This is a genomic window from Rhizobium sullae, assembly GCF_900169785.1.
Classification (GTDB): Bacteria; Pseudomonadota; Alphaproteobacteria; order Rhizobiales; family Rhizobiaceae; genus Rhizobium; species Rhizobium sullae.
This window is the reverse complement of sequence record NZ_FWER01000026.1, coordinates 1-57671: the sequence shown is the minus strand read 5'-3', so window position 1 is coordinate 57671 and position 57671 is coordinate 1. Positions and strand designations below refer to the sequence as shown.

51 protein-coding genes and 3 pseudogenes (1 of these 54 running past the window's edge) are annotated in these 57671 nt (G+C 60.6%); 15 read left to right on the top strand and 39 right to left on the bottom strand.

The annotated features are described in order from the left end of the window. The 9 genes from BN1800_RS22520 to BN1800_RS22470 form a co-directional block, all read right to left on the bottom strand. On the bottom strand, positions 1-106 hold the 5' end (the start) of the coding sequence (locus tag BN1800_RS22520) for a glycerate kinase family protein (protein WP_087001231.1). 1070 nt of this gene lie to the left of the window's left edge; 106 of the gene's 1176 nt are visible here — the first part of the coding sequence; the start codon lies at positions 104-106; its stop codon lies off the left edge, out of view. A gap of 156 nt (positions 107-262) precedes the next feature. After that, positions 263-1747: an SLC13 family permease gene (locus tag BN1800_RS22515; RefSeq protein ID WP_087001229.1), complete on the bottom strand. Its 1485-nt coding sequence runs from the start codon at positions 1745-1747 to the stop codon at positions 263-265. A gap of 1001 nt (positions 1748-2748) precedes the next feature. Next, the gene (locus BN1800_RS22500) at positions 2749-3882 is read right to left on the bottom strand and encodes a M24 family metallopeptidase (protein ID WP_087001223.1); all 1134 of its coding nucleotides are present in this window, start codon (positions 3880-3882) and stop codon (positions 2749-2751) included. A gap of 2 nt (positions 3883-3884) precedes the next feature. Beyond that, on the bottom strand, positions 3885-5105 hold the full coding sequence (locus BN1800_RS22495) for a M20 family metallopeptidase (RefSeq protein WP_087001221.1): 1221 nt from the start codon (positions 5103-5105) through the stop codon (positions 3885-3887). A 22-nt stretch (positions 5106-5127) separates the two neighbouring features. Continuing rightward, positions 5128-6759: a dipeptide ABC transporter ATP-binding protein gene (locus tag BN1800_RS22490; RefSeq protein WP_087001219.1), complete on the bottom strand. Its 1632-nt coding sequence runs from the start codon at positions 6757-6759 to the stop codon at positions 5128-5130. Positions 6760-6769: 10 nt separating this feature from the next. After that, on the bottom strand, positions 6770-7594 hold the full coding sequence (locus BN1800_RS22485) for an ABC transporter permease (protein ID WP_087001217.1): 825 nt from the start codon (positions 7592-7594) through the stop codon (positions 6770-6772). Continuing rightward, on the bottom strand, positions 7587-8534 hold the full coding sequence (locus BN1800_RS22480) for an ABC transporter permease (RefSeq protein ID WP_087001215.1): 948 nt from the start codon (positions 8532-8534) through the stop codon (positions 7587-7589). Before BN1800_RS22480 ends, BN1800_RS22485 begins: the two co-directional genes overlap by 8 nt. Before the next feature lie 57 nt (positions 8535-8591). Beyond that, positions 8592-10142 (bottom strand): ABC transporter substrate-binding protein, encoded by a 1551-nt coding sequence (locus BN1800_RS22475; protein WP_087001214.1) that lies wholly within the window; start codon positions 10140-10142, stop codon positions 8592-8594. 19 nt (positions 10143-10161) lie between these two features. Then, positions 10162-11475 (bottom strand): M20 family metallopeptidase, encoded by a 1314-nt coding sequence (locus tag BN1800_RS22470; protein WP_087001212.1) that lies wholly within the window; start codon positions 11473-11475, stop codon positions 10162-10164. Between the two features lie 115 nt (positions 11476-11590). Between BN1800_RS22470 and BN1800_RS22465 the strand changes: the two genes are divergently transcribed. Continuing rightward, a complete protein-coding gene (locus BN1800_RS22465; protein ID WP_087001210.1) occupies positions 11591-12355 on the top strand; it encodes a GntR family transcriptional regulator in 765 nt (254 codons plus the stop codon). 93 nt (positions 12356-12448) lie between these two features. Further along, positions 12449-13610, top strand: a pseudogene (locus BN1800_RS22460) (integrase core domain-containing protein). Between the two features lie 182 nt (positions 13611-13792). Here BN1800_RS22460 and BN1800_RS22455 read toward each other — a convergent pair. The 11 genes from BN1800_RS22455 to BN1800_RS22405 form a co-directional block, all read right to left on the bottom strand. Next, on the bottom strand, positions 13793-15262 hold the full coding sequence (locus BN1800_RS22455) for an NAD-dependent succinate-semialdehyde dehydrogenase (RefSeq protein ID WP_087001208.1): 1470 nt from the start codon (positions 15260-15262) through the stop codon (positions 13793-13795). Beyond that, entirely contained in the window at positions 15259-16032 is a 774-nt protein-coding gene (locus BN1800_RS22450; RefSeq protein WP_087001206.1) for a sulfite exporter TauE/SafE family protein, read from the bottom strand. Before BN1800_RS22450 ends, BN1800_RS22455 begins: the two co-directional genes overlap by 4 nt. A 2-nt stretch (positions 16033-16034) precedes the next feature. Then, positions 16035-18026, bottom strand: a complete 1992-nt coding sequence (locus tag BN1800_RS22445) for an alpha-glucosidase (RefSeq protein WP_087001204.1) — start codon at positions 18024-18026, stop codon at positions 16035-16037. 25 nt (positions 18027-18051) lie between these two features. Continuing rightward, a complete protein-coding gene (locus BN1800_RS22440; RefSeq protein WP_087001202.1) occupies positions 18052-18816 on the bottom strand; it encodes an SDR family NAD(P)-dependent oxidoreductase in 765 nt (254 codons plus the stop codon). A 3-nt stretch (positions 18817-18819) separates the two neighbouring features. After that, positions 18820-19704 (bottom strand): SMP-30/gluconolactonase/LRE family protein, encoded by an 885-nt coding sequence (locus BN1800_RS22435; RefSeq protein ID WP_087001200.1) that lies wholly within the window; start codon positions 19702-19704, stop codon positions 18820-18822. A gap of 11 nt (positions 19705-19715) precedes the next feature. Next, on the bottom strand, positions 19716-20519 hold the full coding sequence (locus tag BN1800_RS22430; RefSeq protein WP_087001198.1) for an HpcH/HpaI aldolase family protein: 804 nt from the start codon (positions 20517-20519) through the stop codon (positions 19716-19718). Positions 20520-20529: 10 nt separating this feature from the next. After that, positions 20530-22275, bottom strand: a complete 1746-nt coding sequence (gene araD / locus BN1800_RS22425) for an L-arabinonate dehydratase (protein ID WP_087001196.1) — start codon at positions 22273-22275, stop codon at positions 20530-20532. Next, positions 22272-23126, bottom strand: coding sequence for a carbohydrate ABC transporter permease (locus tag BN1800_RS22420; RefSeq protein WP_087001194.1), 855 nt, complete (start codon positions 23124-23126; stop codon positions 22272-22274). The genes araD and BN1800_RS22420 overlap by 4 nt, the downstream gene beginning before the upstream one ends. A 5-nt stretch (positions 23127-23131) precedes the next feature. Continuing rightward, positions 23132-24067 (bottom strand): carbohydrate ABC transporter permease, encoded by a 936-nt coding sequence (locus BN1800_RS22415; protein WP_087001254.1) that lies wholly within the window; start codon positions 24065-24067, stop codon positions 23132-23134. A gap of 136 nt (positions 24068-24203) precedes the next feature. Beyond that, the gene (locus BN1800_RS22410; protein WP_087001191.1) at positions 24204-25457 is read right to left on the bottom strand and encodes an ABC transporter substrate-binding protein; all 1254 of its coding nucleotides are present in this window, start codon (positions 25455-25457) and stop codon (positions 24204-24206) included. 59 nt (positions 25458-25516) lie between these two features. Then, a complete protein-coding gene (locus BN1800_RS22405; protein WP_087001190.1) occupies positions 25517-26593 on the bottom strand; it encodes an ABC transporter ATP-binding protein in 1077 nt (358 codons plus the stop codon). A gap of 263 nt (positions 26594-26856) precedes the next feature. Here BN1800_RS22405 and BN1800_RS22400 point away from each other — a divergent pair, with 263 nt between their 5' ends. Beyond that, positions 26857-27906: a LacI family DNA-binding transcriptional regulator gene (locus tag BN1800_RS22400; RefSeq protein ID WP_087001189.1), complete on the top strand. Its 1050-nt coding sequence runs from the start codon at positions 26857-26859 to the stop codon at positions 27904-27906. A 176-nt stretch (positions 27907-28082) separates the two neighbouring features. Continuing rightward, positions 28083-29141, top strand: a complete 1059-nt coding sequence (locus BN1800_RS22395) for an LLM class flavin-dependent oxidoreductase (protein ID WP_087001187.1) — start codon at positions 28083-28085, stop codon at positions 29139-29141. Between the two features lie 441 nt (positions 29142-29582). Here BN1800_RS22395 and BN1800_RS22390 read toward each other — a convergent pair whose 3' ends face one another. The 8 genes from BN1800_RS22390 to BN1800_RS22355 all read right to left on the bottom strand — a co-directional run bounded on the left by BN1800_RS22390 (position 29583) and on the right by BN1800_RS22355 (position 38385). Continuing rightward, positions 29583-29996 (bottom strand): DUF3830 family protein, encoded by a 414-nt coding sequence (locus BN1800_RS22390; protein WP_003543599.1) that lies wholly within the window; start codon positions 29994-29996, stop codon positions 29583-29585. Further along, positions 29993-31426, bottom strand: a complete 1434-nt coding sequence (gene hydA / locus BN1800_RS22385; protein ID WP_087001185.1) for a dihydropyrimidinase — start codon at positions 31424-31426, stop codon at positions 29993-29995. Before hydA ends, BN1800_RS22390 begins: the two co-directional genes overlap by 4 nt. An 11-nt stretch (positions 31427-31437) precedes the next feature. Beyond that, on the bottom strand, positions 31438-32166 hold the full coding sequence (locus BN1800_RS22380; RefSeq protein WP_027512661.1) for an amino acid ABC transporter ATP-binding protein: 729 nt from the start codon (positions 32164-32166) through the stop codon (positions 31438-31440). Beyond that, the gene (locus tag BN1800_RS22375) at positions 32163-35096 is read right to left on the bottom strand and encodes an FAD-dependent oxidoreductase (protein WP_425299055.1); all 2934 of its coding nucleotides are present in this window, start codon (positions 35094-35096) and stop codon (positions 32163-32165) included. Before BN1800_RS22375 ends, BN1800_RS22380 begins: the two co-directional genes overlap by 4 nt. 11 nt (positions 35097-35107) lie before the next feature. Next, complete coding sequence (dapA, locus tag BN1800_RS22370) at positions 35108-35998, bottom strand: 4-hydroxy-tetrahydrodipicolinate synthase (protein ID WP_087001181.1); 891 nt, start codon at positions 35996-35998, stop codon at positions 35108-35110. A 15-nt stretch (positions 35999-36013) separates the two neighbouring features. After that, entirely contained in the window at positions 36014-36706 is a 693-nt protein-coding gene (locus BN1800_RS22365; protein WP_087001252.1) for an amino acid ABC transporter permease, read from the bottom strand. 77 nt (positions 36707-36783) lie between these two features. Next, positions 36784-37620, bottom strand: coding sequence for an ABC transporter substrate-binding protein (locus BN1800_RS22360; RefSeq protein WP_087001179.1), 837 nt, complete (start codon positions 37618-37620; stop codon positions 36784-36786). 111 nt (positions 37621-37731) lie between these two features. Further along, on the bottom strand, positions 37732-38385 hold the full coding sequence (locus BN1800_RS22355; protein WP_179213860.1) for a GntR family transcriptional regulator: 654 nt from the start codon (positions 38383-38385) through the stop codon (positions 37732-37734). A 112-nt stretch (positions 38386-38497) separates the two neighbouring features. Here BN1800_RS22355 and BN1800_RS22350 point away from each other — a divergent pair, with 112 nt between their 5' ends. Next, positions 38498-39181: a GntR family transcriptional regulator gene (locus tag BN1800_RS22350; protein ID WP_027512656.1), complete on the top strand. Its 684-nt coding sequence runs from the start codon at positions 38498-38500 to the stop codon at positions 39179-39181. 302 nt (positions 39182-39483) lie between these two features. Here the strand turns inward: BN1800_RS22350 and BN1800_RS22345 are convergent, their stop codons facing one another. Next, a complete protein-coding gene (locus BN1800_RS22345; protein ID WP_244564602.1) occupies positions 39484-39996 on the bottom strand; it encodes a hypothetical protein in 513 nt (170 codons plus the stop codon). A 421-nt stretch (positions 39997-40417) separates the two neighbouring features. Further along, a pseudogene (locus tag BN1800_RS22335) lies at positions 40418-40678 on the bottom strand (IS110 family transposase); the annotation flags it as partial. 198 nt (positions 40679-40876) lie between these two features. On the opposite strand from BN1800_RS22335, the gene BN1800_RS42630 reads away from it, so the two are divergent. Further along, positions 40877-41269 (top strand): hypothetical protein, encoded by a 393-nt coding sequence (locus tag BN1800_RS42630; protein WP_244564601.1) that lies wholly within the window; start codon positions 40877-40879, stop codon positions 41267-41269. Between the two features lie 91 nt (positions 41270-41360). Here BN1800_RS42630 and BN1800_RS42625 read toward each other — a convergent pair whose 3' ends face one another. The 4 genes from BN1800_RS42625 to BN1800_RS22315 all read right to left on the bottom strand — a co-directional run bounded on the left by BN1800_RS42625 (position 41361) and on the right by BN1800_RS22315 (position 45298). Then, a complete protein-coding gene (locus BN1800_RS42625; protein WP_244564600.1) occupies positions 41361-41576 on the bottom strand; it encodes a hypothetical protein in 216 nt (71 codons plus the stop codon). A 148-nt stretch (positions 41577-41724) separates the two neighbouring features. Continuing rightward, the gene (gene groL / locus BN1800_RS22325) at positions 41725-43365 is read right to left on the bottom strand and encodes a chaperonin GroEL (protein ID WP_087001175.1); all 1641 of its coding nucleotides are present in this window, start codon (positions 43363-43365) and stop codon (positions 41725-41727) included. Positions 43366-43390: 25 nt separating this feature from the next. Further along, the gene (gene hemA, locus BN1800_RS22320; RefSeq protein WP_087001173.1) at positions 43391-44653 is read right to left on the bottom strand and encodes a 5-aminolevulinate synthase; all 1263 of its coding nucleotides are present in this window, start codon (positions 44651-44653) and stop codon (positions 43391-43393) included. Positions 44654-44677: 24 nt separating this feature from the next. Beyond that, positions 44678-45298, bottom strand: coding sequence for an SCO family protein (locus BN1800_RS22315; RefSeq protein WP_087001171.1), 621 nt, complete (start codon positions 45296-45298; stop codon positions 44678-44680). 252 nt (positions 45299-45550) lie between these two features. Between BN1800_RS22315 and BN1800_RS22310 the strand changes: the two genes are divergently transcribed. The 9 genes from BN1800_RS22310 to BN1800_RS22270 all read left to right on the top strand — a co-directional run bounded on the left by BN1800_RS22310 (position 45551) and on the right by BN1800_RS22270 (position 54925). Then, positions 45551-46270 (top strand): carboxypeptidase regulatory-like domain-containing protein, encoded by a 720-nt coding sequence (locus BN1800_RS22310; protein ID WP_087001169.1) that lies wholly within the window; start codon positions 45551-45553, stop codon positions 46268-46270. Between the two features lie 112 nt (positions 46271-46382). Then, entirely contained in the window at positions 46383-47519 is a 1137-nt protein-coding gene (locus tag BN1800_RS22305) for a metallophosphoesterase family protein (protein WP_087001167.1), read from the top strand. Positions 47520-47532: 13 nt separating this feature from the next. After that, positions 47533-48003, top strand: a complete 471-nt coding sequence (locus BN1800_RS22300) for a hypothetical protein (RefSeq protein ID WP_087001165.1) — start codon at positions 47533-47535, stop codon at positions 48001-48003. 227 nt (positions 48004-48230) lie between these two features. Continuing rightward, positions 48231-49676, top strand: coding sequence for a cbb3-type cytochrome c oxidase subunit I (locus BN1800_RS22295; RefSeq protein WP_087001163.1), 1446 nt, complete (start codon positions 48231-48233; stop codon positions 49674-49676). Further along, positions 49673-51340 (top strand): cbb3-type cytochrome c oxidase subunit II, encoded by a 1668-nt coding sequence (locus BN1800_RS22290; RefSeq protein WP_087001161.1) that lies wholly within the window; start codon positions 49673-49675, stop codon positions 51338-51340. The genes BN1800_RS22295 and BN1800_RS22290 overlap by 4 nt, the downstream gene beginning before the upstream one ends. Beyond that, entirely contained in the window at positions 51341-51553 is a 213-nt protein-coding gene (locus BN1800_RS22285; RefSeq protein WP_244564599.1) for a hypothetical protein, read from the top strand. A 297-nt stretch (positions 51554-51850) separates the two neighbouring features. Beyond that, positions 51851-51973, top strand: a complete 123-nt coding sequence (locus BN1800_RS43470; protein WP_280173968.1) for a hypothetical protein — start codon at positions 51851-51853, stop codon at positions 51971-51973. A gap of 49 nt (positions 51974-52022) precedes the next feature. Then, positions 52023-52736 (top strand): sulfite exporter TauE/SafE family protein, encoded by a 714-nt coding sequence (locus BN1800_RS22275; RefSeq protein ID WP_087001246.1) that lies wholly within the window; start codon positions 52023-52025, stop codon positions 52734-52736. Further along, positions 52733-54925: a heavy metal translocating P-type ATPase gene (locus BN1800_RS22270; RefSeq protein WP_087001157.1), complete on the top strand. Its 2193-nt coding sequence runs from the start codon at positions 52733-52735 to the stop codon at positions 54923-54925. Before BN1800_RS22275 ends, BN1800_RS22270 begins: the two co-directional genes overlap by 4 nt. Here the strand turns inward: BN1800_RS22270 and BN1800_RS22265 are convergent. The 5 genes and pseudogenes from BN1800_RS22265 to BN1800_RS42620 form a co-directional block, all read right to left on the bottom strand. Then, positions 54877-56142, bottom strand: a complete 1266-nt coding sequence (locus tag BN1800_RS22265; protein ID WP_087001155.1) for an NAD(P)/FAD-dependent oxidoreductase — start codon at positions 56140-56142, stop codon at positions 54877-54879. The two genes, BN1800_RS22270 and BN1800_RS22265, sit on opposite strands and share 49 nt — an antisense overlap. Beyond that, positions 56139-56510, bottom strand: coding sequence for a c-type cytochrome (locus BN1800_RS22260; protein ID WP_087001153.1), 372 nt, complete (start codon positions 56508-56510; stop codon positions 56139-56141). Before BN1800_RS22260 ends, BN1800_RS22265 begins: the two co-directional genes overlap by 4 nt. 1 nt (position 56511) lies before the next feature. Further along, a complete protein-coding gene (gene soxZ, locus BN1800_RS22255; RefSeq protein ID WP_087001151.1) occupies positions 56512-56814 on the bottom strand; it encodes a thiosulfate oxidation carrier complex protein SoxZ in 303 nt (100 codons plus the stop codon). 44 nt (positions 56815-56858) lie between these two features. Then, a complete protein-coding gene (locus BN1800_RS22250) occupies positions 56859-57311 on the bottom strand; it encodes a thiosulfate oxidation carrier protein SoxY (protein WP_087001149.1) in 453 nt (150 codons plus the stop codon). A gap of 254 nt (positions 57312-57565) precedes the next feature. Further along, positions 57566-57671, bottom strand: a pseudogene (locus BN1800_RS42620) (cytochrome c-type biogenesis protein CcmH); the annotation flags it as partial.

The following is a 57671-nucleotide window of genomic DNA, read 5'->3' as shown; positions in this document are numbered from 1 at the left end:
CATCGGGAAATGCGCGCAGGACGCCGCTTTCAATGCAATCGGCCGCCTGATCCGCGGTGAGGCTTTCCTTGAAACCGGAAGGTGCGACAAGAACCGTAAAAGACATGGAACCGTTTCCTTGCTGTTCGTGACAGTTGCGTGACAGGAGAGAAACGGCGGGCAAAAAGCTTTATTCCGGGATAGTGAAAACTTTGTAGCCGAATAACGAAAATGGCCGCCGGACAAGGGGCGGCCATTCGGGACGGAAGAGGAACGCAAGGTCTTACCGAAGTGAAATTCCCTGGAGTGGCCAGACGCAAGTCGAGACAAAGACCAGGAGAAGGACGAACGGCAGGATCAGCATCGAGGCCAATCGGAAGAGATCGACCTGCCCGAAAGCAGGCGGCGTCATGCTGCCGAACAGCGTGACAGGCTTTGCCGACACCATCAAAGTCTGGCAGAACCCGCTCGCAAGCGTGACGACCATGGTCAGATTTGCCGGATTGACGTCGAGTGCCGCCAGCGGAAGGGCAAGCGCTGGAATGAGAACCGTGGCCCTGGCGGTTCTGGACGTAATCACAAGATGCGAGAATGTGGCGATAAGCACGGCCGACGCGATGACCAGCATGGACCAGCCAGCCAGGCGGTTGCCGATGAGACCGACCAAGCGGTCCGCCAGCAAGGTGGCCGTTCCCGTCTCGATCAGTGCCTCACCGATGACCAATGTCCCGGCCAGAAACAACAGCAGGTTCCATTCGACAGATTTGAGTGCAGCCTTGAGCGACAGACCGGACACCTTCTCGGTCGTGATGACCAGGGCTGCAGCAATCCCGACCAGTGGCATGCCAATGCCGTGCAAGGATGTCGTCGCAAAAAGTAAAACAGTGGTCGCGACCACGGCGAGGATCGCTTTTTGCTGGATCGACAACGACGTCAGTGTTGCTGAGTTCGGCACGTCTGCCGTTGCAATTGCCATCCGACGTTCATCGCCACTGAGGAAGTAGCGCAGGATCAGCATGCAAGCGATCGAACAGGACAGTAGCGAGAAAGGGGCAGCCAGCGCGATCCAGCCCAGGAAATCCGGAGCGGTTTTGTCGGTCCGGCCGATAAAATCGACCGCGACGAGATGCGCTCCGGCCCCTGTCAGCGATGCACCTGCCGATAAGAGAATGATCGTCGGAAAAAGAAGCGCGAGCGCCTTCGTCACTGCCCGGTTGCCCACCGCTGCGGAAAGACCCAGGAAAACCGGCATGAGAATGGCGGCGCGTGCCGAGGTCGAGGGTATGACGAACGCCGTCATGAAAATGAGAAAGTTCAACGCCCAAAACAGCGCCGAGACCGATGTCAGCCGTGACAGCAGGCCGGCGATGACTTGCTCGATCACTCCGGAGCTTCTCAGCACACCCGCTATGATGAAAGCGGACAACATCAACCAGATAGTGTCGTTTCCCAGCGAGCGGTAGACGGCTTCTTCGCTGATCGCCCCGACAGCGGAAAGTGCGACGGCGCCGGTGAGCGCAACCGGTGTTTCTGGAAGATCGAGGATCGTCCAAGCGACGATGGTGGCGACGAAGACCGCAATCGTCAGCCGCATCGGCATGGTGAGACCGTCGATTGCGCCAAAGATCAGGATCGCACTGAAGGCAAGCACAAGTCCAGCCACGATGCGTTTGACCTGTTCGATTGGCAGGGTTGTTTGGACTTCATGGGCTGCATGGAAAACAGGCGGGATTGCCGTTTTATCCAGCGGGATCGGGTGGATGTTCATGTCGTCCTTCTCCATCGGCTATCTGTCAGACTTAACGGGATCACACGTTCAAAGCCCCGGCTTCGAGGTTCTCCCGATTGACGAGGAATTCGCCCGAAACGACGGGCGTTCGGAGGGAGGAACGGTTTACAGCTATGTTTATTCCCGGACTCGATTTGCCGGCGGTGGGAATATGGTTGGCGCGATCAGGGAAAGGATGGGCGCATATCGCGCTCACCGGCGACTATCTCTGGAACGAAATTGACCGACCCATCGAACGCTTCAGGCCAATTCGTGCCAACCGCTTCAATCCAAAGAACTGCCAATTCCCTTAGCGGGTATTATTGCAGAGTTGCCCACGGAGCCCCTTGAAGGCTCCCTCCGATTGCGCTTCGATGCTTCGCAAAAGAGCTGCCTGCGCGATTGTCTGGTCGAGTGCGCTCAGGCGGTCAACGCTTGGCAGATCGCCGTTGGCGTCGAGGTCCCGACCCGGCGAGGAGACGTAGACGGCGCAAAGTCCGCCGGGCCTGTCAGCAGCAAGGACGAGATAAGGAGCAAGAATATCCGGAACTCGCGCATCTTCTATCCTTTGTGGATAGGCAGCATTGAGCCGAGGCAAAAAATACCGCACACAAAATCTAGTGACCACAAGGGGTGTGAGGTAGGCCTTGCAGAGGCACTGGCAAGTGAAAGAGCTCGATCGATTGCACCCATACCAATTAGTGAGGCGTGCTTTCCACTGCGTGTTGCACGGCAGATCGAGCTTTTCGGCGGGCAGTTTGCCCACTTGCGCTGCCCGGCAAGCCCACCACGCATGCCGAACCCTCGGCCCGCACCATCGAGCAATCCGCGCACGCCCACCTGCGGCATAATCTGAAATCGCTTCGACCAGCACATGTCTGACAACATCCCGCCGTTGCACGGGCTGAAGGCGATGGGTCTTTAAGAAACGCTGAGAACTGGCGGCTCAAATGCGGCTTTTCCTAGAGCAGACGCACAGCCCGTGATCGATCCACCTCGTACTAACGGCCACCTGTGTTCGGCGCCAAAACCAGTCTTGGGCTTTTCGTGAGCCTAGCGCCTCCCTCTTTATCGACGATCACCGTTTCACTGAAGCCCAGGCCTTGAGCTGTAGCATAAAGGTGAAACACCATCCCCTCCTCCAGCGCCCAGTTGGATGTGGGCAGTAGAACCCGCGAAAAGTCGCTGGTACGTGGCGTGCGGGTATAGAGGCCGAGCATATAGGCGGTGACGTTTTCGTAAGTCGGTCGCAGGCCCGTGTCGAGGGCACCTCGGCGCATGATCGCGTCAACGTCTCGCGCTATGGCACCCGGCTTCATCGCCATAATCTGCCGATCCTGCAGCTCAACCAACTTTCCTGCCGTAGCCGTAAGTTCCGCAGAGGGAGCGCCCACGACGATTGGCCGCATCATGCGCGCACCATAGTTCCCAACGCGAGGAATGAGTTCGACATGCAGGACGTCGCCTTCCATGATCGTTTCGGTCTTGAACGCGCCGTGCAGAAACTCGTGGCTGCCGGTGGCCTTGACGACCGGACCCACTTCGCCGGTATCAGCACCTTCACTCAGAAAGACCTGCGAGGCGATTGCCGCCGCATCGCGGGTGGTCATTCCCGGACGAGCCTGCCTTGCGATCTCCAGCATCGCCTTGTCGGCGATTGCAGATGCCTGACGGAGGATGGCAATCTCCTCCTCCGATTTGACCCAGCGCAGGCTGTCGCTGAGCCCCGGCATGGGAATGAAACTCGCATCCGGTAGCAGCGCCGAAAGCCGCATGAAGGTCGCAGCACTCATGCTGTAGGAATTGGTATCGAGGCCGATGCGCGCACCGGCAAATCGGCGTTCGCGGATGCTTGCCGCGACGGCCGCTTGCGCTTCGTCGGTATCGGCGAAGCCAACCACGTCGGAAATCCAGCTCTTTTCCCGGCACGGCGCCTCGTCCAGCGCCCGCAGGGTGAACCAGGCATCGCCCTCGCGCGGCAAACAGGCGGCGCGGTACATGGTCTCGGAAACGGTGTAGCCGGTCAGCCAAGCCAGCAGCTCGCCGCTATCGACGAGTAGCAGATCGACGCCGGCGGATGCCATGGCGTCCCGGGCGCGTGCGATGCGGTTATCGAATTCCGCCCGGGAGAACATGGTCACGCAACCTCGCAGATATCGAGGATGGTCAGCATGTAGACGCGGATCATGTCGAGATAGTCGACGATGTCGACACGCTCGTCGGGCATGGTGTTGTAACGGCCGCCGGGGCCGCAGACGATACCTTCCATGCCGAGCTCCTTGTAGAGGTGGCCGGCATCGGTACCGTAGAACCGGGTCGGCGTGATCGCGCCCGTCGGCTGTTTTTCGCCGCGCACGGCTTCATAGGCCGCGTTGATGGATTTGACGATGCGTGATGTCGGCGAGACCTCGAAGGGCGGCATCAGCGGGCGACCCTCGATCAATTCCGGAACGAGCTTTGCCTTGAGGCCGGGGAAGCGGCCTTCGAGGGCCGCCAGTTCCTTTTCGAGATCGGCGAGCACGCCCTCCTGCGTCTGGCCTGGCGCATAACGGCACGACCCCTTGAGGCGGACGAAATCTGCGACCTGCGGCGGACGCCATTCTTCGAGACTGCGCCCGAGCGCACCATGGACGACGCCGACATGGCCGCGGTTGATCGACCGGTGCAGGTCGCTCCTGGCGCCGCTGAAGGTCATGGCGTTGATGCGCGGGATGATGTCGCAAGCCGCGGCGATCGCATCGACGGATTCCTCGCGCTTGGAGAGATGGCGCGTGTCGCCGGTCAGTTCGATGACATAGCTGAGGGCTGCCGCATGCATGGTGACGGCGACGAGATCGCTCGGTTCGCTGTTGATAAAATAGTCCGCCTTGACGCCGTGTCTGATCGCCGCAAGCGTGCCGACGCCGCCCTGCAGTTCGCCGACCACGAAGGTCAGGATAACGTCGCCCTTGAGCTTGACGCCGGCATCGAGCAGCGTCTTGACCGCGCAGAAATAGGCGGCATCGCCGGCCTTCATGTTAGACACGCCGATACCGTAGATGAACTTGTCATCGATGAGGCCAGCATAAGGATCGACCGTCCAGCCTTCGGTGACCGGGTTGGTGTCGAGATGGCCGTTGAACAACAGGCTCTTGCCGCCGCCGGTGCCCCTGAGGCGTCCGATCGTATTGAAGCGGCGGCCTTCGTCGAACGGTTGCAGTTCGGCTTCGACCCCGATCTTTTCCAGTTCGCCGGCCATGTAGCGCGCAAGATCACGCTCGCCATCGGTTTCCGAATGGCTCTTGTGCTGGACCATCTTCGATAGGAAATCGAGGCAGGCCTTTTCGTCGATCCGATCCACCAGGGACTTCGGGTCCATTGTCATGCTCCTTGATGCATTGTCATAAGTATTGGCCGGCCGGGCGCGGCACCGCTTCGATCAGGCGGCGGGTATATTCGGCGCGATCCTGGCTATCGATATCCGCCGCCGGCGCGATCTCGACGAGATTGCCCCGATACATCACGGCGATCCGGTGGGCGATCTGGCGGATAAGGTTGAGGTCGTGGGTAATGAACAGGTAAGCGGTGCCACTGGCCTTCTGCAGTTCCAGCAGCAGCTGAACGATAGACGCCTGCACCGATACGTCGAGTGCCGAAGTGATTTCGTCGCAGATCACCAATTTCGGTTTGGAGGCAAACGCGCGGGCGATCGCCACGCGCTGTTTCTCGCCGCCCGACAGCTCATGCGGATACCGCTGGGCATGGGTGCGCGGCAGGCGCACCTGCTCCAGCATGTCGCCGAGCTTTTGGTCGAGATAAGACGTATCCCCGAACAGCTTCAGCGGCCGCGACAGGATCTCGCTGATCTTCTGGCGGGGATTGAGCGAGGCATCGGGGTGCTGGAAGATGATCTGCACATCCTTGCGATAGGCATTGTCCATGTCACCAAGGTTCCTGATCTCGCGACCGTCGAACCAGATCTTGCCCTCGAAGCGGTTGAGGCCGGTCATCGCCTTCGCCAGGGTCGACTTGCCGGACCCGGATTCACCGACGATGCCGAGAATTTCGCCCGGATTGATGCTGAGGCTGACGGCATTGTTGCCGGCAACGCGTTCGGTGGCCCGGCCGGTCAGCGCCGCCAGAAACGGCTTGCGGCCATAATGGACGCTGACGTTTTCGACACGAACCAGCGGCTTTTCCGTTTCAACGACAATGTCGCCGACCAGCCTGCGGGCCGGATCGGGAACCGCCGCGATCAGCTCGCGGGTATAATCCTGCTGCGGATTGGCAAAGATATCGCGCACCGCGCCCTGCTCGACGATATCGCCGCGACGGATGACGGCGACGCGGCTGGCGGTGCGCGACACCAGCGCCAGATCGTGGGAAATGTAGAGCGAGGCGACACCGGTCTCGGCCTGCAGTTCCACGAACAGGTCGAGGATCTGGCATGAGGTGATGACGTCGAGCGCTGTCGTCGGTTCGTCGAAGATGATGCATTCGGGATTGCACGCAAACGCTGATGCGATGACGACGCGCTGCTTCTCGCCGCCCGACGCCTCGTGCGGCATGCGGTTCATCATCGCTGCCGGTGTCTTCAGGCCGACGCGGTCAAGCATCGCCTCACCTTCCTTCCAGGCCTGCTGCTGTGTCAGCCCGCGGTGACGGACCAGGACCTCGGCGAGCTGGGTGCCGAGCGACAGGGTCGGGTTGAGCGACGTACTCGGATCCTGGAACACCATGCTGATGCGCCGGCCGCGAAAGGCCTCGATCTGGGCATCGGTCTTTTCAAGCAGGTTCTCGCCGCTCAGCAGGATGCGGCCGCCGGGTTCGCGGGCGTTCTTGGGCAGATAGCGCATGATCGACCAGGCAAGCGAGGTTTTGCCGGAACCGGACTCGCCGACCAGGCCGAGGATTTCGCCTCGGTCGACGGAGAGGTCGATGTTCTTGAGCGCATGGAAAACGCCGGAGGCCGTGTCATAATCCAACGAGTAATTCTCGATCGCGAGAACCGGAGTTTCTGGTTTTGTCGTCATAGTCGTGGCCTCAAGTTCGCGGATTGAGGGCATCGCGAAGACCGTCGCCCAGAAGGTTGAAGCCGATGGCGACGACGGCGATCGCCACGCTCGGCCAGATCAGGATGCCGGCACTCAGGTGCATGTAGCGGCGCGCTTCCGAGACCATCAGGCCCCATTCGGCCGCCGGCGGCTGCGCACCGAGGCCGAGAAAACTGAGCGTCGCAAACAGCATGACCGCGAAGGAGATGCGGATGGTCATCTCGACAATGATCGGCGCAATGACGTTCGGCAGCATTTCCCGCAGAATGATGTAGGCTGAGCTTTCACCACGGGCGACCGCCGCATTGACGTAATCCTGCTTGCGTACCGACAACGCGACGCTGCGGGTGATGCGCGCCATGCCTGGCGCGAACGCGATGGCAACGGCGATCAGCGCGTTGACCGTGCTGGACCCCAGGAGGTTGACCACCAGAAGGGCAAACAGCAGGCTCGGGATCGACATGACGGCGTCGATGGTGCGCATGATCAATTCGTCCGCCCGGCCGCCAAGGAAGGCGGAGGTGGTGCCGACGAAGGCCCCGAGCAGTGTGCCGGCGATGGTTGCGAGCACGGCCATGACCACGGTGGCGCGGGCGCCGATCAGCAGGCGGCTGAAAATGTCGCGGCCGTATTGATCAGTTCCCAACCAATAGCCGGCGCTCGGCCCCTTGTATCGCGCGAGCGGCGCAAGAATTTCCGGGTCGTGCGGCGCGAGCATTGGTCCGAACAGCACGATCACCAGCACCAGCAGGACAAGGAACACGCCGATCGCGCCCTGCGGCGTGCGCAGGAGGCGTTTGATGAAATCAGTCATACTGGATCCTCTTGTCGAGCAAGGCATAGAGGATGTCGGCGATGAAATTGACGATCGAATAGGTAGCCGCCATGATAAGCACGCCGGCCTGGATGGCCGGCAGGTCACGCGCCTGGATCGCCACGATCAGCTGGCGGCCGATGCCGGGAATGGCAAAGATCTCTTCGACGACGATGACGCCACCGAGCAGGTAACCCACATCGAGCGCAACGATAGTGATGGTCGGCAATAGCGCATTGCGCAGCGCGTGGCGACGAAGGACTTGTCCGCGCGATATCCCCTTCAGCCGAGCGGCACGGATATAGTCGGTGTGCAGCACGTCGACGAGTTCCGAGCGCACCATCCGCGAGACATGGGCGATCAGGATCACCGAAATGACGCAGACCGGCAGGACCAGATGGGCGATGCCACTGGTAAAATTTTCGGTGAGCGGCACATATCCGGTCGGCGGCAACCATTTCATCAGGTCGGCGAAGACGAGGACGGCGACCGTCGCGGTGACGAATTCGGGTAGCGCCACGCCGGCATAGGAGATCAGGCTGACGACCATGTCGGCGATCTTGCCGCGACGGACGGCCGCGATGATGCCGAGCGGAATGGCAAGAACCAGCATCAGACCGATCGACAGGAAGGCCAAAAGCAGCGAACGGCCGAGCGCCTCGAACATGACGGGGCCGACGGGCTGGCCAGTGCGTAGCGAGGTGCCGAGATCGCCCTGCAGCACGTGGCCGAGCCACGTTGCATATTGCTGCCACACCGGGGCGTCGAGCCCCATGGTTTCACGCAGCGCAGCAAGCGCGTCTTGTGTCGCATTCTCACCCAGCATCATGACGGCGGCATCGGCCGGCAGGATCTGGGTGATGGCGAAGACGATGAGCGATACGATGAAGAGCGTATAGACGATCATCACCAGCCGCTTGGCTATATAATTCGGGGACACGTTCGTGTTCCTTGTTTCACCAGCCGGACGCTCAAAGAGCGTCCGGCATCGTTCGGGTCAGCCGCGCTTGGGCGCCTTGTCGGTCAGGGAAGCGTAATCGAGGCGGAAGACCGAGGCGCGCGGATGCGCTTCGTAACCCTTGACCCAGCTCCGCTTGGCCGACAGCACGTCGAAGAAGGACGGGATGATCGAGGGGACTTCCTCGTTCATCAGCTCCTGGGCCTTTGTGTAAAGCTCGGTGCGCTTGGCTGCGTCGATCGTGCCGCGAGCTTCGGCGACCAGGGCGTCGAAGGCCTTGTTGTTCCAGCGCGTCTCGTTCCAGGAGGCATCCGAGGTATAGAGAAGCTTGAAGATTCCGTCCGGGGTCGGCTGCATGTTGTAGAAGCCGACGTAGAAGCTGCCCTTCTTCCACACCTGCTCCAGATAGGTGGCATGCGGCATCGTCTGGACGTTGATGGTAATGCCGGCTTCCTTGGCCATTTCCTTAAGGGCGACGGCAAGTTGCGTGCGCACCGCCGGGCGGTCGGAGGCGATGAGCGTGGCTTGCAGGCCATTCGGGAAACCGGCTTCAGTGAGCAGCCTCTTGGCTTCTTCGATATTCTTCTCGCGCTGTTTGGCTGCCTTGAAAAACTGGTAGGAGGGGTTCAGCGGCGTATCGTTGCCTGGCGTGCCAAAACCTTCGGTAACGAAGTCGACCATCGCCTCGCGATCAACCGTGAGTGCGATCGCACGGCGGACGCGCGCGTCGTTGAACGGTGCGGTGTCGCAACCGAAGTTGATGTTGCAGAACTGGCCGGACGGCGTGCGTAGGACCTCGACGCCGTCATTGCCGTCAAGCCGCAGGTATTCGGTCGGCTGCAGCGTCGAGATGATGTCGACGTTGCCGGCGATTATCGCCGAGCCTTCGGCGGAGATATCCGGGAATACCTGGACCTCGATACGATCGAGATAAGGGCGCGCCGGGTCGTAATAGTTCGGGTTGCGTTCGACGACGATCAGACGGTCCGGCTCGTAGGATACCAGCTTGAACGGGCCGGTGCCCACAGGCTTGGTGGAAAGGCTCTTGAGGTCGCCAGTGGCGATCGAGGCCGGAATGATGCGAGCGTTGGTGTAGGCCATGGCGACCGGCAAGTCGGCATAGGCGCCGGAGAGCTTGAACAGCACTGTCGTATCGTCGACGGCGACGATGTCGGAGATCGGGCCGACATTGTTGCGGCCGGGCGACGCGGTTGCCGGATCGAGGATTGCCTTGAAGGTGGCGACGACGTCCTTTGCCGTGAACGGCGAGCCGTCATGGAAGGTCACGCCCTTGCGCAGCTTGAACGTCCATTCGGTCAGGCCGCCATTGGGCGTCCAGCTTTCGGCCAGATCCGGCTCGACCGACATGTCGACCGTCAGGCGCGTCAGGTTGCTATAGAGCAGCTCGGTCACCAGGTATTCCGGGTTGACCCGGGTCAAAAGCGGATGGATGACGCTTGCAGCCTGGTCGACGGAGATGCGCAGCGTGCCGCCCTTGGCCGGCTTTGCGGTCTGCGCCAGGCCAAGCGCCGGTGCAGCAAAGACGGCGGCGGTGCCCGCGAGGAAGAAGCGACGTTTCATGTCCAGCATTTTTCAGTTCCCTTATGGTTCAGGCGCGGTTTTCAGGAAGGGAGTCGGCGGCAAAGTCCGCCGCGAGATAGGCCAGTATGCTTTTCGCCAGGGCGATGATGTCCTGGCGGGTGGTATGCTCTTCAGGACTGTGGATGCAGCTTTCCGGGCGGCCGAGCCCGCCCAGCAGCACCTCCTGTGCAAAACCGGACTTCTGCACGTAGCCGAAATCGGAGCAGCTCGCGGCGCCCCATTTTTGAAAGTCTTCCGGCTTGTAGCCGAAACCCAGCGACAGCGCCTTTTGCCAGCGTGGCCAATGCGGACCTTCCGGATCGTTCGTCGGGATGAGGTGTCCGACCAGATCCATTTCGAGCCCCAGCCCTGTGCTCGCAACGCTGTCGCGGATCAGGTCTTCGATCTCGGCGCGCGCATCGTCATAGCTTTCTTCCGGAGCGTAACGCCGGCTCACGAGAATCTTGACCTCCGCCGGCACCTGTCCGCCGGCGGTTCCGCCGTTCACCGCCGAAATCGAAAGCTGCGGTCGCAGCGGACCTGACGCGTGCGGCGGCGACGCCAGCGCGGATGCCCGGCTGGCCACGTCCGGCTTCAATGCCATCAAGGCATTGAGCAAGGGCAAGGCGCCTTCGATAGCATTGATGCCGGCGCCGGTGCGATTGCCTTCGCCTGCATGAACGGCGTGCCCCCTAATCGTCACCTGCAGATGGAAGACACCGAAGCAGCCAGCCCAGATGCGCGGCGCCGCGGACCCGTTGAAATTGAGGATATGCCCTTTCAACATGCCCTGCTCCGCCAGATAGCGAATGCCGGGGTATAGGCCCCCTTCCTCATCGGTGCAGAGGAGCAGCATCGGATCGTAATGCAGAGGCACACCGCATTTTTTGGCAGCCCGCAACGCCAGCAGCGTTGCTGCGATCGTGCCCTTCATATCCGCGGCGCCGAGCCCGAACAGATCGTCACCCTCGACCGTCAGTTTCAAAGGATCGCGTGCCCAACCTGGCGCGGCCGGGACCGTGTCGACATGATAATAAAGACCGCAGACGGGCTTTCCCGTTTCGCGGGCGGCAATGAGGTTGGTCCGCTCGCCGGATGCCGGTCCACCGGCTACGTACCAAAGATCACGCGGCACGACGACCCGCTCGAACTCAAACCCCAAGGGCGAAAGGAGTTCAGCCATCAGATCGGCAAAAGCGTCATAGCCAAGACCCGGCGGGAATGAGGTGTCAACTTCGATCATCCGAGCCAGATCATCGACAGCAACCTCGACATCCAGCTCAATCGCTGCCATGGCAGGTCCGAGGATCTGTTGCGAAGAAGCTGGCGGCGGCGTGTTCATGGCAGTGTCCTCGATACCGTCGCGCCAGCCTCCCCAGCTTGCGCTTTAATATAAACTATATAGTAATACTGCGTAGATCGAGACCCTGAGTCAACTCCAAAGAAGAGGCAAATCATTGCCGGAACTGCCCAATAATTCATCAGGAGTGATCAAGCTGACGGAATTGTCGTTGCCGCTCTATGAAGTGGTCAAACGACAGATCACCGAAGCGATCATGCTCGGCAAACTCGAACCGGGTTCGGTTCTGCCGAGCGAAGTGGCGCTGTCGCAAACCTACGGTGTGGCCGTGGGCACCATCCGGCGGGCGCTGATGGATCTCACCAATGACGGCCTTCTCAGCCGCCGTCGCAAGACCGGCACAGTGGTGACCGGCCGCAAGCCGCAGCACAGCCTGCGCCTGTTTTTTCAGTATTTTCGACTGCACGGGCTGGATGGTTCGCTCAGCAAATCGGTCACGAAGGTGACTTCGCTCGACAGGAGCTTTGCGTCCGCGGCCGACGCGGGAAAACTTCAGATCGACGAAGGGTCGCCGATCGTTACCTTCCACCGGGTGCGTTACGTCGACGAGCGGCCGATCATGCACGAGACGCTGACGCTTTCCTGCGAACGGGTTCCGGACTTCCCGGAGGGGCCAGAGGAAATCCCTCAGCTCTTCTACCTGCATCTACTGGAAAATTATGGGATCCGCATCTCGGCCATACGCGAGCAGATCGGTGCCGATCTTGCGAACGATTCCGATGCCCAGTGGCTAGATCTGAGCCGGCCAGCGGCGGTCCTAACGATCGACGAAGTGGCCTATGACCAGATGGCTGTACCGGTTTTGATTTCAGCGCACCGGGCAACCACCGCCAACCACCGCTATGTCAACGAGGTGCAGTGAGGCGGTGTCTTCGCAGTGCCCGATCTGAGAGATAGGTGACGTTTTGTACCGGAGACATGGGTAACACTTTTCGCTTTTTGGCGGGAGGTGTTGATGCCGTGGAAAGAGACTTCGGTGATGGAGGAACGTCTACGTTTTGTCGCCCGGCTGCTGGAGGGCGAAGGCATGAGCGATGTGTGCCGGGAATTCGGCATCTCTCGCAAGACCGGCTACAAGATCTTCAATCGCTATAAGGATGACGGCCTGGAGGCGCTGACGGACCGGTCTCGACGGCCGGTGCGTTATGCAAACCAGTTGCCTGAGCCGGTCGAGGCGATGATCGTCTCGTGCAAGAAGAGCAAGCCGCATTGGGGTGCCAGGAAGATCAGAGAGCTTTTGGTGAAGCGCCTGGCCGGCGATGTGCGCGTCCCCGCCAAAAGCACGGTGCATGCCATTCTCGATCGGCACGGGCTGGTCGCCCATGCGCGCAAACGACAACGACATCGAGCCGAAGGGACAGCCTTGTCACAGGCATTACTGCCGAACGATCTGTGGTGTGCCGACTTCAAGGGCGAGTTCAAGCTCGGAGATGGCCGATACTGTTACCCATTGACGGTCACCGACCAGGCGTCACGTTATCTTCTCGCCTGCGAAGCCTTTCGACGCGTTCCGGCGGCTGTTTGCCGAATGTGGTCTGCCGACGGCGATCCGCAGCGACAACGGCTTGCCGTTCGCCAGCCCCAACGGGCTCTACAATCTGTCAAAGCTGTCGGTGTGGTGGCTGAGGCTCGGGATCACGCTGGAGCGCATCAGGCCGGGCCGTCCCCAACAAAACGGCCGGCATGAGCGCATGCACTTGACGCTGAAGAACGAGGCCACCCGTCCACCTGGCAAAAACATCCTCCAGCAGCAGGCCCGCTTCGACGCTTTCGTCAGCGAATTCAATCAAGAGCGGCCGCACGAGGCGCTCAACATGAAGGTGCCGGCCGATCTCTACGTCGCTTCGTCACGCCCTTATCAGGGCCTGCCGGAGATCGACTACCCCTTCCATGATCGAGATGCGCTGGTGACCAATTGCGGCCGCATCTGCATCTATCGCAAGAAGGTCAACATCTCGACCGTGCTGGCCGGCCAGAAACTGGGAATCAAGGAAGTCGACGACGGCATTTGGCTCGTCAGCTTCATGCATTATGATCTGGGATATATCGACCTGGAGCAGAGGACTTTGCAAACCATCGACAACCCGTTCGGCACGAGGTTGTCACCCATGTGTTAGGTACAAAGTGTTACCGATGTCTCCGGGTCGGACACAGTCCACATGGCGGTCTTGACAGGATATGAACCCACGACGCCCTTATCGTTCTGTGTGCCAGTGTCCGGTTTCATCAGGCCCCATATTTCGGGGCGAGATACACTGCCGGCGAACGCGACAGTCGGGTGTTGCCCTTGCGGCGACAATTACATCCCCCCAAAGGCCACATATTTCAGTTCAAGGAAACCCTCGATCCCGTACTTCGATCCCTCCCGCCCCATACCAGATTGCTTGATGCCGCCGAACGGCGCCATTTCATTGGCGATCATGCCGGTGTTGACGCCGACCATGCCGGCCTCAAGCGCTTCAGCGACCCGCCAGATACGGGCCATGTCCTTGGCATAGAAATAAGAGGCAAGACCGAATTCGCTGTCATTGGCCATGGCGATGACGTCGTTCTCGTCCTTGAACGAAATGAGCGGTGCCAGCGGCGCAAAGGTTTCCTCCTTGGCCACTTTCATCGCCTGCGTCACGCCGGTCACGACCGTCGGCTCGAAGAAAGTGCCGCCAAGCACGCTACGCTTACCCCCAGTGAGAACTGTCCCGCCATTGGCCATCGCATCGGCGACATGCTCTTCCATCTTCGCCACGGCCTTCTCATCGATCAGCGGCCCTTGGCTGACGCTGGCGTCTGTACCGCGGCCGAGCGAAAGACCCGAAACCTTCGCAAGTAGCTTTTCGGTGAATACTGCGGCGACGCTCTCCTGCACATAGATGCGGTTGGCGCACACGCAGGTCTGGCCGGCATTACGGAATTTGGAAATCATCGCGCCTTCGACGGCAGCGTCCAGATCCGCATCGTCGAAAACGATGAATGGCGCGTTACCGCCCAGTTCCAGCGACAGGCGCTTGATACCGTCGGCCGCTTCCTTCATCAGCCAGCGTCCGACGCCGGTGGAACCGGTGAAGGTAATCTTTGCGACCTTCGGATTGCGGCAGAACTCGATACCGATCGGCTTCGCCTCGCCGGTCACCACCGAAAACACGCCCTTCGGCACGCCGGCGCGCTGGGCAAGCACGGCGAGCGCCAGCGCCGACAGCGGCGTCTGCGAAGCCGGCTTGAGGATCATGCTGCAGCCGGCCGCGAGTGCCGGGCCTGCCTTGCGGGTGATCATGCCATTCGGGAAATTCCATGGCGTGATTGCCGCGCAGACGCCAACCGGTTGCTTCAGCACCATGATGCGTTGACCGGCATTGGGGCCGGGAATGATATCGCCATCGATGCGCTTTGCCTCTTCCGCGAACCATTCGAGATAGGCGGCGTTGGAGACGACCTCGCCCCTCGCCTCCGCCAGCGGCTTGCCCTGCTCGGTCGTCAGGATCAGCGCCAGATCATCGGCGTTTTCGACGATGAGCTCGTACCAGCGCTTGAGCACCTGCGCCCGCTCCTTGGCCGTGCGCCTTGCCCAGAGCTTCTGCGCGTCCGCAGCCGCATCGATCGCCCGGGCGACGACCGCCTGGCCGAGATCCGGCACATGGGCGATCAGCGCCCCGTCGAAGGGGTCCGTCACGGCAAATGACTTGCCGTCGGGTGCGGTGATCCACGCGCCGGCGACGAAAGCCTTGTCGGTGAGAAGGGCGGGGTCCTTGAGGGCAAGCGTGCGGCGCTCGGTCATGATGCGTGATCTCCTATAATCTTCAAAAGGGCGGGAACGGCCAGCGACAGGCCGGACATGAGAAGCAGGCCAAAGGCCAGGCGGCGGATCGACGGGGCAGACAAGGGCGGCGGCCACCGTTTGGCAACGAAGGTCATGATCATCACGACCGGAATGCAGAGCAGTCCCCACCAGAAACCGCCACGGGGCACATCGCCGCCAGCCGCGACCATAGCCAGCCGGATGACGGCATTGACGGCAAACACCGCCACCAGCGTTTCGCGGATACTGACCGCCGGCAAAGGCTGCCGGTAGAGATGATAGACCAGCGGCGGGCCGGCAGTGGAAAACAGACCGCCCATGAGACCGGCAATCACGCCGAAAACCGCGAAGGAAGCGCTTGACGACCGCACAGCCAACGGCTGAGGTTTCAGTGCAAGCTGCAGGCTCGAAGCGATGATAACGATGCCGAGCACAAGCTTCAGCCAGTCGATCGATGCCGAAACCATCACGCCCAGCAGCCAGTATCCGGCAGCAAGAGCGGCAAGGCTGGAGATGACGACCGGCCAGAATTCGGCCCAGGCAATGTCGCGCCAGCCGCGTGCGAGAACCTGCGCGGCATTGACGAGCACCGTGCAGCCGACGAGCACGGCAGCATCCGGCAGCGGTATCAGCCCGGAAAGCCCGATGCCGCCCATCATGATGAGGCCGAGGGCGAAACCGGTCAGGGTTTGCAAGTAGGCGGCAAGGCCCGCCAGCACCATAAGTCCCGCAAGACCGGCAGCGCTCATGGTCACAGGCCCCGAAGACCGGCAAACAGCGCTTCATCGGCGCAACCGGCCCGGTAGAAGACGGGCGGCTGTCCGAGCGGCGCGGCAATCCGAACCTTTTCGCCGCCGGCGAATGTTTCGCCCGTCCAGGCGTGAACCCAAAGCTCGCCCCGCGGCAGATAGACGACACGATCCGCCTGTGCTGCCTCCCAGATCGGCGCGACCAGCATGTCGGCGCCGTAGAGATAGCTGTCCTGGATTGCATAGGTCTCGCGATCGTCCTGGTGATGCAGGAACAGCGGCCGCTGCACCGGCAGACCCCGCGCAACCGCCTCGTCGGACAGCGATTTGAGATAGGGAGCAAGATGCCTGTAGATCCGCGTCATCCGGGCGAAATGCGACAGCACCTGCGGGTCCTGATCAATCTGCACGTTTTCGCGCGGGCGGTTGCCCTCGTGGCTGCGCATGACGGGCGTGAACGCTGCCATTTCGGCCCAGCGCATCAACAACTCCCGTGTGCGGACATTGCCGAAGAGGCTGGTATAGCCTCCGATGTCGGAGTGGTGATAGGCATTGCCGAGGAGGCCGGAAGACAGGGCAGCACAGATGACGGTGACCAGCCCGTCATGCCGGGAAAAATCGACCGACTGATCGCCGCCCCACAACAGCGGACAATGTTTCTGGACGCCGGTGAAGCCGGCGCGCATGAAAAACAGCGCCTCGCCGGTCTGGCCGCGGCTGGCAACCGCCTTCGCATTGACTTCCGCCCAAAGCGTCGGCCACTGGTTGTGCATCAGCTTGGCATCGATGCCGTTTGCGAGGTGCACGTCGACCGGCAGGTATTCGCCGAAGTCGGCCATCCATCCCGAAAGCCCATAGTCCAGCATCTTCTTGCCGATGATGTCCTCGGCAAACCATTCGGCCGCGGCCGGATTGGTGAAATCGACGACGCCGCAGTCGAATTCGCCAAAATCGACCAACGCCGTTTTGCCGCTTTCATCCGTGGCGAAGTAGCCCTCCGCTTCCGCGATTTCAAACAAAGGGCCATCGACGCAGAGGTAGGGGTTCACGTAACCCAGGAAGCGGATGCCATCATCGTTCAATTCGGCAATCCGTTGACGAAGACCTGGGTAGCGGGCCTCGTTTGCCTGCCAGTCCCAGAAGAGACGCACGCCGAATGAAGTCTGGCGCAGACCCACCCAGTCCTCGCACCATAGAGCGGAAACCTCGACACCGGCATCGCGCATCGACTGAAGCCGTGCAAAAGAATTTTCACCGTCCTTCAGGCCGATGATCGCGCCGTTGTAGACCCAGTCGGGAAGCGGCGGCTGACGCCCGAAGCGATCCGACAGCACCTCAACCAGTTCGACGAAGGTGGGCGCGGCGAAAAGCTCGATCCGCTCCGGGATTGCCCAGACCTCGATCTCGTGAAAGGTCCCGCGGCGGAAATCGAAGACGGAATAGGCAGATGTCTCCACATGCAAGGCATAAAGCGCCGAGGAAACATAGGTCGGTTGTGGATAGTTGGTGTTGAAATAATCGCCGCCCGCCCGATCCTTGACGTTCGATTTGAAGGTGATCTCGCTGGTCCTATCGCGGCCGACGCCCGGCTCCGAGGTCCACAAGGGAAACCGGCGGCCGCGCAGGTCGAAATAGGACATCTGTTCGCCTCCACCCCAGACGTGCTCGTCAGGCTCTGCCGAGACACGGATCCAGAGGCGGTTCAGGGACGCGTCGAGCGCCTTAAAGCCGATGGCGTGTTCATCGATGTTCAGGACAAGGCGCGCCGGCCGTCCCGCTCCATCCGATAAAAATACTTGGTTTCCGTCGATCTCCGCATGGGCAAGCGCACGACGCTCGATCACATAGTCCTCGATTTCGAAATTGCCGCGATACATGTCCATGCGCTCTTCACCATGTCCGGCAAAGATCGCTGGCATGGTTGCACTATGGTCAAGGATCGTCCGGCCTCGGAAGGAGAGAATGAAGCCGGTTTCTGTCTGTTCGAGGTTCATGAGATATCTTTCGGATATTGCACGTTCAATTCTGCGTCAGCCCGGCATCGACGATGAAGTTGGCGCCCGTGCATCCGCCGCTTTCGTCGGAGCCTAGAAACAGCGCCATACGGGCGACATGGCTTGCATCCAGTCTAAATTTCAGCGCCTGCAGTTCGATGAATTGCTGGTTCTGTTCCGGCGAGGTCCAGAGCTTCAGCTGCCGTTCGGTAACAATTGCGCCGGGCACGATGCAGTTGACCCGGATACCGGAGGGGCCGAGTTCACGGGCAAGCGTCTTGGTCATGCCGTTGATGGCGGCCTTGGCCGTGGTGTAGCCGACCATGCCGGGCCGGCCCCGCATCCAGGAAATCGAGCCCATCATGATGACCGATCCCGCTCCTTTCTCCACCATGCGCGGGCTGACTGCCTGCGTGGCGAAGAACTGGTGATCGAGATTGAGCGACAGCGCCCTGCGCCAGTTGTCCGGCTCGACGTCGCTCATCGCATGGCGATCGTCCTTGCCTGCATTGTTGACGAGGGTATCGATGCCGCCACACATCTGCTCTATCCCGGCAATGGCGACGCGCAAGGCCGCAATGTCAGTGATATCGCAGGCGGAAAAGGCAGCACCGGTTTCGGCGGCAAGTTTTGCCCCTTCGACCACGTCGATATCGATGAAGAAGACATTCGCGCCCTGCGCCGCGAAAGCCTTGACCATTTCCGCGCCGATCCCCGAAGCACCGCCGGTAATCAGCACGGCGCGGCGTTCGAGGGATGTATAGCGAACAGTCTCGTAGGTGGATGGCATGGATTAGACTTCCGGGTTGAAAAGAGGTTTTTGCAGCCCCGCAACATCGGTGCGCATAGCAAAGAGAGCTCCGGACAGAGGGAATGCTTCAAGCTCTTCCTCGGAACGGCCGATCCTGGCGCTGGTGCAATACAGTGTGCGCATATCCGAACCGCCGAAACTGACCATTGTCGGACATTTGACGGGCAGCGGATATTCGGCCAGCAGCGCGCCGTCCGGGCTGTAGCGCTGGACGCGCGCGCCCTCGAACAGCGCAATCCAGTAGCAGCCCTCGAGATCGATCGCGCCGCCATCCGGGCGGCCTTTGTCCGTTTCGCTGCCGAAGCGGGCGAAGACCTGCCGGTTGGACGCGGCGCCGGTTTCCGGTTCGTAGTCGTAGGTGTAGAGCGTGTAGCGCAGCGTATCGGCGTGGTAGAGTCGGCGCCCGTCTGGCGAAAAGGCGACGCCGTTCGAGGTCAGAAGGCTGTCGGCGAGTTGCGCCAATCCGTTGCGGTCGTACCTATAAAGTCCAGCAATGCCCTTTTCGCGGCTTTCATCCACCGTTCCGGCAATGAACCGGCCCATCGGATCGACCATGCCATCATTAAAGCGGCTGATCGTCTGGTCCTCCGGATTGTCGGCCAGCTTGCGAACCGGCGTGCCGTCCACATCAATCAGCCAGATTCCCGAACGCAACCCAGCGACGAAGCCTCCGCCCACAACGAGGCCGATACAGCCGACTTCCTCGGAGAGGTCGACGGTCGTCAAGCCGCCTGTCTGCGGATCGAAACGATGAATGCGGCGGCTCTTGATATCGACGAAATAGAGCGCCTGCTCGGCAACAGACCACAGGGGGCATTCGCCGAGCGAGGCCTTTGCATCGAGAACGAGGTCGAAGCCGGTTTGCACGGATGCGATCCTCAATAAGCAGCGGCAGGCGCGGCAACAGGAGCCGTCTGCCCCTTCAGCACGGCGAGCCAGTCAATGGCGCGACCGGTCATCATGGCGATGTCGGAAGCGATCGCTGCGAAATCGTAGCCGTAGCCGAGGAAGCGCGTCACCATGTCGGGATTGGGGCCGACGATGCCGACCGGCTTGCCGGCCGCATGCGCATCCTTGGCCGCCTTCTTGATCAGCGCCTGAACTTCGGGATGGGCGATATTGCCGATATGGCCCATGGCGGCCGACAAGTCGCCCGGCCCGACGAACAGCGCGTCGATGCCATCGACGGCGGCGATCTGAGGCAGCCGCGCGATTGCTTCCGGCGTTTCGAGCTGGACAATGGTGCAGACCTCGCTATTCGCCCGCTTCAGGTAGTCCGGGATCGTGCCGAATTTCGAGCCGCGATGAACGGCGGCGACGCCGCGAATGCCCTGTGGCGGATAACGGGTGTAGGACGCAGCCGCGCGCGCCTCCTCGGCCGTCTGCACGAAGGGCAGCATCACGGTGCGAGCACCGGCATCGAGCACGCGCTTGACCAGAACCTGATCGTTCCAGGCAAGCCGCACCACCGCCTCGGCCGGCGTGCAGCCGATGGCCCGCAGGATGCCTGCGACATCCGAGACCTCGACCGGCACATGCTCCATGTCGACGACGAGGAAATCGAAGCCGGCATAACCGAGCGCCTCGGCCGTTGCCGGTGCTGCCGCCATCAGCCATGTGCCGAGTGGGGTTGCCCGGTCCTGTTCGGCAAGCCATGCCTTGAAACGGTTGGTCAGGCTCATGGTCGTCTCCTCAATAGATCGCGGGATCGGGCACGACGGCCGTTCCGCTCAAGAAATCGAAATCGCAGCCCTGATCGGCCTGGCTGACATGCTGCTGGTAAAGCGCCGCGAAGGACCGCTGGTAGACCGGCGGGGCGGGTTTCCACTCCGCGCGCCGGCGGGCGATTTCCGCCTCGTCGACCTTCATGTTGATCGTCCCGGCCGTCACGTCGAGTTCGATCAGGTCGCCGGTCTTGAGCAGCGCCAGCGGTCCACCGATGGCCGCTTCGGGAGAGACGTGCAGGATGCAGGTGCCGTAATGCGTACCGCTCATGCGGCCATCGCAGATACGCACCATGTCGCGCACGCCTTGCTTCAGAAGCTTCATGGGGATCGGCAGATTGCCCCATTCCGGCATGCCCGGCGCGCCGACCGGACCGGCGTTGCGCAGCACGATCACCGTATCCTCGGTGATATCCAGATCGGGATCGTCGAGCGTTTTGTTCATGACGCCAGGATCGTCGAAGACGATCGCCGGGCCGACATGCTTCAGGAATTTCGGATTGGCCGCAGAGGACTTCATGACGGCACCGTTAGGCGCCAGATTGCCGCGCAGCACCTCCAGCGTCTTGCCGCGCGACAGCGGCACCACCGGGTTGTCCTCACCACGAATGACATCGTCGTTCCAGCACTCCGCGCCGGCGATGTTTTCGCCGAGCGTCTGGCCGTTGACCGTCGGCCGGGCGAGGTCGAGGTGACGGGAAAATTTGTTCAGCAGCGCCAGGAGGCCGCCGGCGAAGTAAAAATCCTCCATCAGGTATTCGCCCGACGGAAAGACATTAGCTGCGACCGGCACCTTGCCGGCCATCGCTGCCATGTCGTCCAGCGACAGATCGATACCGGCGCGGCGCGCCATCGCGACCAGATGGACGGCCGCATTGGTGGAGCCGCCGAGCGCCATATACGCAACGAGGCCGTTGAGGAAACTCGCCTTGTCGAGGATGTCGGAAGGTTTCAGGTCTTCCCAGACCATCTCGACTATGCGCACGCCGCAGGCTGACGCCATGCGCGGATGGCCGGAATCGGTCGCCGGGATCGAGGACGCGCCGGGCAAGGTCAACCCCATCGCATCGACGATCGAGGTCATGGTCGACGCCGTGCCGATCGTGTTACAGGTGCCGACGGAGCGGGTCATCCGACTTTCAAGATCGACCCAGTCATCCTGCGTGATATTGCCGGCGCGAAGTTCGTCCCAGTATTTCTTGGTGTGCGTCCCTGCCCCGGTCTTCATGCCGCGCCACTGTCCGTTCGACATCGGCCCGGCCGGGCAATAAATCACCGGAACATCCATGGAGATCGCGCCCATCAAAAGCGCCGGCGTGGACTTGTCGCAGCCGCCGAGCAGCACGGCACCATCGACCGGATGCGAACGCAACAGTTCCTCACACTCCATCGCTAAAAAATTGCGATAGAGCATCGTCGTCGGCTTCACCATCACCTCGCCGACCGACAGGGCCGGCATCTCGACAGGATAGCCGCCCGCTTGCCAGACGCCGCGCTTGACGGCTTCTGCCCGGTCGCGCAGATGCGCATGGCAGGGGCTCATCTCGCTCCAGGTGTTGATGATGCCGATCACCGGCCGGCCCATGAACTCGTCTCGGCGCATACCCATCTGCTGCGTGCGCTGCCGGTGGGCAAAGCCGCGCATGTCGTCGGAAGCGAACCAGCGCTGACTGCGCAGTTCCGAAAGATCGCGTTTTTTCTTCACATCGCTCATCCCTTGATCCCGCCCGCGGTCAGGCCGGAGACAACACGCTCCTGGAAGATGACGATCAGGATGGCGACCGGCACGATGCCGACGACCAGTGCTGCCGAGATGACGGGCCAGGGGAAGGCGAATTCGCCCTGATAGAGCTGGATGCCGACCGGCAGCGTGCGCAGCGACGGATTGGAGTTGAACGACAGCGCCAGCAGGAACTCATCCCATGCGTTGACGAAAGCAAGGATGCCGGCGGTGAATACACCGGGCGCGCAGAGCGGCACCACCACTTTGAACAGTGCGCCCATGCGCGTGCAGCCGTCGATCATCGCGGCATTTTCCAGATCACGGGGGATACCTTCGAAGAAGGACACCAGCATCAAAGTACAGACCGGGAGGCTCAGCACCGTGTAGGGCAGGATCAGCGCCGTCCAGCTGTTCAGGAGATTGAGCGTTCGCATGATCTCGAACAACGGTACCAGCAACGTCACGAGCGGGAAGGTCGAGACAGCAATGATCAGCGACAGGATCAGCCCGCGATAAGCGAGGTTGAGCCGGGCCAGCGCATAGGCCGCCAGCACCGAGACGAGCAGGGTCAGCGCAGTGGAAAGCAGGGCCACCATGAAGCTATTGAACAGGAAGACGTGCAGCGGCTGGTCAGAAAAAGCCTGCACATAGTTCTGCACGGTCGGCGCATGCGGGATCCAGGTAATGGGCTTAGCCGTCAGCTCGGCTTCCGTCTTCAGCGAAGTGAAGAGGATCCAGAGCGCCGGGAACATGCCGTTGACGAGCAGGATGGCCGCCGCAATGAAGCGAAGCGACCTGCCGGACAGGAAGGAGGTCGAACCGGAGGCGGTGGCGATACTCATGACGATTACTCCTTGGTCCGGATCATGCGCAGATAGACGGCCGTCACGCACATGGAGAGAGCGAACATGACCACGGCGAGTGCCGACCCATAGCCGAGATCGAGGAAGGAAACGGTGTTCTGATGGATGTACATCGCAAGCGTCGAGGTGGAAGTGCCGGGCCCGCCGCCGGTCATCATGTAAGGGATATCGAAGGTCTGCAGCGCGGTGATCGTCCGGAAGATCAGTGCCACGACAATCGAGGGCTTCAACAACGGCAGCGTAATTTCGAAGAATTGGCGCAGGGGGCCGGCGCCATCGACATCCGCAGCTTCAAAGAGCGAGCGCGGAATGGTCTGTAGGCCCGCCAGAATGATCAGCGCCATGAAGGACGAGGTCTTCCAGATGATGGTCAGGCAGATGGCGGCGAAGGCCCAGTTCGGAGAATTGAACCAGATGATCCCCTCGAAGCCGAGACGGTTCAGCACGTCGTTGACGACACCATATTCCGAATGGAAGAACCACGCGAAGATCAGGCCGGCGAAAGACAACGGAAGTGCCCAGGGAATGAGCAGCGACAGACGGACCGGCCATTGCATTGCAAAAGGAAGGTTCGCCATCAGGGCGAGACCAAGCCCGACCAACAGAGCACCGGGAACGGTGATCAGCGTGATCAACACTGTGTTCCAGGTGGTTTCCCAGAAAACCGGGTCGTCGATCATCAGCCGGTAATTATCCAGCCCGACAAACTCGGCCGGCAGGCCCGAGGTCAGAGACAGATTGAAAAAGCTGGTATAGGCGAGCCGGCAGACCGGGTAGCCGATGATCAGCGCCAGGAGAATTGCGGCCGGCGCCAAGAGCAGCCCGGCCAGCGAACGGTCGCTGAGGTCAAGCCAGCGCGTCCAATTGGCAGGTTGGGCTTCATGTGCGTCTGTCGCTTTGAATGTGGTTGTCGTCGCCATGGCTTCGTTCCGAAACATTGAGAGGGTTGGATGGCAGGCCTTTGCCTCGCAAGCGAAAGGTCGCTCGTCCACCCCTTGAGAAAGTCTCCCCTCCCCGGACGACAGGGAGGGGATTAAGCAAGGCGTTAAGGGCGCCTCACCGCAGGATACGCTTCAGGCGTGCCTCGATCTGGTCGGCGCCATCTTCCGGCGTCGTTACACCGGCAAGAACGGCGTTGACGGTCGTGCGGATGACTTCGCTCACTTCGTTGTAGCGCGGCGTCACTGGACGCGGCTTGGCGGTCTCGACCACCTGCAGCGCATCTGCAAACCATGGCGCGCTCTTCGTCACTTCAGCGTCCTGGTAGAGGCCGGCATAGGTCGGTAGGAGCGAGCCGTTGATGGCCATGAACTTCGAAACGTCTTGCGAGGACAGGTATTCAACCAGCTTCTTCGCCTCGTCCTGATGTTCGGAATAGGCCGACACACCCCACTCCCAGCCGCCGAGGCAGGTCGCCTGCTCGCCGCCGGTCATGGCCGGTAGACGAGCGACGCCGACCTTGCCAGCAACGGCCGATTCCTTGCCCTGAGCCTGCGCCCAGGCATAGGACCAGTTGACGGCAAAGATCACGTTGCCAGCCTGGAACTCCTTGCGCGTGTCGTCGGTGCCGACTTCGGCTATATTCTTCTTGGAGACGCCCTCGTCGGCAAAGCTCTTCCAGAGGCTGAGCGACTTGATCGCCGCGTCGCGATCGAAGGTCAGGCGACCGTTGTCGGTCAGCACCTTGCCCTGGCTCCAATACGGCAAAAGGAAGGTGCAGACGGCGCCCTCGATCGCCTTGCCCTGGAACGACAGGCCCTGGAGATTGGCATTTCCTTCGCCTTCGGCAATTTTCTTGGCCGCAACCTTCAGTTCGTCCCATGTCTTGGGCGGCGCGATGCCATATTTCTCCAGAAGATCCTTGCGATAGTAGAGGAACTGCGAATCCGCGAAGGCCGGCAGGGCGATCACCTTGCCATCGACGGTGTTGGCGCCCGCATAGGCCGGCAGGTAGGACGACATGTCCTTATCCGCGAAATCACTGGTCCAGCCGGCAGCGGCAAACTGCGCCGGGCGAATGACGTCGAGGATCAAGACGTCGAGCGAGGTATCCTTGGCCGACATCACGGTGTTGAGATACTGCGCCTGAGCTTCGGACGTATTGCCGCCGGTCTCGATCTTGACCTTCACATCCGGATTGGCGGCTTCGTACTTGTCGAGCGCCTTGCGCCAGACGTCCGGCTGGTGCTGGCTGGAGATGTAGATGTTCAGCGCCGTCTCGGCCGAAGCCGGCATCGCGAAGGCCAGCATCGTGCCACAGAGCAATGCACCGGCGAATTTCGGAAAAGCGGTTAATTTCGAAAAAGTCATGATTTCCTCCCGGTTGGTTTGTGGTGGCGCGGTGTTGGCATCCTCCCCGCGCGGGCTCGTCAATGGACGGCGCGTTCTGTTGCGGCGTCAAAGAGATGAATTTTTGTCGGATCGACGCCGATCTGTAGCGTTTCGCCCGCCTTCATGCGCGTTTCCGGCGGCATCCGAGCCGTCAGGGTCTCGTTGCCGACGGCGAAATGAACGAGCGTATCGGAGCCGAGCGGCTCGACGACCTGAACGTGACAAGTCAGGGCAACGTCGGATGCATTGGCGCTGAAGTGTTCCGGGCGGATCCCGAGGATGAACTCGCGGCCGTCGACGGTCCCGGCATGACCGGCGGCACGGATCGCCGACAGGGGCAACCGGTCGCCATTTGCGAAGACCAGATTGTCGCGATCCGCCTTGGCTCTCGCAAAATTCATCGCGGGTGATCCGACAAAACCGCCGACAAAAACGCTTGCCGGGCGGTTATAGACCTCGTCCGGTGTTCCCACCTGCTCGATCTCGCCACCACGCAGGATGACAATCCGGTCGGCGAGCGTCATGGCCTCGACTTGGTCATGGGTGACGTAGATGATCGTCGTGCCGATCGCCTGGTGCAGCTTCTTGATTTCGGTCCGGACTTGGCCGCGCAATTTCGCATCCAGATTGGACAACGGCTCATCGAAGAGAAACACCTGCGGACGGCGGACGATCGCGCGGCCCATGGCGACTCGCTGGCGCTGACCGCCGGAGAGTTGACCAGGCCGGCGGTCGAGCAGGTGGGCAATGCCAAGCATGTTGGCAGCCTCGTCGACCCGCACAGCAGCTTCACCGGCATTGATGCCGCGCACCTTCAGGCTGAAGCCCATATTCTCGCGCACCGTCTTGTGCGGATAGAGCGCATAATCCTGAAACACCATGGCGATATCGCGCTCACGTGGCGCCAACCGGTTGACGACACGGTCGCCGATCCTGACTTCGCCGGCGGTGATCGATTCCAAGCCGGCCACCATGCGCAAAGTGGTGGATTTGCCGCAGCCGGAGGGGCCAACAAAGACGACGAACTCGCCGTCGGCAATCTCCAGGTCGATACCCTTAACGATCCGAAGGGCGCCATAACTCTTGTCCAGCGCCCGCAGGCTCACTCCCGCCATTTCAACCTCCCGCAGATGGCACCTCATCCCGTGCCCATCGCTATTTCTTGACTCAATAATAGCGCTACGATTTTTCTTTTGCAAGCGGGACTGCTCAAAACCGGCTCGCGAGATACTGATAAGCCGATGCGGGCGCCGTTAATGTGGTGATTTACCGAGCCATGTCAGATAATTAAGCTATTATCTGCCAATGGGAATTGTTCCTGGGAAAACCATGGGCTATCATGCACTGGAATAATAGCGCTATTATATCGACAGGAAGAATGGTGGATACTCGACGCTCCGTTAAGCCGACACGCAAACGCCGCAAGATGCAGCGTGTCACAATGATGGATGTCGCGGCACGGGCGGAGGTTTCACCCTCTACCGTCTCGCTCTATCTGCGCAAGCCGGACGCCGTATCAGCGTCGGCCAGCGAGGCGATCGCAAAATCCATCGAAGCTCTCAATTATGTCCCGAACCTGATGGCGGGAGGGCTCGCAGCCGCCTCTTCCCGCGCCGTCAGCATCATCGTGCCATCGGTGCGAAATGCCTTTTTCGCCGAAACAGTTGCAACCATGCAGACGGAGCTGGGCAAGGAGCGGCTGCAGGTCCTGCTCGGCCACACTGAATACAGCGAGCGCGAGGAGGAAAACCTCGTTCGCATGGCGTTGTCCTGGGCGCCGGCGGCGATTGTGCTGACGGGGCTTAGCCACAGCAATGCAACCAGAAAGCTCTTGCGCGAAAGCTGCGTGCCGGTGGTCGAAATCTGGGAGCTCGGTTCGGAGCCGATCGATATGGCCGTCGGCTTCCACCACGAACAGGTCGGCCGGTCAGCAGCTACCCATCTCGTCCAGCGCAACCGTCGCAAGCTCGTCTTTCTCGGCGCCCGCCTGCAGGAAGACAAGAGAGCGGCGCATCGGGCCGAAGGATTTGTCGAGGAAGCCCGCAAGACCCCAGGCATCACTGCCGAAGTCATCAAGCATCCAGCGCCGTCGAGCGCCGAAGTGGGCGCAATGCTGCTTGGCGAAACGATGCGCACGTTCCCCGATGTGGACGGTATCGCCTGCTCCAACGACCATATGGCGCTCGGCGTGATCTTCGAATGCCAGCGGCTTGGCATCGACATTCCGGGGCAGCTCTCGGTCGTCGGCTTCGGAGATCTGAGCTTCAGTGCCGCTTCCAACCCGTCCCTGACCACCATTCGTCCGCCGGGAGATCTGATCGGCACCGAGGCGGCGCGTTTGATCCTTGAGCGCATCGCTCATGGTGGAGAGAGGACGCCGACGGTGATCGACACCCGTTTCACCCTGCTTCATCGGCAAAGCAGCTAGCGGTAAAACACCGCAACGATCGAAAATTTGATCTACAAATGGAGGAAGATCAAAAGTACCATTTCTTCCCCTATTCCCTGAACGGCTGCTACGACAGACAATTATGCGCAGGGCCGGGCCGCAAAAACAAGAGAATCCGCGCTGCACATGGCGCCATAGGACGGGAGACATCATTTATGACCAAAGCCTGCGAAGTCAGCTGGTTTTCCGCTCTATGTGACGACGACTACGAGTTTCTCGGCGTCCCGGATCCGCAGTTGCAATCGAGCTTCGAACACTGTCGCGATATCGTGCTGCAGGCTGAAAGCGGCGGCTTCGACAATATCCTGCTTCCCTCGGGGTATGCGCTGGGCATCGATACCACCGCGTTTGCCTCCGCGATGGCCGTGCTCACACGCCGCATCAAGCTGCTGATGGCTGTTCGGGCCGGCGAAAGCTGGCCGGCACAACTGGCCCGCCAGATCGCTACCATCGACCGCATCGCCAATGGGCGCCTGTCGGTCAACATCATTTCCAGCGAAATGCCCGGCGAAACTCTTGCAAGCGGCCCACGTTATGCCCGCACGATCGAGGCCATGTCGATCCTGCGCACCCTGCTTAACGGTAAGCCGCTCGACCACGACGGTACGTTCTGGAAGCTGAAAGTCGATCCGCCGCGCATCACCCCGGTCTCCGGACATTGCCCGCAGTTCTATTTCGGCGGCCTCTCAGAGGATGCTCGCGACGCGGCGGCGAAAGGTGCTGATATCTATCTGATGTGGCCGGACCGCATGGAGGTTGTGCGCGAAACGATTGCTGATCTTCGCAGCCGTGCGGCAAGTCGCAGCCGGACGCTCCGATTCGGTTACCGCGTACACGTCATCGTTCGTGAAACAGAAGCAGCGGCGCGGATAGCTGCTGACCGTCTGCTGTCGAAGCTTGACGATGCGGCCGGCGCAGCGATCCGTGCCAAATCGCTGGACAGCCAGTCTGTGGGCGTGCGGCGCCAGGCGGAACTACGCGAAGAGGCAGGCAACGAGGGCTACATCGAAGATAACCTATGGACAGGTATTGGCCGCGCCCGTTCCGGCTGCGGTGCTGCGATCGTCGGCGATCCGGACCAGGTTCTTGCAAAGCTGCGGGCCTACCGGGCGGAAGGTATTGAAGCTTTTATCCTCTCGGGCTATCCGCACGCGGCCGAGGCTGACTTATTTTCCCGTCACGTCTTATCTCGATTGGATCACGGCCCACTTTGATGGGAACACTATCTGCAACAAGCCCCGCGTCGGAGTTCGAATTGCGGCCCGCAGTACTTCGGTGCTGGCAAAATCCCTGCTCTTGAACGGATTCGAACCCTCGGCACGGTAGAGTGTTACCAGCTCGACAGGAGTATCACAGCGTCATTGAGCATCACCACCTCTATGCGTGCTCAGAATGCTGCGAGACGGATGAGGAAGAATTGGTCGCGAAGCCAAGTCTCTGTAGAAGAGGCATCTTACGCGTTTTTGGCTGTTTCTGTGACGGAGGCAGTTCTTGCGCCGCTTTTTTCGCAAGTTCAAAGTCAAAATCAAAAGACATTTCGGTTCCTCGTCCAACATTTGGAAATCTCGAAGAATAGAATGCAGGAAACGTGCCAACCGCTGCGTTAGGCGGCGCTGGCACGTCGACGTCAACCCTGTCTCGCCGAGCTATTGCGTTCAGGATACGGCCTCAAATCGAATGGATTGCGCGCCTTCCCACAGCGTGAGGCGCCCTATTTCGGCGAGTTGGTCGAGATTGGATGTGATTGTGATGAAATGATTGCCAGCCAGTTGGCCCATTTTCGATGAAAAATCGACGCCTCCGTAGGCAAGCAGGATTTCCGTTTCGCTAATGCCCCCCGGGTAAAGGATGATATGACCAGGGGCCGGATGGCTCGTATGGTTCTCATAACCGACGCCGAAATCATGGTCGCCAAGCGGGATCCAAACGCCCTCGCCAGACCAGCGAACGTGCACGATTTTACCATCGAACGGCATCTGCTTGATGAATGCCTCACAGGTTTTGGGCGCTTTGGCAGTTTCCAGGACAGCGTCGAAGATGAATGGCCCTGCTGTAATTTTCAGTTTCATGATGTCACTCTTGTTAGATTTGAATGCTTGTTGATCTGTCTCGCCGCAGCCTTCCGATATTGCCCGTCGCCCTTGGTGCCCACCAGGACACCGTTTTCGACGACGGGCTTTCCGGCGACAATTGTCGTTATCGGCCACCCGGTGATATTGATCCCCTCGTAGGGCGAATAGTCTGCACCATCATGCAGGTCCGCATGACGGATCGTCCGTTCGATGGCTGGATCCCATATCGCGATGTCCGCATCTGCCCCCACTGCAATTGTTCCCTTTTGTGGATAGAGGCCGTAGGTCTTTGCATGGTTCGTTGATGTCAGGGCGACGAAGCGCGGCAGATCGATGCGTCCGGCCATAAACCCTTGCGAAAACAGGATGGGAAGGCGGGTTTCGACGCCTGGAATGCCATTGGGAATGTGCCTGAAATTCGTGCGACCTTTGGGATTAAGCTTCCCGTGCTGGTCGTCGTAGCGGAACGGGCAATGATCGGATGAAAAGAGCTCGAATGCCCCGGTCTCGATCCCACGCCAGCATTCCTTCTGGGCATTTTCATCCCGCGGCGGCGGAGAGCAGACAAGTTTTGCGCCCTCCCAATCCATGCCCTCGAGGTCCTTGGCGGTGAGCGTCAGATATTGCGGGCAGGTTTCCCCGACGACCTTGATGCCTCTCATCCTTGCGCGAGCGATCTCTTCCATCGCCTCGCCGTTCGAGACGTGCACAATGACAACAGGAACGTCTACGATTTCGGCAAGCGCCAGGGCGCGGTGCGTGGCTTCACGTTCGACAGCGACCGGACGGGTGGAGGCATGAGCGCGTGGGGCAACGTCGCCCGCCAGCTCGTGTTTTTCGATCAGGAACCTGATTGCGTCCTCGTTTTCACAATGGACCATGACGGTGGCGCCGGTCCGTCGCGCGACGTCGAGCGTCTTTAGGATCTGCGCGTCATCGAGGCGCAGGTTCTCATAGGTCATGAAGACCTTCAGCGACGGGTAGCCATCGGCCACAAGGGCCGGCAACTCCTGGCCCAGCACAGCGTCACTGGGGTCGGATATGATCAGATGAAAACTGACGTCGGTATAACACTGGCCCTCTGCGAGCGCATGATAGGCCGTTAGCACCTCTCGTAGCGACTTGCCCTTTTCCTGAAGGCAGAACGGCATGATGGTCGTATTGCCGCCGAACACCGCCGACAGCGTTCCGCTCTCGAAGTCGTCCGCCATCTCGATCTCTTCGCCCGAAGACTGGGAGATATGGACATGGCTGTCGATGCCGCCCGGAAGGACATATTTGCCCGAGGCGTCGATTGCGCGCGCAGCACCCGACAGGCTCTGCCCGATCTGGACAATCTTGCCGTCTCTAATGCCGATATCGGCCTGGAAAACATCCGCGGCAGTCGCCACCGTACCGTTCTGAATGATGAGATCGTAATCGCTCACAAACTTGACCCTCAGTGTTGCAGGATTTTGCCAAGGAAAGCTTCGGTTCGCGGATTGTGTTTTCCCGCGAAAAACTCCTCGCTCGGTCGATCCTCGACGATCTCGCCCTGATCGATGAAAATCACGCGAGTCGCCACCCGGCGGGCAAATCCCATCTCATGGGTGACGACCATCATGGTCATGCCGTCCTTTGCCAGTCCGGTCATGACGTCGAGCACTTCGGAAATCATCTCTGGGTCAAGTGCGGACGTCGGCTCGTCGAAGAGCATGGCGAGCGGATCCATCGCGAGCGCCCGAGCGATGGCCACGCGCTGTTGCTGCCCGCCGGAGAGTTGGCTTGGATATTTTTGCGCGTGGTCCGTCAGCCCGACGCGATCGAGAAGCGCCATGGCCTTCGCGTGGGCTGCCGTTTCGCTTCGGCCAATGACAATCTTCTGCGCCAGCATGATATTGCCGATGATCGTCAGATGCGGAAACAATTCGAAGTTCTGGAAGACCATCCCTACTCGTGTGCGAAGGTTCGGCAGGTCGGTCTTCGGGTCGCCGACTTCGATACCATGCACTCGGATCGAACCTTCCTGAAACTGCTCGAGCCCGTTGACGCATTTGATCAACGTCGATTTGCCCGACCCCGAGGGACCGCAGACGACCACGACCTCACCGCGCTCGACGTTTACCGAGCAGTTCTTAAGGACAGCGAACTGACCGTAATATTTGGTAACGCCAGTGATCTCAATCATGCCCGGCCTTTCTGGAAACGTGAGATGGAAAAGGGTTGCAAGGCTCTATCGGTCTCGCGACCGAGAACGAGCCGAGACGTCAACTGGCCGACGATCGGGCCGAGCGTGTAGCCGTTTGAAGTGACGGCATTGAAGAACCCAGGCATTGACGGATGTTCGCCGAGGATTGGCGCGCCGTCGATATTGATGTTCATCGCTGCCCAGCTTCGGATGACGTGAAGTTTGCGCAGAGCGGGAACGACGTGCTGGGCAACCCAAAGGTTCCCCTCAAGGCTCGACAGCAGCGGGCGCGGATGTTGATGGAAGGGATCGAGGCCTGCGGTCCAGCCGCCGCCAATGATGAAGTTCCCGTTTGCCGCCTGCTTCAGGGTTAAATGGCGGTCAGCATGGGCGACGAGACACGAGATCAAAGGTGCTGCGGCCTCGGTAACCACCATCTGCAGCGGAGCACCGAATACCGGCACGTCGACACCGAGCATCGCGCCGATCCTTGAGGCGAAGGCTCCGGCTGCATTGACGATCTGTTTTGTCCGCAAGATGCCCCTCGATGTCTTGACCTCGAACCCGCCGTCCGAGGTCCTTATTCCGGTGACCTCGCAGTTTTCGAAGACTTGAGCGCCGTCTCGCCGTGCCGCCTCCAATATATATTGCGTAGCGACGAGAGGGTTGATCTTGCCCTCCTGGGAGCAGTAGGCAGCGCCGACGAAGTGAGAAGACAAAGCAGGCTCCAGAGAGCGTAGTTCGTCTTGCCCGATCAAGCGGCAATCAATCCCGGCCGCGCACTCCACACCGACCTTTTCCGCCAGAAAATGCATATGATCATCGGTTTCCGCCACCATGAGGCCGCCTGTGACCTTCATCTCGAAATCCTGTCCCAACTCGCTCTGCAGCGCGGCCCAAAGAGCGATTGAATCGCGCTGGAGGGGAAGTGTTTGTGCGGCAGCTCCGCCGCCACCTTCGGCACGGGCACCATGGTCGAAGGAAAGCAACTGAGCATGAAGACTTCCTGCATTCCCTCCGGACGCCAGCGAGTTCGCAAAAGCGCGCTCCACGACCGTAACGTCCTCGCCTTCCCGGGCAAGGAAGAGCGCCGTCGAAAGGCCTGCAATGCCTGCGCCGATTACCAGCGTGGACGTTTCTGCCACGGGCAAGGGTTGAGGGTTCGCCAATGGGGGTTTTTCCGGCAAAAGCGCGCGCTTGTGCCCGCCCCATTCCGGCTTTTCGACTGCAAGCGCCGCAAGCGGAATAGGTCGAAGTGGCATTTGCGGAGCCAGAAAACCGCGTGTTTCGCCAGACAGGTGCCGTTCTTTCACGACGTCGGCGATCGCTTTGCCGCAGTAGCGGCTCTGACACCGCCCCATGCCTGCACGCGACAGGCGCTTTAATGTCGAGACGTCCTGCGCACTATTTGCGCTGAGGGTCCTCAAGGCACCGTAAGTCACCCCTTCGCAACGGCAGATCAAGGCATCATCTGGCGGAACCGCCGTCTTTGTCTTTGCATCGTCCTTCGGCGCGAAGACCTGCCAAAGCGCCTCTTGAAACCGTCTATGGCGGGCAAGCCTTTTCACTGCGCTTTCGTCGGTTTGGGCAAGGAGGCCCAGTTTTCGCGCAATCGCTGCGGCGGCAATCCGTCCTTCTGCCATCGCAACATGCGCGCCGCCGAAACGCGCCGCTTCACCGACAATATGCACGTTCGCAAGCGTTGTCTGACCGTCGAGATCTCGCACGGCCCGTAGATCACCGTCGACGACCTCATGGCCGCATCCGAGTAGCCGGGACAGCTCATTGGAGGATGTGAAATTGCCGCCGATAAGGACAGTGTCAGCATCGAGATTGGTCTCGCCGCCTGGTCCGGCGAAAGTGACGCTCTCCACACACTGCGAACCGTTGATCGAGGTGAGCACGCTATTCCAGTCTATCTTGACGCCCCTGGACCTCAGCGTCGATATCTGGCGTAATCCGTGACGGGCGAGAGCGGGATCCGTTGTCAGAAGCCTGAGGGCTGCCGCAGGCCGAGACCACGGTGGCGGTGCTGCTTCCAGCAAAGCCACTATGGAAGCTCCTGCCTTTCGAAGTTCGTTTGCGACCTGCATATTCAAAGGACCGTTTCCGGCGACAATGATCCTTCGGCCGGGCACAGTTCCGTAGCTCCTCAGCAACGTCTGGGCGGCCCCTGTTGTCATCGCACCGGGTAGTGTCCAACCCCTGACCGACGTTGGGCGTTCGTAGGCCCCTGTCGCGATAATGAGCATTTTCGGCTTGCAGTAAAATGCATGGCCGGATCCATAGCAGGCGATGATAAACGAACCGGCGTCGTCGCGTGCACCACCCCACACCACTGTCTCACTAAGAAATATCACGCCGTGGTCGCGCACTTTCCCTATAAGCGCTGCGCCGGATAAAGCCTGCTCGTCGCCACGCAATCGCTCAGCGGCGCTCGGTGTCGAGGGCTGTTTGAAATACTGCCCGCCGGCGGACGGCCGTTCATCAATGACAGTCACTTCGGCCCCGGCCACAGCAAGGACCTTAGCGGCGGCAAGCCCTGCGGGGCCTGCTCCGACAATGAGAACGTCCATCGTCCTTGTCGCCAAGGACTGCGGCACACTGCAGAGATCAGCAATCTGACCAGCGGCAAGGTCCGGCCGGGCGGCAGGGCGCAGGACCTGCATGTCATCGTCGACAGTGGTCATGCAGGCCCGCTGGCTGACTTTTCCGTCGATCGTCAAGAGACAGTCGTGACAGGCACCCATTCCGCAAAAGAGGCCACGGCCCTCGCCTTTGATGCCTCGGGAAAATTCATGCCGTCCCGTCGCCTCGATGGCGGCGGCAACAGACATGCCTTTTTCGGCAAATATCTGCAGGCCGTCGACCGAGAGCCTGACCCGCGCATCGTCGGGCCCCAAACTCTGCTTTATGGAAGCGACGGGCATCGTGGAATTCCTCAGGTGCCGAACGTCAGACCGAAATCAGTCACCAGCTTCTTCATTGCGGCGTCCCGCGCGGGTGGCAACGGTAGGCGCGGCGGACGCGGCAGGCCTGCGCCAAATCCCATGTGGGTCAGCAGTGATTTCGTACCTGCGACATAGGCCTGGCCTCCGACCGCGTGAATGACAGGCAGCCATTTGAGATAAAGCTCTCTTGCCTCATCGAACCTTTTCTCATCGGCGACAAGTTCGAAGATCCGCGCCATCGGTCCTGGCGCAACATTTGAAGCCACTGCCACCCAGCCCTGCGCACCCATAACGAAAGACTCGAACCCGAGAATGCCCCCGAACACAGTCATATCGTCGCCAGCCAGCCGGATGATGTCGCGCACGCGCGTCACTTCGAGGGTGGACTCCTTGATATAGTCACAGCCGTCGATTTCGGCGATCCGCTTGACCAACTCTGGCGTCAGATCGACGTTTGCGGTCGCGGGATTGTTGTAGATCATAATCGGGATGGTCACTGCAGACGCAATGCTCTTGTAGTGGTGAACGAGTTCGTCATCCGTTGGTGTGGAATAGAACGGCGGAATAATCATGACGCCGTCAGCTCCCATTGCCTCGGCCTTGACGCTAAGGCGAATGGATTCCCGCGTATCTTCCGCTCCCGCGCCGATCAGAACAGGCACCCGACCCGCGACAGTTTCGATGACGGTCCTCGCCACACCATCGCGCTCTTCCTCGCTGAGGGACAAAAACTCACCTGTCGATCCAAGAGGGATCAGGCCGTGTATACCTTCTTTGACCTGCCAGTCGGTAAAGGCAGCCAGCCCCTTCAGATCTACCGCGCTGTTGGAATCCAAGGGAGTAATCATCACGGTGTACACACCGCGGAACGTCTTTTGCATTTGAGAATCCTAGTTCTAGCGCTTCTCGTTAACGGAAAGTCGAGATCCGGCTTGACCGAGACGCTTTTCGATATGGCTTTGGAAGAAGTCCCAGAGCGTTGTGAGGAGGAGGTAATAAATCGCCGCGACCGCAAACAATTCGAGCACCATGAATCGTTCCTGGATGAGAACCTGGGTCCGGCGAAGGAGTTCTTCGACCGAGATGACGGAGGTGACAGAGGTCGTTTTCAAGAGACCGTTCACCGAATTGCCGAGAGGCGGCACGATAACTTTGAAGGCTTGCGGCATGACGATGTAGCGCATGATCTGACGCTCCGTCATGCCGAGCGCGCGCGCCGCCCTGGTCTGACCTTCCGGCACGGCTTCGATACCAGCGCGAATGATCTCCGCGAGATAAGCCGCCTCGTTGAGAGCCAATCCGAGCAACGCCGCCTCTATGACTGTGAACTTGATGCCGAACAGTGGAAGCGCCGTGTAGATCGCAATCAACTGTACAAGAAGCGGCGTGCCGCGAAAAAGCCAGATATACGCCTTGGCAAGGGAGTATGGCACTCGCCGTGACGATCGCCGCATCACTGCAAGGGCAAAACCAAGAATTAGCCCCGCAACCAACGAGACGACGGTGAGCCAGACGGTTGTGAACACCCCGCCAAGTATAAAGGGGTTGACCAGGTAACCGAAGAAGCCAGACCAGTTCCAAAGCGACATGAAGACGACCTTCTGCAAGAGGGCTGGCGCGACGTGGTCGCGCCCCGCCTCATCTCTAAACGACCTTTGAAATCAGTTCAGCGGCCTGGGCCTTTGACCGAATAGTCACCCGCGACCATCGGCAGGCCGTATTTGTCAAAGAGCGCCTTCAGAGATCCATCCGCCTTCATGTCTTTCAACGTCGCAGACACGGCATCAGCCAAAGCCGGGCTTTTGAATGCGACAGAAACCGGAGCGGGGTAGAGGCCGCTGATTGCCCGTTTGAAGTCCCCGCGAGAATCGTACTCCTTCGCGACGGCGTCGATCGACACGACACCCTGTACCTGGCCTGCCCGCAGAGCCTGGAAGGCCAAGGCGAAATTATCGAACGTCTGGATGGTCAGGCCTTCTTTGCCCGTGTCACGCAGTTCCTTGTCGAGAAGGCGTGTCTTTGTTTCCTCGAAACCACCGATTTCGACACCGATCGTCATGCCGGCCAGATCATCTTTTGCGGTGACGTTTTTCTTCGAATCCGGCGCCACGGAGATGCTGATGGCCTGATCTTCATAGGGGATCATCTGCATGATCTTGGCGCGTTCCTCGGTGAAGAAAATGCCCGTATTGATCATGTCCCAGCGGCCAGCCTGCAGACCCGGAACCATCGCGGAGAATTCGATGCGGACATACTCGGGCTCAAGGCAAAGGCGCTTGGCGATCTCTTTGCCGAGGTCGATGCGCATGCCCTTAAGATCGCCAGTGGAATCGATGAACTGGAGCGGAGGAAGCGTTGGATTGGTCGACATGACGAGCGTACCGGGCTTGATCAACTCGCCTGCCACCGCTTTGGGTTCGCAGGATTGAGCGAAGGCAAAAGACGCTGTGATCGACAGGAAGGACGCGGCAAAAACGCTGCGAGAGAAGTGTGAACGGAGCATGGAGAGCCTCTGGAGTTCGATTCATTATCGTTGGGTCCCGATCGTGCATTCAAGTGGGATCCCACTTTTATACAAAAGTCCACCGCGAATGCAAGTGCGTTTTCATCGGATTCAGTAGTTCGCAAGAACGCCCTGACGGACGACTTCGAGATGATCGGTCATGGCTCGGCGGGCGGCCTCGGCATCGTTGGAGGCCAAGGCAAGCAGGATCGCTCTATGTTCTCGCACGCCCGGCTTAGCGCGAACAACAGGCAGTTGCCGCTCAAAGATCGTTGTGTAGCGTCGCATCTCCCCGATGGTAGCCGCCATAAAGGGGTTGCGGCTCTCGCTTGCGATATAGTTGTGAAGCGCTTCGTCGAACGCCCAAACCACCTCGGGGTCAGGTTCGGGGTCGGTCTCGATCTCGTCAAGCATCCTTGCCAAAGGGTCCAGTTCAAGTCGCGAAACGTGAGGACTGGCGAGCGCGGCCGCAGTTGGTTCGAGCAGCATCCTCATGGTGAGACTGTCAAGGTAATCCTTGAGACTGATGACCCTGACCGAGAGAACGCCTTTTTCGTTTCTGACAAGTAGTCCCTCCCCTTCGAGACGTCCCAGCGCGTGGCGCATGGGAGAACGCGAAACAGCATGTTTCGTCGCCAGGCGGCGTTGCTGGACGACCGATCCCCCCGCGAGCCTGGCTGATAGAATATCAGCCAGCAGGGAACGGTAGGTTTCGTCAGCAAGGCTGGAGTCGCCAACTTCATTCAGACCATCGTCCATCTGCACTCGTTCCAGTCCTTTTCCAATTCGGCTATCATATGTAACAAGTGATCGCGTAAGGAAAGCGCGTTGCCGCGTCGTGCGGCCAACGCCTTAAAGAACAAGGAAATAGCGAACGGTGACAGACGCTTTAGCGGCCCCGGGTCGGAAAATTGCGGAGAAAGGGCAGCATAATCTTGCATCGCTGACCTACAAGGCCGTGTCCGACATGATCCGGCATCGCCGGCTGAAAGGCGGGCATGTCATCGTTGAGGCAAGGCTTGCCGAGACACTCGGGATTTCGAGGACGCCGCTGCGCGAAGCGCTTCAGAGGTTAGAGGGCGAAGGCCTGGTTCGCAAGGGTGATGGCCGAAACTACGTCGTGCGACAGGTGGATATCGGCGAGTATCTTCAAAGCTTGAAACTGAGGTTGTTGATCGAACCTGAAGCAGCGGTACTGTCGATCAACGCTATTCCGCGACGTCTTTTGATGAGCGTCCGGCAGGAAATCCACGACCTTTTGGACGCGACGGCGTATCACACAGACGCGCACTGGTTCTCGGACGACAATCTCCATAATATGATCATCGATCATTGCGGCAACGCGGTAATGGCAAAGGTGCTGCGGGAGCTTCGGGCGACCACGCGTCTCTTCGAAATCGACCGCCTGAAAGATCGCCTGAAGCCGGACTCCACGGAACACCTTGTTATCATCGAGGCGATCGACCGGGGCGACGTCGAGGAAACGCGCCGGGCTGTCGCCCACCACATCGAAAGCTTAATCGCATTTACTCGAATGCATCTGCAAGTCGCCGACCTCTAGTGCGATCAAGTGGACCGAGGAACAAGCCCGGTGAAACGATGATGGAGCCTCAATCAGAGTATGAATCAGTACCGAAGGTTGACCCATTTGTCGCTACTGAGTAAAGCTTTGATTTATATATAGGAATGACATCGTGTGGGGTCGCGATTGGCGCCTATGATGACCTCACTCGGATCGTAATTTTGCCTGCAAAGTCATGCACTTGCTTCCTCTTGTCCTGGGGTCAGCCTTCGGTGCTGATTCACAGTACAAGGTGCGACCCGTCCGGTCCGAGCGTCGTAGATGGACTTTTCCCGCTCGCGTCAATGTGTCTGGCCCGCCGGGGATAGGATGTAGCGGACATCAGAGGGGCCGGCCCACGCGTCGGCGACGGCCGTGAGCGGAAGCGTCGTGACGGGAGCGTCAAACCCTGCCTTGTTCGTTTCCGTCAGAAGCTCGCGGGCGCCGGCCAACAATTCCTGGATGGCGACGCTGCCGATGCCGCTGTCCATCAATTCGAGCCCCGAACCGCGAAAAGCATCGCCACGGAGCGAAATCTCGTCGCCCGCAACCGTGCCGAGCTGGACGTAACGCACCCTCGGTTCGCCCATTCTGGAACCGCGATTCTTCGTCGCGGCCGCGATCACCCGGCTGGCAGGCTCGCCCCAGATAAAGTCGAGGACGACATCGACGCCGCGGTCGAACTCGGCGCGCAGCGCCTCGTCGGCGGCGTCGTCGAGAGCAATTCGCGCTTCAACTTCGAGCCGGTCCAGCCGCTCGCGGCTGCGACCGACCGCGATAATCCTGCCTGCGCCGAAGTGCCGCGCGACCTGCACCGCCAGCGGACCACCCTGTCAGGTCGGTAGTAGGCGCCGTCGCGCGCTGCCGGATCGGTCGCCGCATACAGCGTGGGCAGAGCGCCCTGCCACGCAGGCTGGAACAGAAAAGGCAGGAAGCGGCGCGCCATCCCGGCCGCACTCGTCTGCCCCGCTCCGTTCGGAAGCAGATCGGTCCGCGAGATGCCAGGATGCGCCGCCAGGCTCTCGATGCCCCATCTGGCCGCCTTGCTGCGCCGGCTCAGTTCAAAGGCGAACATGACGCAGGCGAGCTTCGACTGGCTGTAGACCGGCATCGGCTTGTAGCCCCGCTCGGCCTGCAGGTCGTCGAAGTTGATTGCTCCATTACGCGCCGCCACACTGCCGAGGGTGACGACGCGCGGATTCCGCCCCTTCTTCAGCAGTGGCAGCAGATGCCCGGCGGCGCCACCACCACGCAGTCGTGCCCCAATTCGACAATCTGGCGATAAAGACCGTAGCCGGTCGGGCCGGCTTCATAACAAAAGTGAAGCTTCGCTCCACGCTTGGAAAGCTTGTTGACCATCGCCGCCACCGACGCCGGCTCCGACGAGATGTCGCCGAAAAACCGCACCTCGCCGTTACGCTCTCCATCGGCAACCGCCACTGAAATCTTCAGCTTCGACGTATCCAAGCCGATGAAAATTACGCTATTCTCTTTCATGGTTCGCCCTCGCTAAGCATGGGGCTCGGCTCCGGCCAATCCAGAGCAACCCCCGATTGTAGCTTACCGCGGGGGCGGGCCGCCTTCACCCACGAACATACGGTCTAAGCGTTTTTCTCCGTTGGCCACAGATATTCTCCGGTCAGCAATTTGTGTGCCCAGCCCAGGCACTCGATCAAGGCAGAGCCAGCGGAGGCCGTGAAGGCGCCGTTCGACATCATCGAGACCACAATCGTCACGAAAGGCGACGTGGCCATCTTCACAACACGCGTCCGCGGCGAGGCAGGTTCAGACAAGCCCGCCGCCACGGGCAAGTTCGCGGGCTCGGACGTGTACGCCTATGTCTGGCCGACATCGCTCAACAGCAGCGACATCGGCTTCGAAAAGGATCAGGGCATCGTCGCCCTCGCGGTGACCTTCCATCCGGACCTCGATGACGCCGCCGACGGCGGAAGGAACCGTGACGTCTGGCATCCCCATTGGGTGGTCCTCGCCGAAGACAAGGCCTGCGGTGGCGGCCGAAGGTCGTCGACATTCCGGAAGGCGCAACGCTCAAAGTGCCGCCGACATGGCCGAAGGTGCCGCTGCTGATCGACAGCCCGGATCATCCGACAACGTTCAAGGGCGATGCGGTTGATGTGGAAATTCCACTCGAATCGCTCGGCGGTATCAGCGGGGCTTCCTACGACGGCGTTACCGCTGGCTGAAGGTCAACGGCAATCTTCACGCCCCGCTTCTGTGCGTTAGCAATGTCTTCAAGCTTGCGTCCGGCAACCTCAGCCTGCCCGGCAAGGTCATCCTCGCGAAGTGATCTCGATGTGCCGGTCTGCCGAGTACCATCGCCGGCATCACCTGTCGCTTTGCTGCTCCGTAGGCGCCGGAACTTGTCGGTAATCATTCGCGTTCTCTTTGGCAGGAGCCCTTACTTTCTCAGGAGCCTTGTCAATGAGGAAAATCGCGGTGCGGTCTTCCGCCAGTGTCCCCCTCTATCGTGGACCGGTCACGTTCATGATTTTGGATTGTTGCAACCAAAAAATTATCTCGGACTAGAACTCGATGTCGAGATTGTCCTCATGATCGTGATGGCCTGGAAGCTCGGGCGGCGGCGGCCCGGGAACCTCTGCCACCATCGCCTCCGTCATGATCATGAGACCGGCCACGGACGCAGCGCCCTGAAGCGCCGCGCGCACCGCCTTGACGGGGTCGATGATACCCGCTGCAATCATGTCGCCGAATGCACTCTTCTGGGCGTCATAGCCGTAGGCAAAATCATCCTCTTCGAGAATTCTCGCTGCGACGACCGATCCGTCCTCGCCAGAATTGGCCGCAATCTGCTGTGCCGGCCAGCGTATTGCCTCCGCGACGACGCGGATGCCCGCCTGCTGGTCGGGGTGATCGACCTTGAGCGCCCCGAGTACTTTTCCTGCCCGCAGAAGCGCGGTGCCGCCGCCCGGCAGGATACCCTCCTCGATCGCAGCGCGGGCCGCATGGACGGCGTTCCGAATGCGATCCTTCTTCTCCCTGAGCTCGATCTCGCTCGTTCCGCCGACCCGGATCACGGCAATCCCGCTCGAAAGCCGCGCCAGCCGTTCCTCAAGCTTGTCCCGGTCGTAGTCGGAGTCGGACTGTTCGAGCTGACGCTTGATGGCGGCGATGCCGGTCTCGATATCCGCCGGTCGACCGCCCCCTTCCACGATCGTCGTGTTTTGCTTGTCGACTGTAATCTTCCGCGCGCGGCCGAGAACATCGAGCGGCACGGTCTCGATCTTCAGACCGAGATCCTCTGAGATCACCGTACCGCCCGTCAGCAGCGCAATATCCTGCAGGATCGCCCTGCGGAGCTCGCCGTAGGCGGGCGCCTTGACCGCTGCCACCTTGAGGCTGCCGCGCAGCTTGTTGACCACGAGCGCTGCCCTGACTTCGGCCTCGACATCTTCGGCGATGACGAGAAGAGGTTTGCCGGTCTGCACGACCTTTTCCAGGAGTGGCAGCACTTCGCCGAGGCTCGCCAGCTTCTTTTCGCTGATAAGGACGTAGGCGTCCTCGAACTCCACCCGCGTCCGCTCTCGGTTGGTAGTAAAATGCGGGGAGGTGTAACTGCGGTCGAACTGGATGCCAGTGACGATCTCGATCTCGGTTTCGAGAGTCCTTCCTTCCTCGACTGTGATCACGCCATTGCTGCCGACCCTTGCCATGGCTTCGGCGATCATGCGGCCGATTTCTGTGTCGCCGTTTGCCGCGATCGTGGAGATCTGGGCTATCTCCGCATTCGAGGTTACGGCTCTTGCATTCTGCTTCAGCACCGCCGCGACGGCCTCGACCGCGCGATCGATGCCGCGCTTCAAGTCCATGGGATTCATGCCGGCCGCCACTGCCCGCACGCCGCCTCTGATGATCGCATCGGCGAGCACGACCGCCGTCGTGGTGCCGTCGCCGGTCAGATAGGAGGTTCTGACCGCAACTTGCCGGAGCAACCGGACGGCCATGTCCTCGAACCTGTCTTGAAGCTCGACCTCCCTTGCAACGGTCAACCCGTCCTTGGTGATTTTCGCACCGAAGGACCGGGCGATTGCGACGTTGCGCCCCCGCGGCCCAAGTGTGACGCTGACGGCCCGTCCGAGCGTATCCACGCCGTTTAACATGCTGTCTCGCGCCTCGAAGGCGAATTTGATGTCTTTGGCCGTCATGGCCTTCCTCCCAAGAGTTGCCGCCTCACTCCGCGGCCTGAGCAGTATTGGCGTATCGTAATCCGAGCCGCTTCCAGCCGCCGGCCAGGGCCGCTACAAGCTGACCGATCATGATGTCGTCGTGGCAAGGCGACGGCGTGATGCGCAGTCGCTCGGTTCCCCTGGCGACGGTCGGATAGTTGATCGGCTGGATGTAGATGCCGTACTCTCCGAGCAGCAGGTCGCTCACCGCCTTGCACTTTGCCGGATCGCCGACCCAAACGGGAACGATGTGGCTGTCGCTTGGCATGACCGGCAGCCTTGCCGAAATCAGTTCGGCCTTGACGCGCCGAACGCGCTCCTGGTGGCTTTGACGCTCCGACTGGGAGATCTTCAGGTGGCGGATCGCGGCGGTGGCCGCCGCGCAGATGGGAGGCGGCAAAGCCGTCGTGAAAATGAAACCGGGCGCGTAGGAGCGCACGGCGTCGATGAGATCGCTGTCGCCGACGATATAGCCGCCGAGACAGCCGAAAGCCTTGGCCAGCGTACCTTCGATGACGTCGATGCGCTCCATGGCACCGTCGCGTTCGGCAACGCCGCCGCCCCTCGGTCCATACATTCCTACCGCATGCACCTCGTCGAGATAGGTCATGGCATTGTAGCGATCGGCTAGGTCGCAGATACTATGGATCGGTGCGATGTCGCCGTCCATGGAATAGAGGCTTTCAAAGACGATGAGCTTCGGCCGCTCGGGGCCGACGGCCTTCAGCAGTTCCTCGAGGTGTCGCACGTCGTTGTGACGGAAGATCCGTTTCTCCATTCCGGATTGGCGGATACCCGCGATCATGGAATTGTGGTTGAGCGCATCGGACAGGACCAGACAGTCGGGTATGAGCTTGGCGATGGTGGAGATGCCCGTCTGGTTGGACACATAACCCGACGTGAAGACCAGAGCCGTATCCTTGTCGTGTAGATCCGCGAGTTCGGCTTCCAGTTCGACGAGCGGATGGTTTGTCCCGGAAATATTGCGGGTACCGCCCGCACCTGTCCCGTGACGTCGCGCCGTGTCGATCATGGCTTCGATCACCTTGGGATGTTGCCCCATGCCGAGATAATCGTTGGAGCACCAGATGACGACCTCCCGCGGTCCCGACGGGGAGCGCCAGATGGCGAAGGGAAAACGCCCCGCGATCCGCTCCAGATCGGTAAAGACGCGGTATCGCTGCTCGGCATGGAGTCGTGATATGGCGGCGCGGAAGTACTGGCCATACCGCCCAGTCCCCTTTTTCCCACCCTTCCTGAAGGTCATGTCCCTCCTCCTCGCCGTCGTCGCTCAGCCTCGGTTGCGAGCCTCCGTCATCAGATGACGCAAGATGGCCGCGATGGCGTCCCCCGGCGTGTCAGCCGACACGCCCCGTACGAACTTTCCCTCCGGCGACATTATGTAGATGTATGTGCTGTGATCGATGAGATAGTCGTCCCGACCTGGTCCGGTGCGGTGCCACTCGCTATAGACGCCGTACGCTTGCGATATTGCTGCGATCTGCTCCGGCGTTCCCGAGAGTCCGACAATCCGCTTGTCGATTTCTTCGGTATACTCGCCCATTACTTTGGGAGTATCGCGCTCCGGATCGACCGTGATGAAGATCGGCTGCACCCGTTTCGCCTCGGGGCCGAGCAGATCGAGCGCCACGGCAATCTGGCCCAGCGTCGTCGGACAGGTGTCGGGACAGAAGGTGTAGCCGAAGAACACCAGCATCCACTTCCCGCGGAAGCTTTTGTCGGTGACGATCGTGCCATTCGGCGCAGCAAGGCTGAACCGCCCGCCGACCGTTGCCGGCGTGGCGGCATGAGCAGGCATAGTCTCCAGAAGCGGCGCGGCCGTAGGGATCAACCCAGCGAAGAGAAGGCGCAGGAGAGTTGCCGCTTGATGGTACGCTTTTCGCCGAGCCATGTGGTGTGCCTCCCTCGTCGCGCGACGTTGCCGCTGAGGCCATGCTGGCCGCGATGGAACACGATGCTTAGCAATACCGGCGGAGCCGGTCATTGTGTAAGATGCGCCTGCGGCGACTGGAGTGAGCTTTGGTAGCGGGCGAGCTTAGATCGACGCACTCGCTCTATATCGCCGAAATAGCATTTTCAGCTTGATATTAGAGACGTCTTAAACGAAAATGCAATCTTTCCTTTTTAGGAAGGGAGGAATGTTGTGCGAACGCATCAATTCTTCTCCGGATGTCTTGCAATCGCCGCAACGACAATGATCGCCCCGCCTGCGCAATCCTACGACGTGAGCGCCGTTACAGGCGGTGGGTCGATCGAGGGTGTTGTCGTCTATAACGGCAACGTCCCGATGAAAAAGATCATCCCCACCAAAGACGTCGAGGTCTGCGGAACTCCACGCGACGAACCGTTGATCCGGCTTGGCGACGGCAAAGCCGTTGAAAGCGCGGTTGTATATCTGGTCGACGTGTCATCTGGCAAAGAATGGCCACCGGCGGGCAAGACCCCCGAACTCGATAATGAAAAATGCCGCTTCGAACCGGAAGTGCAGGTTATCCCGGCAGGCCCGCTGAATGTCGTGAACTCCGATCCCGTGTTGCATAATACGCATGGCTACTATGGCAAGCGCACGGCGTTCAACCTTGCCTTGCCGAACAAAGGCCAGACCATTCCCACCGAATTGCCCCGACCCGGAACGGTACGCATCGACTGCGACGCGCATGGCTGGATGGAAGGCTGGATTTACGTCGCCGACAATCCCTACTACTCAGTCACGGGGAGCGATGGCAAGTTCTCGATCACCGACGTTCCGCCTGGCGACTACAAACTCGTGGCCGTGCAGCCCTTCACCGGGCCTATGGAAATGTCTGTCAGCGTTGAGGGTGGCAAAGCCACGACGCTCGATATCGAGCTTAAGAAACAGTAGTACGAAGTAAAGAGTACAAAAAAGAACAAGAAAAGTACTGACGTGGCCCAACGCGCCACTTCTGCCTATGTGGGGGCCGAGTTCTTCTTTCGACCCGAGAGGAGGAACCGTCATGTCTGACGAACTGGATCGCATTCGTCGCGAAATGCATTCCGTACTTCAACCCGAGGGAGTTCGGCCCGACGACTCACTGAAAATTACCCGCCGCACCTTCATTCACGGCTCGTTGATATTCGGCGCAGCAACTGTCGGCGAGGCCTTCGCGTGGTGGCCGCTGCTCAACACGCTCGATATCGCACATGCAAACGACGCGGCCTTCAAATTTGCCTGGATCTCCGACACCCATCTCTACCCAAGATCCCTGAACACACGCTTCGTCGACAAGGTCGTGCGTGCAGCGCAGGAAGTTCAGGCAATGGATCCACCCGCAGATTTCCTGATCTTCGGTGGCGATCTCGCCCAGCTCGGAAAGATCGAGGAGCTCGAACTCGGCGTCGATCTTCTGAAAGAGATCAATATCCCGAAACACTACATCCCTGGCGAGCACGACTGGTACCTCGACATGGGCAAGAAGTGGGGTGAGCTGTTTGGCCAACCCAACTGGACCTTCGACCACAAGGGCGTGCGCTTCATCGGGCTCGACACGGTCAGCCGCGGACCGGACTACTGGACCGCCAAGAACATGACCCCCGAGGAACGCATGGGTCACATGGCCACGCTCGACGGCACGGTCGCCGGTCCCTGGGCCGGTGTTGGCCGCGATCAGCTCGACTGGATGGAAAAGACCTTGGCCGATTGGGACAAGGCGATGCCCGTCGTCATCTTCAGCCACAACCCCCTGTACGAGTATTATCCGCCGTGGAATTTCTGGGTTCGAGACTGGCGCGAGGTCCATGAGGTGCTGAGCCCCTACACGAAGGTGACCAACATTCACGGTCATGTGCACCAGGTGCTCTACAACGAAATCGGGACCTTCAGGTCAATTGGCATGCTGGCGACGTCATGGCCTTGGCCCTATGCGCCGGAAGGCTTGCCGAAGCTGACCAAGCCGATGATCCGCGTCGACCCCGGCGATCCCTTCGACGGCGTCGGCTGGAGCAAGATCGACGTCAGCGCCAGCGACGATGTCGAAACAGAATACGTCATGTGGGGCCGCAAGGAAGTCTTCGTGCAGTCGCCGGAGGATCACGACAAGAATGTCTCGGAGATCATCCGACCGCGGATCGCCGACAATATGTGGCCCTATTGAAGGAGGAATGGTCATGAAATCCAAGCCCTCATTCCTCGGCCTTCTGCAGTATTCCGCCATAGCCGGAGGGGTTATCGTCGTCGCCATCCTCGCCGGACCGACCAGGGCCCACAAGGACCCGGTGACGCCGGCGCAACTCAAGGTGTATCAGGAAGTGTTCATGGAAGAGGTCCGGAAGGGCGACCTCCTCTTCCACGGCGACACGGCGACCGCCGAGGCAATGGGCGTTGCCGATGACCTCTCAAAAACCGGCATGGCATGCGCGATGTGCCATCCGATGGCCTCCGACACCCACCCGCAGTCCTTCCCGAAGTTCCAGGCACAGATGGCCAAGTTCGCGACCCTGCGCGACATGATCAACTGGTGCATCGAGAAGCCGAACCAGGGTGTGAAGATCGATCCGGAATCCGACGCGATGAAGGCACTCGAAGCATACATTACCTGGTCGAACGGCGGTTCGGTGCTGCAGCCGGGCAAGTTTTAGAAAATGGCCCGCAAGCCAAATCGGCTTGAGGAGTCTTGCACGAATTCGACGTGTAGCCGCGCCCTTTTGCGTGCCGAGCCGCCCGCACGCGCGGCACGCGTGATTTGCTCTGGCGACACGTCAGCTTGACCGAGAGCCGATATCGGCGCCCACGCAATCGCTGGAGCTCAGGCTTGTTTGAATACCTTGCGACGACGCAGGGTCGGCATGGTCAGTGGAGGCATGTCTTGGCAGAGACGGGCACCGTATTGCGCGGCAAGTTCGCCGGCGTCGAGTTGGACGCCTTGGTTGACTGGCCGGTTGTGCGCGTCTGGCTCTATTGGGGCATGTTCTGGCTGATGGTGACGCCGTCGGTCGGCGTGGCCATTTCGGGTCTCTTCACCTTTCCGGACTATCTCGGTACTGGCAATCTCGAACTGACCTTCGGGCGGCTGCGCCCCGTGCATGTCAACGGCGTCATCTTCGGCGCCTTCTCAGCGCTCTTCATCGGCGAATGCTACTACCTGGTGCCCCGCCTTTGCGGCGTGCGGGTGCCGTGGCCGCGATTAGGCGTGCCGATGGCCTGGCTCTGGAATGTCGTCCTCGCGGCTGCCCTCATCTCGCTCACCGTCGGTGAAAATCACGGGCTAGAGGCCGGGGAGCTCCCGCTCTTTGCCGAAATTCCGATCTTCGCCGTTGTGGCGACCGTCACCGCGCAATTCCTGACCACCATCTCGCAGCGGCTGGAGCCGCCGCTCTACGTCGCACTCTGGTACCTGATCGGCGCATTCGTGTGGACCACCATGAATCTCGTGCTCGGCAGCTTCATCCTTCCCTACACGATCACGGGTATCAACAGCGCCGCGTTTCACGGGCTTTATATTCACTACATCGTCGGCCTGTGGCTGACGCCCGCCGGCTATGTGCTGATCTATTTTTTCCTCCCACTCAGTGCCCGCAATCCGCTTTTTTCCCACAAGCTCTCGCTGGTCGGCTTCTGGTCTCTGGCGCTCTTCTATCCGTTCGTCGGCATCCACCACTATCTCTTCAGCCCGATCGCCGACTGGGCCGAAACGATCGCGATCGTCACCTCGATGCTGCTGATCATTCCCGTGTGGACCGTCTTGGTGAACTTCTTCGGCACCATGATGGGCAAATGGCATGAATTCGGCAGAAACCTGCCTGCCAAGTTTCTGATCACGGGCTCGATCATGTATCTCATCGGCTGCTTCCAGGGCTCCACAGAGGCATTGCGCAGCTTGCAGCAGCCAACCCATTTCACCGATTTTGTCATCTCGCACTCGCATCTGACCGTATTCGGTACTTTCGTGGTCTGGGCGATGGGCGGTCTGATCTATGTCTGGCCACGAGTCTGGGGCCGTGAGCTGTGGTCGTTCCGAATGGGGAACTGGTCCTTCTGGCTAATCACGGTCGGCATTTCCACCATGGGGCTGGTGCTGACCGCGGGCGGCCTGCAGCAAGGCTTCCAATGGATGAGCGGCGTCGAATGGCTGGATTCGCTGGTTCCGATGAAGCCTTACTGGTTCGTCCGCACCCTTTCCGGCATCAGCATGGATGTCGGTATGTCGCTGCTCGTCATCAATCTGATGCTGACCGCGCTCGCCCAGCCCAGCACTGAACGGCAGACTGTCTTGCCGCCTGGGACGCAGCCTACCGGGGAGCCGGCCGAATGACTGCGCGATTCGTAGCCCTGGTGGCGGGGATCGGGTTCTTCTTTCTTGCCGTCATCACACAAGGGATCCTGCCCTTCTTCGAGCCGTCGTCGCGTACGACGACGGTCACGTCGGTCGTGCGGACCGGTCTCGGACAGCTCAAATGGATGGTCACGCAGGCCACCGAATACACCCCGCTGCAAAAGCAGGGCCGCGCCGTCTATCTGCGTGAAGGCTGCTGGTACTGCCACTCCCAGTTCGTTCGTCCAGTCACCGGCGAGACGCGCCGCTGGGGTCCCGTGACGGAATCCGGCGAGTACGCCTATGACGTGCCGCACCTGTTCGGCACGCGGCGTATCGGGCCCGACCTGATGCGGGTGGGACTGAAATTCGGCGACGAGTGGCATCTGGCGCATTTCTGGGATCCGCGAATGCTCTCGCCCGACTCGATCATGGCTCCCTATCGCGGCCTGTTCGATACGCCGGCTGACGCGATCCGGATCATCGACGACGGCGCTGGAAGCCGGACCCTGGAAAGGACACCGGCGAGCGAAACGCTGTTCGACTTCGATAGCGAGACCCGAATTTCCCTGACGCCGAATGCGGACGGCCTGCTCTTCGTGCCTCTGACGGCACGCGACAAGAAGCCGCTGATCCTCATCCCCGACGAGGAGTTTGGCGGCGAAGCGGTCAGCATTGCCGCCGAAACGCACGAGCTTCACGCCCTCGTCGCCTATATCCAGAAACTTGGCATGCAGCGGGGCAAATGGCGCGATCTGTTCGAACCACAGCATCTGGAAGTCATCGACGTGACCCTGCCGCGCTCGGACGAATGGATCACCTATGGCAAGAATGTCTACGAACGGCGCTGCCTCGGCTGCCATGGTGTCAAAGGCGACGGCAATGGGCCGGCGGCGACCTTCCTCCACAAGCAGCGGCCGCGCGATTTCACCGCCGCCGTGTTCAAGTTCAGGCTGACAAAGGAGCCGCTGCCGACGGACGGCGATTTGCTGCGCACGATCACGCGGGGTGTCCGCGGCACGGCCATGCCAGCCTGGCACGAATTGTCGATCAATGACCGCCTCGCTGTCATTCAATACATCAAGCACGAATTGGCCGTCGACCGTTCCGACCCATCCGCGCCTTACGCTTTCTTCACCGAAGAGCCGCCCGGTCCGCCGCTGATTATTGGCAAGCCGCCAGCGTCTTCCGCGCAATTGCTCGCTCGCGGCGGTGAGATCTGGCAGGTTGCCAAGTGCTGGGAATGCCACGGTCAGGGCGGCAAGGGCGATGGTCAGAAGGCCGCCGGCCTCAAGGATGATCTCGGCTTCCCGATCGTGCCGGCCGATCTCACTAGCGGCCAATTCAAGTCGGGACCGACGGTCGAGGACATCTTCCGGACAATCTCGACCGGCATGAGCGGCACGCCCATGCCCTCCTACCGGGACGCTTTCCCGGATGCCGATCGCTGGGCGCTTTCCTTCTTCGTTCTTTCACTTTCCGCATACAAGGATCCGCTCTCACTCGAACCATTGAACATAACCGATGCCGACCGCAAGGCTCTCGACGATCTCAATTTGGAGGCGGCAACGCCGGACAAGGCCTATGTCCCCGGAGCCGGGGCAACGGTTGGCGAGCGTGAAGGTAGCGCGTCGGGTGCGCGCAAAATCGCTCAGGGAGACTGAATGATGCCCGAATTCGAAATCACCGGACCCTATGTCGGCGCACTGATGATGAGCCTTGGCGCACTCTGCCTTTTCATCTGGGGCGTGTTTTCGGGCGCCTTGAGCAATACTGATGAGGCGTCGAAACAGTTCTACGAGAGGGAAATGGAAAATGAAGGACGTGCACACGAGCAATCCCGAAAACACGAATCCTCACGACGCACCACACCATGACACGGAGGAATATGCCGGCGGGTCCATCGAGTCGCGGCACGGATATATCCCCGTGTGGTTGCTTGTCGTTTATTTCGTCCTCTTCGTCTGGGGGTTGTACTATGCTTATCAGTATTGGGGCGGGCTCGGTCCAGGCCGAATCTAACGCAACATCATCAATCGAGAATAAGGAAACAGGAGTGGGGAAATGTTGGCAGCCAAGATCATCTTAACCGTTGCAATCGCGAACTTGCTCTTTCTGTTCTCCGAACTGACGCTCAACGTTTATCTGAGCTATTTCGACTGACCGGAGGCCCCATGCTTCAGCAAACTGTCTTTTCGTGGGGCGATGCTGGCGCGCTCCAGACTTTGGCTTTCATCGGCGGCGCGGTCTTCCACATCGGCTTCTTCGTTTGGGTGGCCTATCTCGCTTGGAAATAGTCGCTGCTGAACGTCCCTTGCTTCGATGAGCGGCAGAAAGGATGCTGCGATGACTTCCTACCTGGTGCTGTTCTTGGCTGGTTTCGCCGGCAGTTTTCACTGTGTCGGCATGTGCGGGGGCTTTGCCTGCGCCCTCGGCCGCCATCCGTACGGGCCAGGTGCGACGGTCGCGCGGCACCTTCTCTACAACAGCGGCCGGTTGACCAGCTATTGCTTCCTCGGCGCGCTCGCCGGTGCGCTCGGACAGGTGATCTGCACCTCCGGCGATCTTGCCGTGACACCGCCACTGGATGGCTCGATCAATCTTGGGCAACGCATTCTGGCAATCGTTGCCGGACTTCTCATGATCGTCATCGCACTGCAGTTCTTCGGCCTGCTCAAGGGACTTCATCGCGCCACCGCAGGCCTTGGCGGCAACCTGTTCGCCGCGACCCTGCGCAAGGTGCTGCTGGCGCCGGGGTCTGCCGCGCCGCTTGCCTTCGGCGTGTTCAACGGTTTCCTGCCCTGCCCCCTCGTCTATGCGTTCCTGGCGCAGGCGACGAGCACCGCCGGCGCGCTTTCCGGTTTCCTCACTATGGCGGCGTTCGGACTCGGAACCTTCCCGGCGATGTTGATGATGGGCGGCATCGGCGGCGCACTCGGGCCGCTGGCGCGACGGCGCGGTGTCTGGCTCGCCGGCTCATTCATTTTGCTGCTGGGGCTTATGACGCTTGGCCGTGGCGTGCTGCCGGTCAGCGTGTTGCACGGAGATCACCTGATATGAGTGCCCGAGCCGTGACCCTCTGCAGCCATTGCTCGCTGCCGGCCGGTCAGCGAGCCACGCATCAGACGCTTGATGGAGAGGAGCACGCCTTCTGCTGCTACGGCTGCAGGATCGCCTTTGAAGTCAAGCATGGCAGAGGCGAGGAATCGGAGGCGGCATGGCTCCTTGTGCGCCTCGGCGTCGGAGCCTTTCTTTCCATGAACATCATGCTCCTCAGCATCCTTGTTTACACAGGCACCTTCTCCGGCTCTGACGCCTATATGCTTCCGTGGATCCAAACCCTACTGTGGCTGTTTGCCACGCCGGCAGTGTTGATCCTCGGCGGACCGTTCCTGAGCGAGACCTGGTCGCACGCTCTGGAGGGGCGGCTGACTTCCTCCGCGCTCATCGTGATCGGGGTTGCGGCGGCCTATCTCTATTCGGCCGTCGCCGTCCTCGAAGGCAGCACCCATGTCTATTTCGACACCGCTTCCATGGTGCTGGTGCTGTTCACGCTGGGCCGCTATCTCGAGGCTGCAGGCCGCGCCAAGGCGGCCCGAGATCTCGAACCGCTGCTCGCGGCGGAAAACGCGATCGCAACAATCGTCGCTGGCGGCATCGAGACGCGCAGCCCGGTGCGCGAAGTCACGGCTGGCATGATGGTGCGGGTGCGCCCGGGAGAGCGCATTCCCGTCGACGGGGTGGTCGCGGAAGGCGAGTCCAACGTCGACGAAGCGATGATTACCGGTGAAGGGCGGCCGGTTCCGAAAACGACCGGTACACCTGTCATCGCCGGCAGCATCAATTTCGACGGCCCTCTGCTCATCCGAAGCAGCGGCGCCGGCAGCGGTACCCGCTGGGCAGGAATTTGCCGGTCGGTTCGCGATGCGTTGTCACATCAAAGCCAGACCCAGCGCATCGCCGATCGCGTAGTTGCCCTCTCCGTCCCCCTTGTCCTAATCCTGAGCGGATTGACAGTCGCCTATTGGGCGCAATCGCAGCCCTTCGATCGAGCATTGCTCATCGGGCTGGCAGTTCTCGTCGTTGCCTGCCCCTGCGCGGTCGGGATTGCGGCGCCGCTTGCAACCACGCTCGGGATCGGACGGCTGGTGCGGCGGGGCTGCCTTGTCCGAGACCCCGGTGTCATGGAGCAACTGGCCGGCCTGCAATGCATTGCCTTTGACAAGACCGGCACACTGACCATCGGCAGGCCCCGTGTCGTGAGCATCGACACCGATGGAGTGTCGCCCGACGAAGTGCTGTCGAACGCAAGCGGACTGGAGCGGTATTCCGAGCATGCCTTGGCAACGGCCATCGCGACAGCTGCCGCCGCGCGCGGTATCCGGCCGGTTGAAGCGCAGGCTATTTGCGCCGTGCCCGGGCGCGGCATCCGGGGTGCAGTCTGCGGCGAACCTGTCGCTGCCGGCAACGGAGCGCTGATGCGCGATCTCGGATGGCCGCTTTCGCCCGCGTTGCGAGAGCGTGCCCGTATGTTCGAGGCGACGGGCCACTCGCTTGTCCATGTCGGTTGGAACGGCCGCGTGCAAGGCGTACTCTCGCTAGACGACACGCAGCGCCCGGAAGCCCGCGCAACCATCGAGGAACTGAAGAGCCGCGGCCTCCATGTCGCGCTCTTGACCGGTGATCTGGCCGAACCGGCCCGACGCATCGCCGCGACAGTCGGCATAGACGACATCAAAGCCGGTTTGTCGCCGGAGGCGAAGCAGGACGCTCTGAACCGCCTTCGCCACAACCGCGGTAAAGTGGCCATGGTCGGTGACGGCCTCAATGACGGTCCGGTTCTGGCCGATGCCGATGTCGGCATCGCGGTCGGCTCAGCGACCGATCTCGCCCGCGAAACCTCCGCACTTGTGCTGCCCGAAGGCGGACTGTGGCTGCTGCCATGGGTAATCGAGATGGCCTGTGCGGTTCGCCGAACCATTCTCACCAATCTTCTTTGGGCCTTCGGCTACAACCTCGTCGCGCTGACGGCGGCCGCGCTCGGGCTGCTACAGCCGATCCTCGCTGCCGCAGTCATGGCCGGTTCGAGCGTTCTCGTCGTGATGAATTCCTTGAGGCTGCAACGTGTGCCGCATCCCGATCCGTCATATCTCTCACTTCGTGGAATTCCCGTGGACGATCAGGAAGCTCACCACATTGATCAGCCGAACACGTCCGCGGTGAAGGCCGAATACCAGCCGACGGCCTGATGGGCTGTTCGGCGGCGGACGTCCGCACTCTCCCCCACCTTGCTGATGAACATCTTGATGGTCCTTATGCTTCCGTCCTCGGGAGCGAAGGTGATGGCATTGGTGAAGGCATCGTCTGGCGCCAGGAATGTGTAGCACGAATTGAACAGACGCGGAGGAAAGTGGGGCGAGCCCGTAAGCGAAGCCGCGATAGCGAAGGCACATGCCTTGGCCTGACTATTGGCGGAGAAGGCGGATTTCGGCATGTCGCCGCCAACGATCGCGTCACCCACGACATGAATGCCGGGTTGCAACGTAGACTCGAAGGTCGCCGGATCGACCGGACACCAGCCGGTGCTATCTGTAAGGCCCGCCCTTTCAGCGATAAGCCCGGCCTTCTGCGGCGGAATGACATTGGCAACGGCCGCCTTAAACGTCTGGTTTTCCGTCACGACAGAACACGTCGCCGCATGTACGGCTTTGGTTCTCCCTATGAACTGCGCCGGCAGCCATTCGATCATGCCCGGATAATGGCGTGACCAGGCGTCCTGGAACAGTTCCTGACCCGAAAACTGGTCCTTCGCGTCGAGAATGAGTATCTTCGACTTCGGTTTGAACTGCTTGAAATAGTAGGCTACCAGCGAGGCCCGCTCATAGGGGGCCGGCGGGCAGCGGAACGGATTTGCAGGCGCAGCTATAACGAACACGCCACCATCCTCCATGCTTTCGAGTTGCCGGCGCAGCACCTCGCTCTGAGGTCCGGCATTCCAGGCATGCGGCATGATCTTGGCTGCCGCCTCGTCATAGCCGCCGATCTCGCCGAAATTGAAGGCGATCCCCGGAGCGAGCACGAGCCGGTCATAGGTCAGCCTCTCGCCACTCTGAAGTTCGACGGTGCTGCTGGCGGGATCGATGGCAGTTGCAGCCTTCTGTATCATCGTAACGCCATGGCGCTCGGCCAAAGCCTCAAAGCCGAAGGTCAGCGAGGCGAGCGAGCGAAGACCGGCGAGGTAAAGATTGCTGAAGAAGCAGGTGACATGGTTCGGCTTCGGCTCGATCAGGGTCACGTCGAGCGTCTTCAGTCCGGCGAGGTACCGGGCGACCGTCGCGCCACCAATGCCGCCGCCGATCACGACGACTCTTGGCCGGCTCCGGCCGCGCGCGACATGCGGCGCAACCGCGGCCATGAGAGCCCCTCCCGCCAGGGCGCAGACCCGGCGCCGCGTCCAGTCTGTCATTGTTGTCCCCCGTCGTTCGCTTTTTCGGCAAGATAGCGCGCCACGGCCGCCAGTTCCCTGTCGCTAAGCGACAGGGCGACGGCGTGCATCACGTGGCTCGGACGTGCGCTTGCCCGAAAGGCAAGCATGGCATTAATTATGGCCTGTTCGTCGAGCGCCGTGATCGAGGGAATGGACTGTCCTCGCTTGTCCGGATCATGACAGGATGCGCAGGTGGCGGCGATCTGAGCGCCCTCGCTGACCTGTGCAGCAGCCTGGTCGGCAGGCAAGAGGGGCGTGACCACAAGGAACAATCCCAGGATATGGCGAGTCTCGAAAGCGATGGCCTTCGCAAGGGGCGGTGCCGCGGTCGACGGTTTGCACACCATTTCAGGTGACCACTATATCGTGCTTTAGAGAATAGACAGCGCCGCCGTCTTCCTCCCAGATGAACTCCATGCGCCCGCTTTCCGTCGCGAGCAGCGAGAATTCGAAAAAGGGATTGGCTGCGACCGCCTCGTGCAGGTCGACGCTGAACACCACGACGCCACCATAGCGACAGATGAATCTATTGATGATCTTGCGCGGGATCACCTCGCCCTCGCTGTCTGTCCGCAGCCCCGTTTCCATCTCGTGCTGAATGATGGTCTTGACCGGAATGACTTCGCCTTTGGCGGCCGTGCCGGGAACCATTACACGGGGTATCGGCGTCATTACGCTTGCCTCCTTCCCTCCTGTCAGCGGCAACCATTTGTGGCGACGCTGATCCAGCTCTTGGCCATGAGCAACCTGCCGTCACTCATTTCAGCGAGCGCCACCACGTATTGCGGCCCGGCAAGGCGAATTCGGGTCGAAACGCGGGCAAGGCAGCGCCGGGGTGAGAAATGGAACTGCGCTACCTCGATGAACGGGTTCTCCGGCGCGAAGACGCGGATCGACTTTACGTGGTCAGTCTCTGTCATGGCACTGTCCACCTGGATATCCATGGGCACGGTATAGCCTGTCGAAAATTCAGAGGGCATCACCAGATGAAGCCGGTTCGAAGCGCTAGCCTTCCGCCCCGTCATTCTCTCCACGAAGTCGAGGGCATCATCTCCGGCACGCGCGTGCCGGACCCCCAATAATGCAAGCACCCATGCTGCACTCCCGAATATGCCGGTCGTGAGCATTTGGCGGCGCGTCAATCTCATCGTCCGGTCTCCGGCACCGTTGGATTAGCGTTCGTCCAAAAGCAGAGGCAGCGTGACCAGTCTCTTGCGGAACGCTTCGTTCCCCGCCGCGGGGGCTAATGACGAGCCACGGTCTCTTCGAGGTTCCGAAACGGTCACCTCCGCACGTTTCCTGGAAGAGTACACCTTGTCCTATGGCGCGTAAATGTTTCATTGTGCTTGCTTCCGGTTGAACGAACGGGAACTCGGCATCGTCGTAACTTGCTTAAACTCTGTCAGGATGCCCGATCGGATCCCGTGCCAAGCAGCTCGTCGAGCTTTGCCTGCTCCTCCGCCGTCAGGCGGCTGCCGGTCGGCTTGCCGGCCCGCCGCCGCGCAAAG

Coding starts and splice junctions, on each gene's coding strand:
- BN1800_RS22265 (WP_087001155.1), bottom strand. CDS start 56,142: ATGACAGACTGGACGCGGCGCCGGGTCTGCGCCCTGGCGGGAGGGGCT.
- BN1800_RS22490 (WP_087001219.1), bottom strand. CDS start 6,759: ATGACGACAAAACCAGAAACTCCGGTTCTCGCGATCGAGAATTACTCG.
- BN1800_RS22260 (WP_087001153.1), bottom strand. CDS start 56,510: ATGGTGTGCAAACCGTCGACCGCGGCACCGCCCCTTGCGAAGGCCATC.
- BN1800_RS22485 (WP_087001217.1), bottom strand. CDS start 7,594: ATGACTGATTTCATCAAACGCCTCCTGCGCACGCCGCAGGGCGCGATC.
- BN1800_RS42625 (WP_244564600.1), bottom strand. CDS start 41,576: ATGATTACCGACAAGTTCCGGCGCCTACGGAGCAGCAAAGCGACAGGT.
- BN1800_RS22415 (WP_087001254.1), bottom strand. CDS start 24,067: ATGGCGACGACAACCACATTCAAAGCGACAGACGCACATGAAGCCCAA.
- BN1800_RS43470 (WP_280173968.1), top strand. CDS start 51,851: ATGCTTCAGCAAACTGTCTTTTCGTGGGGCGATGCTGGCGCGCTCCAG.
- BN1800_RS22430 (WP_087001198.1), bottom strand. CDS start 20,519: ATGAGCCTGACCAACCGTTTCAAGGCATGGCTTGCCGAACAGGACCGG.
- BN1800_RS22360 (WP_087001179.1), bottom strand. CDS start 37,620: ATGCTCCGTTCACACTTCTCTCGCAGCGTTTTTGCCGCGTCCTTCCTG.
- BN1800_RS22440 (WP_087001202.1), bottom strand. CDS start 18,816: ATGCCATCCACCTACGAGACTGTTCGCTATACATCCCTCGAACGCCGC.
- BN1800_RS22410 (WP_087001191.1), bottom strand. CDS start 25,457: ATGACTTTTTCGAAATTAACCGCTTTTCCGAAATTCGCCGGTGCATTG.
- araD (WP_087001196.1), bottom strand. CDS start 22,275: ATGAGCGATGTGAAGAAAAAACGCGATCTTTCGGAACTGCGCAGTCAG.
- BN1800_RS22365 (WP_087001252.1), bottom strand. CDS start 36,706: ATGTCGCTTTGGAACTGGTCTGGCTTCTTCGGTTACCTGGTCAACCCC.
- BN1800_RS22390 (WP_003543599.1), bottom strand. CDS start 29,996: ATGAAACTGAAAATTACAGCAGGGCCATTCATCTTCGACGCTGTCCTG.
- hemA (WP_087001173.1), bottom strand. CDS start 44,653: ATGACCTTCAGGAAGGGTGGGAAAAAGGGGACTGGGCGGTATGGCCAG.
- BN1800_RS22405 (WP_087001190.1), bottom strand. CDS start 26,593: ATGGCGGGAGTGAGCCTGCGGGCGCTGGACAAGAGTTATGGCGCCCTT.
- BN1800_RS22470 (WP_087001212.1), bottom strand. CDS start 11,475: ATGAACACGCCGCCGCCAGCTTCTTCGCAACAGATCCTCGGACCTGCC.
- BN1800_RS22290 (WP_087001161.1), top strand. CDS start 49,673: ATGACTGCGCGATTCGTAGCCCTGGTGGCGGGGATCGGGTTCTTCTTT.
- BN1800_RS22495 (WP_087001221.1), bottom strand. CDS start 5,105: ATGGACCCGAAGTCCCTGGTGGATCGGATCGACGAAAAGGCCTGCCTC.
- BN1800_RS22375 (WP_425299055.1), bottom strand. CDS start 35,096: ATGCCCGTCGCTTCCATAAAGCAGAGTTTGGGGCCCGACGATGCGCGG.
- BN1800_RS22300 (WP_087001165.1), top strand. CDS start 47,533: ATGAAATCCAAGCCCTCATTCCTCGGCCTTCTGCAGTATTCCGCCATA.
- BN1800_RS22500 (WP_087001223.1), bottom strand. CDS start 3,882: ATGTTCTCCCGGGCGGAATTCGATAACCGCATCGCACGCGCCCGGGAC.
- BN1800_RS22475 (WP_087001214.1), bottom strand. CDS start 10,142: ATGCTGGACATGAAACGTCGCTTCTTCCTCGCGGGCACCGCCGCCGTC.
- BN1800_RS22515 (WP_087001229.1), bottom strand. CDS start 1,747: ATGAACATCCACCCGATCCCGCTGGATAAAACGGCAATCCCGCCTGTT.
- BN1800_RS22285 (WP_244564599.1), top strand. CDS start 51,341: ATGATGCCCGAATTCGAAATCACCGGACCCTATGTCGGCGCACTGATG.
- BN1800_RS22400 (WP_087001189.1), top strand. CDS start 26,857: ATGGTGGATACTCGACGCTCCGTTAAGCCGACACGCAAACGCCGCAAG.
- BN1800_RS22455 (WP_087001208.1), bottom strand. CDS start 15,262: ATGACCGAGCGCCGCACGCTTGCCCTCAAGGACCCCGCCCTTCTCACC.
- BN1800_RS22380 (WP_027512661.1), bottom strand. CDS start 32,166: ATGATTGAGATCACTGGCGTTACCAAATATTACGGTCAGTTCGCTGTC.
- BN1800_RS22420 (WP_087001194.1), bottom strand. CDS start 23,126: ATGAGTATCGCCACCGCCTCCGGTTCGACCTCCTTCCTGTCCGGCAGG.
- BN1800_RS22270 (WP_087001157.1), top strand. CDS start 52,733: ATGAGTGCCCGAGCCGTGACCCTCTGCAGCCATTGCTCGCTGCCGGCC.
- BN1800_RS22250 (WP_087001149.1), bottom strand. CDS start 57,311: ATGAGATTGACGCGCCGCCAAATGCTCACGACCGGCATATTCGGGAGT.
- BN1800_RS22395 (WP_087001187.1), top strand. CDS start 28,083: ATGACCAAAGCCTGCGAAGTCAGCTGGTTTTCCGCTCTATGTGACGAC.
- groL (WP_087001175.1), bottom strand. CDS start 43,365: ATGACGGCCAAAGACATCAAATTCGCCTTCGAGGCGCGAGACAGCATG.
- soxZ (WP_087001151.1), bottom strand. CDS start 56,814: ATGGTTCCCGGCACGGCCGCCAAAGGCGAAGTCATTCCGGTCAAGACC.
- BN1800_RS22445 (WP_087001204.1), bottom strand. CDS start 18,026: ATGAACCTCGAACAGACAGAAACCGGCTTCATTCTCTCCTTCCGAGGC.
- BN1800_RS22275 (WP_087001246.1), top strand. CDS start 52,023: ATGACTTCCTACCTGGTGCTGTTCTTGGCTGGTTTCGCCGGCAGTTTT.
- BN1800_RS22315 (WP_087001171.1), bottom strand. CDS start 45,298: ATGGCTCGGCGAAAAGCGTACCATCAAGCGGCAACTCTCCTGCGCCTT.
- BN1800_RS22450 (WP_087001206.1), bottom strand. CDS start 16,032: ATGAGCGCTGCCGGTCTTGCGGGACTTATGGTGCTGGCGGGCCTTGCC.
- BN1800_RS22305 (WP_087001167.1), top strand. CDS start 46,383: ATGTCTGACGAACTGGATCGCATTCGTCGCGAAATGCATTCCGTACTT.
- dapA (WP_087001181.1), bottom strand. CDS start 35,998: ATGCAAAAGACGTTCCGCGGTGTGTACACCGTGATGATTACTCCCTTG.